This window comes from Streptomyces sp. ISL-43, from assembly GCF_018614195.1.
Taxonomy (GTDB): domain Bacteria; phylum Actinomycetota; class Actinomycetes; order Streptomycetales; family Streptomycetaceae; genus Streptomyces.
Window position 1 is genome coordinate 1 of the sequence record NZ_JAGGOT010000065.1, and the last position, 52,820, is coordinate 52,820.

Here is a 52,820-nt window from a genome sequence, read left to right on the forward strand (position 1 = left end):
GGCTCAAGCCCCGTTGATAACACCCGCAGGGGTGATGTTCCGCTTCGGAGGGAACCGGCGCAGCCGCCCGAGGCGTGTTGTGGGCTGACGCCGGGTGTGTGGGCGTAGCTTTCCGACCGCATCGTCTCCCCGCGGAGGACTACACATGACGATCGAATTCGGCACCAGCGGCTCCAGGGGTACGGAAGAAGAGACCGTTCAGGAGGCGCCTGCACCTTCCGTAGCCTCCGCAGACACCGGGGACGGGCACGATGCCGTCACCATCTCGTCGTCGGAGTACGAGCGGATCCAGGCCGCTGCCGAGCTCTACGTCTTCGCTGAGAAGCGTGGGCTGCGGCTTGTTCGTGCCGACGGCCCTAACGGACACCTGCTGACACATGCGCTGGTCCTCGACAACCTGCTTGTGTTCCCACCTGGCCGCCACCCGAGGGATGTACTGCGCGACGTCGGCTGAGGGGTTGCTCAGGTCAAGCCAGGTCGCCCCGTCGTACCGCTTCGACGAGGGAAGACCATGCGGCGGACGGGAAAATGATCACCGTGTCATCGGTGCGTTTCGAGTCTCGGACAGGGGCTTGGCCCGGTGGGGGGGGGGTGAGTAGTTCCAGGCAGGCGTTCTCGTTGCCGCTGTAGCTGCTCTTCCGCCAGGTTCTGGTGATGGCGTCACTCACTGTGCCTGCTCCTCGTTCTCGTCCGTTGGTGTGGGTCCCGGCGCGGCGGTGGCTTCCCGGTGGGCACGCCGGCATTCCTGCGCGATCGGGTGGTCAGGGCCCAGCACCCGCGCAGCGGCGTCGAGTGCTGTCGCCGAGATTTCCCGGGCAGTAGTTGTTAGGCCGGCCCCGGTGAGGATGCGTGCCAGGCGAGCCTGGATGGCCAGGGTGTGGGGATGCTCCGGGCCGAGGGTGCGCTCGCGCGCTGCGAGGACCGTACGCGCCGCTTCCTCGGCGTCGTTCCAGCGGCCTTGCCGCAGCAGGATGCCGGCCAGGAGGTCACGGGCAGCCAGGGTGCGGGGATGGTCCGTACCCAGATTCCCTTCATTGCCGTCGATGACGGACCGGGCAAGGAGCTCGGCTTCGGACCACGGCCCCCGCCGCGAGAGCACCCAGGCGAGCGTGATCCGACTGATGAGCGTGTGCGGGTGTTCGGTACCCAGGGACTGTTCGGCCACGGCAAGGTTCGGCCGGGCCAGAGCCTCCGCCTCGGCCCAGCGTTCCTGTTCGCCGATCGCCTCGGCGAGGCAGGCAACGCTTTCGATCGTGTCTGGGTGCCCGGAGCCAAGGACCTCGGTGCGGCCTTCTGCGGCTCGACCCATGTGGAGTTCGTCCTCGGCGTAGGCGCCGAGGCCGTACAGGGCGAGGCCGAGTGCGTGAGCGCTGTCCAGCACGTGAGGGTGGGTCGGGCCCAGTTCCTCTTCGCGGTGTGCGAGCGTCGACCGGTGGAGCTCTGCGGCTTCTGCGAATCGTCCGAGACCTGCCAGGGCCCGGGCCAGTTCGAAGCGGTCGGTCAGAGAGTCCGCGCCGATGTCCGCAGCGGTGTCGCATACGGCGGTGGCGAGCAAGTGGGCCGTCGTGTAGTCGCCACGGTCGAGGGTCTGGGTACGCAAGTCCCGGACGACGGCGAGGGCTGCCGCAAGGGAGGTGCTCCTCCCCGCGGCGCACCGGCGAACCAGCGCGATCGCGTGCGAGACGAACAGCCTCACGGTTTGGGAGTCCGGGTACACGCCGGCCCGAACGGCGAGGATCTGCTTCAGGAGAGTTGCGGCGGCGGACAGTACGTGGTCGCGCTGGTCGAGCGGGATGCGTGACGACACCGAGTCGAGCAGCAGGCCGTGTGCCTGGATGCACCGTACGGGTTCGCGTCCGGGGTCTCCGGGAACGTCGAGAAGGGCGACGACGCTCTGCTCCAGCAATCCGTGCAGGGCGTGGTTCGCGCGGGAACCTGCCAGAGGCGGATCCGCTTGCGCCAGCGCGGTGACGTCAAGGCGATCGGAGGTGAGCAGTCCCACGGGTAGGGGATCCGCTGCGAAGCAGGAGAGCAACCGGATCAGTGTCGTTGCTTCCGGGTTCCCCTGGTCGGCGAGCATGTCGAGGGACAACTGCCAGGTACTGCTGATGAGCCTTCGGACGTCGCGTTCCCCGGGAGAGGCTCCGAGGTCGAGAATCGTGTTCGGGTCGTCGTGTAAACGGCGGCGGTATTCGTCCACGGAGACCGGCTCCAGGAGTTGGTGGCCGAGGAACGATCCGGCCAGGACGAGGGCGAGGGGATGGCAGCCCAGCTCCCGCGCCAGGGCTTCGAGAGCAGCACGGTCGTGGCTTCCGGGGGCCAGGTCCTGGAGGACTTCCACGGCGTCCGGTATGTCCAGGACATCGAGTGGATGCGTGTCTGCCTCGCGCCACAGAGGCGCGCGACCGTGGCGGGTGGTGACCAGGGTGGTGCCTCTTGAGCTGGTCCGCAGCCATCCGCCTTCGAGGAGCGCGGGATCGTCCGCGTTGTCGAGGACCAGCAGCCAGCGCCCGGGTGACTTGTCCAGGTAGTGCCAGACGAGGTCGGCCGGTGGCCGGCGGCGTGCCCAGGCGGCATCGACTTCGTCCTGTCCGGCGCCGCGGTCGAGTGCGACGGAGAGCATCCCTGCTCGGAGGGAGGAGGCTCCGGCGGCGTTCACCCACAGTCCGATGACGCCGTGCTCACGCACAGCTTCGTCGAAGATGCTCTGTGCCACCGCGGTCTTCCCGCACCCGGGCATGCCGTGTACGACGTGGACGGAGTCCGTTGTACTGGTGCCCGCGGCGGCATCAAGCAGGTGCCGTCGCAGGCTTCTGCGGTCCCGCACGGGAGAGCGCAGGCGAGGGGCGAGCGGGACCCGGACCGATTCAGGACCGGGGTGAGCGGTGGCGAGGGCTGCGTGCGGGTCCTGGTGGTAGTGCGTGTGGTACTCGGTGATGTGCTGGTCCCGCTCCGCCTGGAAGACACGGCCGTGTCCCTGCGCTACGGCATGCCGGTACGCGGACGTACCCGGGCTGCTCTCCATCCCCGACGTCACCCTCCCCCACGGGTCATGATGTCTGACCGTCGGAACATTCTGTGGCGCCGACGGAACGAACGAAAGCCATCCAGCTCTCCGTGGTGCAGATCAGAGCCGGTCGTGACAGATCCTTCGAATCACGGATGCGTGTTTTTCCCCGCCGGGGGGGGGGGTGCGTATTTCCAGGCAGCCATTGGTCTCACCGCTGTACGTGCTCTTGTGCCAGCGGAACCCGAAGTCGTCGGTCACGAAGTCTCCTTGGCGGCACGCGCGGCTGCACATGCCTCTTGCGCCGTTCGCAGAACCGCCCGGCAGCGTTCGGTACGGGGGTGATCACGGCCGAGTGTACGTACGTATCCGTCGAGCGTCGCCGCGGCCACGGTCACCGCTTCCTCTGCTCGGTTGCTGCCTGCCAGGACCGTTGCCAGGTCAGTGCGGGCGGACAACGTGTGCGAGTGCTCGGGGCCGAGCATGGACTCGCGCGCCGCGATGACGTGGCGGAGCAACTCCTCCGCCTCCTGCCATCGGCGCAGCCGGAGCAGGACCGTCGCGTGCAGGTGGCGGGCCGCGAGGGTCCTGGGATGCTCTGGTCCGAACACCTCCCCGGCAGCCAGGGCTGTTTCCCGGGCGAGCGGCTCCGCCTCGTCCCACCGCTCCTCGCCGGCCACGGCCCAGGCATGGGCGAGGAGACTGAGCACGGTGTTTGGGTGGCTGACCCCCAGGCCGGCCTGGGACCGCTCCAGCGTGGTCCGGGCGAGGGAACGGGCCTCCTCCCACCTGCCCAGCTCGCCGACCGCCTCGGCGAGCCGGCCGAGCGTGTCGAGGGTGTCCGGATGGGAGCTGCCCAGGACGCGCTCACGGCCGTCGAGGGCGCGCCGTAGTAGCTGCTCGTCCTCGGCCCAACGGCCCAGCCCATACAGGGCGATGCCCAGGGCGTGGACGGTGTCCAGGGTGAGGGGATCGTCGGCGCCGAGCAGGACTTCCCGCGAGGTGAGCACACCGCGCAGCGTCTGCTCGGCCTCCGCGAAGAGCCCCAGGCCGCTTTGCGCACGCCCCGTCTCATGGGCATCCGACAGAGCTTCACCGTGCTCCGCACCGAACAGCCCCGAACTGAACCGCTGCGCTGCCACGGCCAGGTCGAGGGCGGCCGTGAACTGCCCGCGCTCGTAATACAGCGACCGCAACCGCCTGATCAACGGCAGGGGTTCCGGACCGCGAGACCGGCGCAGGAGCGCGATGGCGTGCGGGGCCAGCAGTCGCAGGTCCTGATCCTCCGGCGGGTCGGGGATGGCCGCTTCGAGCAGCTCTGCCGCGGAACGGACGAGATCGTCTCGGACCTCCGCCGGCATCCGGCCGGCGACCGTGTCCAGGAGCAGCCCGTGGGCCTGCAGACCGCGCACGGGCGGGCGACCCCGGTCACCGGGCACGTCGAGCAGGGAGACGAGCGAGGTGGCGACGAGCCCCCGCAGCGCGGCATCGGCACGGGCGCCGGTTAGCGGCGGGTCGAGGCGCCCAAGCGCGGTGGTGTCGAGCCGGGCCGGAGCGAGCAGGCCGAGCGGGACCGTCGCCGGCTGGGCCGCGAAGCAGGACAGCAGCCGGAGCAGGGTGACGGCCTCCGGCAGGTTCTGCCGGTCCAGAGCATCGAGGGAGAGCTGCCAGGTACTGCTGAAACGCGCCCGGGCATGCTCCTCCGAGGGGTCCGAGGCCTGGTCGAGGAGCTCGCTCGGGTCCTCCGGAAGCCGCTCCAGGTAGTCGCTCACGGTCCACCTCTCCAGCAGTTGGCGGCGTAGGTGGTTGCCCGCGAGGGAAAGCGCCAGTGGGTGACGGTCGAGCCGTAGCGCCAGCCGCTCGAAGTCCTCCGGGTCCCCTGTGCCGGGGGCCAGATCGAAGAGCACCTGGGCAGCCGCGGTGAGCGGTAGCACGCCCACGGGGTGGGTGTCGCAGCCGCGCCAGACCGCGGCCGCGGTGTCGCGGGTCGTCACGAGTACGGTGCCGCGTGGGCTCCGCCGCAGCCACCCGCCCTCCTGGAGCAGACGAGGCTCGTCCGCGTTGTCGAGGACGAGCAGCCACGGCTCGACGGACCGGGCGAGGCAGTCCCAGGCGAGATCGGCGGCCGGGCGCCGCCCGGCGTGGGCTGCCTCCAGCTCGACGGGGGAGGCGCCGCGATCCGCCGCGATACCGATCATGAACGACCGCAGCGAGGTCGCGGACGAGGAGTCGACCCAGAACCCGATGACACCTTTACGCTCAACGGCTTGAGTGAAGACGTGCCGGGCCAGGGCGGTCTTCCCGCAACCCGCCATGCCGTGCAGGACCTGCGCCGGCCCGCCGCGGCCGTGGGTGACCGAACGCATCAGCTGATCGCGCAACTCGACACGGTCCCGTAGGGCGGTCGCGGGCTCTGCGGTCAGTGGTACCCGGACGGAGTGCGGCACGGGCCCCATCCAGTCGCCCGGCGCGGGCGCGTGGTGGTGGTGCTCGGTGACGTACTGATCACGCTGCGCCTGGTAGACACGGCCGGACCCAGACGCGGAGGCGGACGCGGAAGAGTGCGGCCGGTCGCTCACCGCTCGGTGATCTGCTGGTCGCGCCCGGCCTGGTAGACGCGGCCGCGGCCGCTGGCACGTGCTTCCAACCGCATCGTGCCGATCACCGTCTGCTCGGAGGCGGGCAACTGCGCGCGGGCATCGCGCAGTACACGATCCAGATCCTGCGCGGCGTCGGGGTGCGCCGTGAGGAATTGCAGCAGCCGCCCCTGCCACTGGAGGGCGAGGGCCTCTTCGGCGGCCGTGTCGCCTTGCTCTCTGGCCAGTACGACATCGGCGCGCGCCTCAGCGAGTGAGGTCTCCACGCCATCTGCGCGAGCCGGACTCATCCGTCGCCAGAGGGCGACCACTCCGTCCCTGGTCGACTGCCAGGCATCCGTGGCCATCACTGCCACGAGTGTCGTCCCGGCCGTCTCCAACAGTTGCGGATCCATCGGCCCCCCGATCGGCTGAGTTGCCTTACGGCACATTGGAGAGATCGTATGGCCCGTCGGCTCATCTCGTCCGAGTTGCCAAGGTATTGGGCGGTCTCGAAGGGTGCCGTTGGTGTGGCGTGGCTCCCCGGACTGCCCGGTTGCGCTACCCGAGCAGCGCGGCAACCGCGGCAGTGAGACCTTGCAGCAGAGTGACGGCTGCTGCGGCTGACCCGATGGCGAGCCCGAGGTCTTCAAGGTTGTCCCGGATGCGGCGCTGGTCGGGTTGGGTGCTGTTCAGCTCCTCGCCGATGCGTCCGGCGGTACGGCGTGCCAGATCAGCGTTGCTCAGCCCTTCTGGGTGCTCCTGTATGGCGGCGTAGAGCTCGGAGAGCTTGGCCAGCGCGGCCTGGAGGCGGGCATCGTCTTGACCTGAGCCGACGTACGACTGCTGCTGATTCCCTCCGATCCGGCCGGTGTTGACCTGATTTCCGTTGCCCGTGATCTGCATGCCACCACTCGTCTCGCGACCCCGCCACACACTCATGATCATCCTTTCGGCTGCGTGTTGTCGGTCTCGGCACCCTGTGCCTGACCGCCCTGCATGGTTCCGGTGTTCACCTGGTTGTGGTCGCCGTTAATGAAGATCTTGGTGACGACATCCGCTGCCTGTCGTCTGAAGTCGCCGGTATAGACGCCGTGGTCATCGAGGAAGGCGCTGACCGTACTGAACATCCGTGACTGCAGGATCGAAATGTGCCGGGCGGCATCCTCGATCTGGTGCATGTCCTCCGGTTCGTCGAGGGCACAGTGCTCACGGAGGCCGACTGGCTTGCCGGTGTCTCTCTGCTCTGCTTTGTCCAAGACCGTGGCCACCTGTTGCTGTGCGGAACGACCGAGCAGGCCGCTGGCGATCGCGTCCAAGGCCTGGACAAGGCCGGTGTGGGACCTGAGTGCCAGCGCGGCTGTGTCACCGAGGGCGTCAACCGGAGTGAGCAGGATCTTCTTGGCGAGCTCCCATCCCTTCGCCGGCTCGGAGCGAGCCTCATCCTTCAGAGGCGCCAAGACGTGCGGCCGGGTTACGAAGTGGAGCGTTTTACCCTCCAGTGCGGCGTGGGCGAACACCGTGACGACGATGTCTCCGTCCCAGTCGACTACCTGCGCTGCCAGATATCGGCGCGAATGGTGGCCTGAGGGAGCCCTCCCCCCTTCCTCGGTCATTTCTCGCGCTTCTGGCCAGGTTTCATCGAGCCCCTTGCGATGTAGTACGCCGGCTTTGCGGGCGGGCTTGCGCGGGAGCTTCTTCCACCTGGATTCCGGGACGGCGAGAGCTTCGAAGACGTCGCAGTTCGGTAGTGCATGGGTCTCCACGAGGACGCCGCTGAGGCGCCCGACCTCGTCGCGGACTTTGTCCAACAACTCGTCGGCCTCGAACTTGCGGATACCTTGCGTCTCTTCCCCCCACAGGTTTTCTTCCTCGTTGGGTATCCGTGACCTGCGAGTGGGCTCTTCCCTGTCGTGCTTGTTGTCCTCCGCGTCGTCGGCGCGACGGGCGGCCGTGAGCTGGATGCGTGGCCCGGTGGCGCGCCAGGCATCAAGACCGGCACCGACGAAGCGGTTGATCCGGTCTTCCTTCCGGTACGGGACGCTCTGCCATCCCTCGCTCACCTCGCATTCGGCAATCCGGGCCGCCGCGCGCGGAGCAAGGCGCGGCCGGGCGGTCGGGTTGTTGCGCCACGGGCCCAACGAGGCCAGGTAGGCCAGGGCCGTCCATCGGTCCACCGTGTAGACGGAGGCGAGCAGGAGGGCCGTCCGCACCGCGGCGGCGACGGAATCCCGTAGGGCAAAGGCGAGGGTGGGAGTGTGCGGCTGCAGCCGGGTCCAGGCCAGGTAGCCACCCGCGACCACAAGGAGCAGGGGAACGACGGAGCTGAAGCCCCAGCGAAGCGTCGCGCGAAGCAGACCTACTCTGAGGAGGTAGTGGTGGAGCACCGCCATCACGACCAGCGCGACCGCGCCCCATGGATGGCGCACTGCCACCAGGCCCACCACTCCCGCCAGGACAGCACCGCGCAATCGGCGCTGCCGCTGGGCGGCCACGCCATGAGTGAGCACGAGGGCAAGGCTGAAGCCGAAGGAGGGAGCAGGGCGCTTCCGTGCGTTGAGCACGTTGTCCAAAGTCCATCGGACGAGTTCCTCGCCGGCGAACGGGCCCAGGTGCCGGATATCCCGCTTCTTACGGCCCCGGACGCGGTCCTGCCACTGGCCCATCAGGTCGCGTGCCTGACCGATCCGGTTCACGCGCTCGTGCATGACTCCTGCGAGTAGACGGGTCACCTTGTTCGTGGAAGGCGGCTCGTCGCGTTTCGCGTAGGTCGTACGCACGGACCCACGGTCATCCGTGGCGGTGCTCTTGCTGGAGACCCTCTGGAGCGGAATCCCCGGGACAGCTTCGGCATGACCTGGCCCGGCGTTGATTGCGTGGGGCGAGCCGCCGGGCACGGAGGCTCGCCAAAACAGCAAGGACATAGGCCATCTCCCCCGAGACCAGCTGCTCTTCGGCGGCCCATCCTGCCCATGAACGATTGGATCAGTCAGGGTAAACGGGAGACGCGCCAACAGGACGGTTGAAGCAGTGGCGGGAATTACCACCCGGTGGATCTACATAATCCCAGGTGGGAAGTACTCACCACCGCCGGTTGGACCCACGCCCCGTAACGCCATCTTGGCCGGTTCCTGTCCTCGGCTGGTACGCCGGCGCCAGCCCTCTGCAGGCAGAGTGGCCACGGGCCTGAGGCGCTGTCAGAGGTGTCAGCGAGACTTCCCGTTGTGAAGACGTTTCTGGTGCTGGTAGTTGAACTGGCCATGCTGCTGGCGGTGGCCATCTTGTTCTCCTATCTGCCTTTCCGTGCATGGTGGCGACGGCGCGTACTTGAGCCGTTCGACCGGCGAGTGGTCCAGGAGATCAAAGATCGAAGGCGCGTCCTGGCGGACCGGCATGCGGAGGTGCTCCTGGCTGAAGCCAGGGATGTGCTTCCACGGGTTGTAGAGGGGGGTGTCCCGCTGGGCCACGGTCTGCCTCCCGTGTGGGTGGTGAGATGGTGGTACTCCGCGCAAGTTGCGATTCCTGTATACCTTGCAGGATTGACCTATTTCGCGCTCATCGTATGGAATGCTGGCGACATTTTCTTTCGGAATTCTCGCGGGAGCCATCCGGTCAGCAGTGGATCCGGCCCGTTGGGTGACTTGGTGGGGTGGTTCCTCGCGATCCCAGAAAGTATCCGTAACTGGGAAGGGCCTGCCGAAGCCTTTGAGGCGCTGCGTGGAATACTCGTGGTTCTGGTCCTCATGCTCGCCGTACCCCTTATCACCCGGGTGAGCGCCGCGCTCTCTCATAGTCCGGAACGTCGTCGGCAACGAGAGCGGGCAGAGAGGAAAACCAGGGTCGTTGGCGACTATCTGCGATGCTGGCCGGTGGTCGTTTTGGTTGTCGCCGCTGTGCAATGCGCACAGGCGCGGAGGCGTTGGCAAGAGGGGCAACCGGGGGATGACGTGCCCCGAGTCTCACTCAAAGCGGTGGAGAGCGTGATATGGCGAGCCCCCCGATCGCGTCGTGGGGATGTGCGAAGTCATTACGAGCGCGTGGTCGGCGCCCATACGGCTCGTGTGGTAGGCGCGCTGCGCAAGGCCGAGGCCCGGCAAGACACCGACCCTGAGCAGGCGCTACAAGCCCTCACGGTACTGCTGCTGACAATTGCAGAGCGCTATGCCGAAGGTAGAGTCGGCCAACTGCTCGACGAAGAACAGATAGGTGACGCTGAACCTGTCGTGCCTCGTGAAAGGCTGCGGCTTGCGATAGTGGGATTGATGGTTGTTCTCGCTGTGGCTGGTGCCTCATTGGCGGGCCTTCCCGAGGCTGCTCTCGTTGCCTTACTCCCTGTGGCCGTGATTGGGGCGGCAATCACGGTCAACCGGGGGAAGATCCCTACGCCAGGGCAGTTGACTGACTTGATCATCCCGCGCTGATCTCGGGGCTGCCCGTTGCGCACGCCGAACGAGCAGCGTCCTGCGGCTGCACCCCCTCGGGCAGGTGCTCCAAATGCTTTACGCCTCTCCGATAGAGATCGCTTTCATCTTGACCGGAGGCGGACCGTTCGGACCAGCACCGTCCGAACAATTCTGAAGGGAGATGCACGAGACCGGATCGCCCCGGTTGCGGGTGATCACGGCGAGATGGCCCGAACCGGTCAGGTCAGCGAGGGACTTCCGCCTGGAGTGCTTGCTCCGTGATGGCGGCGATGCGTCCGACCTGATCTCGCAGCCGAGCAAGCTCTGCGGTCTGCTGCCGTCCTGCCACGATCTCGGACAGGGCGGCGATGACGGTTTCCTGGTGGTCGCCCGTGCCTAGTACCTGGGCGGCACGGCGGAGCAGAACGGCATCCACCTTGACCGAGTGGCTCGACTGCAGCGCGGATGGGGTGGTGGGCTCAGAGGTCGGCCTGGCCTTCCGGCGGGGTGCAGGTGGCGCCGGAGTAGGCGCGGGTTCGGCAGTCGGCGGGGGTTCGGGCGCAACGGTGTCGGGGCTGCCAAGCACCGTGACCACCGGCTTTCGGTAGCAGACGTCTCTGCCCGCCTTGGTCGTGTAGACGACGAGCTCGATGGTGAGGTCGCAGACGGCCGGGCCGGCGACACGTTCGAGCGCGTCCGTCAGGTCGGAGAGCTGAGCGGCCATCTTCCACGAGCCCGTCATGAAGTGGAACAAGCCGAGCTCGGGTGCCGCTGCGATCTGGAAGGTGATGTCGACGGATGGTGTCGGGCCGCGCCCGTCTCGGGCCGCCAGTTTCCTGTCCTCGAACAGTGGAGGGCAGCCGCAGGGCTGGCCCTTCTTCTCTTTCGGTGACAGGAACTCCACGCCGTCGCACTCGTGGAGGATGCCCCTACTGCCCCAGAGGACCATATGAGCCGTCACCGCGTCGGGCCCGTCCAGGAGAACGCGTACGCTCTCGCGGCTCGTCAGCACTTCGTAGGCAAGGCCAGCTCCTCCTGTCGCTTCGTTCGGTTGAGGTTCGCCGCCCAGTAAGCCGGCGACACGGGCGGCCACATCGGCATCGTCTGTGGTGACACGCCAGGCCTCGAGGGCCTGGGGCAGTCCCCCGGATAAACGCCCCGTGTGGAAGCGTCCGGCTCGGGCGGTTGTGCTCTGCGTCATTCGCTACCTTCGATGGATGATCGGGGACGACAGATGTTCTTCACCGTGTACCAATGGCGCGGTGCACTTGGCGTGTCACAAGACCGGCTACAGCGGCGCTCCCCATTGTGGCCAGACCGAGCGGCCTCGTTCAGCTGGTTCCAACCAGGCACAGGCCGGGGAACGGGAGCGACAGCTCGGCGAGCGCGGGCCTTCTCGAACGCTCTGTGTGTCGGGCGCGCGGTAGCGTTTCTTGCGAGACCAATCGCGGAGGGGACGGTCACTGGATGCCGCACAGCACTGACACCACCTATGGACAGGAACAGCTCGGCCTGATCCTCGACTTCGCCGGCGTGCTCACCGCCAGCCCTCTCGCTGTCCACCGTGCGTGGTGCGTATCCGAAGGGCTGGCCCCGGAGGCGTGGCGCAGCACCCTCAACGACCACCCGGAGGGTCGGCGTCTGTACGCGGCCCTGGAGGTCGGGGAGATAGGGCAGGCGGAGTGGAACGAGGGCACTGCCGCGTTGCTGGGTGCGCACGTGGACCCGGTGAACCTGATGGGCCGGGCGTGGGCCGGGGTGCCCGCGGCTCGTCGGATGGCTGCCCTTGCCTGTGCGGCACGGGCGGCCGGGCATCGAGTCGCCCTGCTGTCCAACAGCTTCGGCCTGGACCCGTTCAACCCGTACGAGCACGTCGGAATCTGGGACCTGTTCGATGTCCACGTCGTCTCCGAGCTGGTCGGCATGGCCAAACCTGATCCGGAGATCTATCGACTGACCCTGGACCGCATAGGCCTGCCCGCCGAGCGGTGCGTGTTCGTGGACGATCACGCGGTGAACCTCCCGCCAGCCGCCGAGCTGGGCATCACCACCGTCCACGCCACCGATGAGGACGAGGCCGTTGCGGAGCTTGAGGCCCTACTGGGAGTCAGTGCGGTCCTCGCCGCGTGACTCCAACTTCCGGCTGATCAAGGGCTGTCGGCCCCACCACTCCTGCCAGTACCGTCCGTATGAGGCCAATCACACGGAGGTGCTGGAACATGCAGTGGTCGGAGTACACCACCTCTGAGCGGTTGAAGACGCTGCGCGGCGGGATGACGCAGGAGCAGTTAGCGGAAGCCGCCGCAGTGTCCGTCGGCGTGGTCCGCAAACTGGAACGCGGCGGCACCGCGTCGCTGCCGTCGCTGCTGTCCATCGCCGACGCCCTCGGCACGGACATCGCCGTACTCCTTGGCCAGCAGGCACCCCGCCGGTCCATGGACCGCGACGAGCGCGCCGCGCTTCGGATGGTGTCTGCGGCCACCCATGACGCCGCCATCGGCATCCCCGCCGATGTCGAGCCGGGCACCGTTGAGGAGCTGCGCGCCGCCGTCCGCCGGGCGGATGACGCCTACTGGGCAGGCCGGTACACCGAACTCGGTACGCTCCTGGGCCAGCTCCTCCCCGAGGCAAAGGCCCGGTTCGATGCCGCCGGCCCGGCCGAGCGGGAGGCCGCCAGCGGTGTCCTGATCGACACCTTCCAGACGGCAGGTATGGCCGCCAATGTGCTGGGCTCTCGCGATCTGGCCTACGCGGCGCTGACGTACGGCCGCCAGATCGCCGTGCAGGCCGGGGACGACCTCCGCGACGCCCACCTGGCCGCCACGACGGCGTGGGTCAACCTGCGTGACGGCCGCACCACGCAGGGGTTCGCCCTTGCCGCGGCGCAGGCCGACCGGATCGAGCCCAAGATGAGCGAGCACGACCCCGACCGGCTGAGTGTGTACGGGCAGCTCGTCACCAACGCCGCCGTGGCCGCGTCCCGAGGCGGCGCGAGCGCGGACAGCGCCCGCGAGTACCTCTCCCAGGCCCACGCCGTGGCCGCCCGCATCGGGGAGGAGCACGCCCGCGGCGCCCACGCCCAGCCGTACGGGCCCATGTACGCCGCGACCCAGGCGATGAGCATCGCCGTGGCCCTCGGCGACACCTCCGGAGCACTGCGCCTCATGGACACGGTCCGCCTGGACGACACCGTGCCGCTGGCCACCCGCGCCCGCTACGGCTTGGACGTCGCCCTCACCCACGTGGAATGCCGCCGCTGGGAGGCTGCCGCCGACACCCTCGAAGCCGTCTGCACGATGGCCCCCGGCTGGGTGCGCCACCAGATGCTGCCCGGCGTCATCATCGGCCGGCTCGCCGGGGTTTCCGTCGGTCGCCTGCGCGGTCTCGCCAACGTCGCCGGGGTCCCCCTCGGGGTGCGCTGACCCGCGGCCCGACTACCACGCCCCGTAGCAGTCGGTCGGCCACCACCTGCCCGACTGCTACGGGGCGTTGCACATGCTCGACCGCCGGGTCCTACGCTGCCACGCCCCGTGGCACTGAAACCCGGTACGGACTGCCACCGCTGCCACGGGCCGTGTCTGGGCCCACGTGTCGGTGCGCAGCAGCCTTGTGGGCATGCCGACCAACCCGCCCAGCGGCCTCGGGCACGTATCCGTCGCCGTCTACGCCTGCTCTGCCACCGCCACTGCCGTCCGAGACGGCGAAAGGCGCGGTCGCCACTACGCCGACGCCCGACACTGGCACGTTGCCGGAGCGTGGTCCGATACCGACCCGACGGTGTCGCTCGCAGAGCGCCCCGGCTGGCAGGCCATAGCGTCCGCCCTGTCCACCGGGATGATCCGGGGAATCATCGTCGGTTCCATCTCCCATGTCGCTTCCGACACCGCCCAGTTCGCCGGACTCGGAGTCATCATCCGCGACAGGGGCGGGTTCCTCGTGCACGCCGCCGACACCCTGCCCCGCCGCACCCCCGGTCAGTTGCAGCGGCGTCGCGTCATCGCTGACGCCTCCTCGGAGTGGTCCCCGTGGGAAGACACGCCACGGGCAGACACCCCATGAACGCCCGGCGCTTCTCGCCCGGTGCGGCCGACAACGTCGAGCCTGCCCGATGAAGCAGCACATCGCGGTCTTGGCCTACGTCATCGCTGTCACCGCCGTGGTGCTTGCCCTGGCCATCGCTGGAACCCCGGACTACTGAGACATCGGAGGAGCGACATGACCCGCACTGCGAACCGTGGCTTCAACCACCGGCAGGCGATGAGCGAGGAGTGGTTCCGTACTCGGGTTCTTCCCCGTGTATCCGGCCTACGGTTCCTCCCCTACCAGGTGCGGCAGATGAGCCGCGAGCACCTGCCCACGATGCTGCGCGACGGTGGCAGGAAGAGCGTGGCCCGTATCGCCGGGGATCTGGTGATGGTCTCCGCGCGGTGGCGCTGCCTGCCGTTCCACTATTTCCGCTACGGCGGCTACCGGCGCGAGGTGTCTGTCGAGCGGGCCTGTTCGTACCTGCCGGAGACCACCTTGTTTCACCGCCTCCTTCCCCGCGTGAATCGGGACACCGTCGACCTGGACGACAAGGTGGTCTGCAAGAAGATCCTCGCCTCCGCCGGCATCCCGCAGCCCCCACTGATCGCGAGCGGTGACGGCCGTGCGGGCGTCACCTCCGAGGGTGAGGAGGTTTCGCTGGAGGCCGTCCTCGACATCGCGTCCGGCTTCGGGCGCGTGGTGGTCAAGCCCTCCCGCTACTCCAGCGGCGGCTCCGGAGTCGTGATCGTGCGGCCCGACAAGGACGGGTTCGACCTTGCGGCCTACGCGCAGCGGTGGGGCACCTGGCTGGTGGAGCAGCACGTACCGCAGCACCACGACCTGGACGCGCTGAACCCGTACGCCCTCAACACCTTCCGCGTCATCACCCTGCTGACGGAGGGCACCGCCGAGGTGCTCTACATGATGCTGAAGCTCGGCGGCGTCGACAGCACGACGGACAACTCGGCCGATGGTGGCTTGCAGATCCGGGTGCATCCCGATGGGGAACTGGACCGCCACGGCTACGACCGGTACCTCAACGCCCAGACGTGCCACCAGGTCAGCACGGTGCCGTTCGCCGGCCACCGGGTCGCCCACATCGGCGAGGTTCGTGAGCTGGCTGCCCGCTGCGCCCGTCTCTTCCCGCAGGTGCCCTTCATCGGCTGGGACATCGCTGTCACTCCCGGGGGGCCGGTGGTCATCGAGGGGAACAGCAGCCCTTCGCTCGCACATATCCAGCGCACCCATGGCGGTGTCGCTCCGGATCTCGTCCCGGCGCTCCGCGCCGTGATGGATCGCCCGCTCATCTGACAAAGGGGTTCTCGTGGAAGATCTGAAAATGCAGGCCCGTGCCGCAGCCGCCGGCCTTCTCGACACTCTCCAGTCGATGCCCGAGGTCCAGGCGCTCTACGTCCTTTCCTCCTCGGCAGTCGCGCCCAACAACGTCACAAGGTTCAGCACCGACTCCGATTTCGACCTCGCGGTCGTCCTCGACGTCCCGCTCAAGGAGGACGAGTGGAGGCCGTCGCCGGCGGACACGTACGCCCTGGTCCGCGAACGGCTCCCCGCCTGGGTCCCGGAGTTCAGCTTCTACCTGCCGGTTCCCTGGGGGCGCATGGAGGTCAACGTCCACCAGCTCCTGTTCCAGTACGAGGCCGACCCGCGCACGACGTGGAACAGCGACAAGTGCGACGCCTACGCGAACAAGGGCGAACCGCTGCTCGACCGCGAGAATGCCTTCGAGGCGGTGATTCTCCGCAAGACGAAAGAGCAGCTCTGGCAGCTGGAGGGCGAGACCCGTCGGCTCCACAACCGGATCACCTGGGACGTGCGCGAGATCCCCCTGCGCATGGCGCGTCGCGTCGGGACGCCCACCGGCCACTTCGTCCTGTCGGGCGCCCTGGACGAGATCGTGGACTGGCTGTACGCCCGCTCGGGCCGGCTGTTGCCGAACATGAAGTGGAAGCTGCACTCCCTCGGCGCGCTGGGCCTGATCAGCACCGAGCAGGAAAACCTTCTGATCGAGGTCCAGCAGTGCGACCCCCTGTCGATGGTTGACCTGGAGCGGCGGTGCGAGGCCCTGGAGGCGTTCTGCCGCTCGGCCGGAATGGACCTGAGCACCCGGGCCATCGAGACCGTGCGCAAGGCGTACCAGCGGGCCAACCACCACATTCTCGGGGAACACGCATCGGTCTTCGCTGACCGCCCCTTCCCCCGATTCGTCTCCTGAGGTGAGTACGACGATGCCAATTAGACGCTGTTGTCAGCACGTCAGTACGCTGCGTGATCCGCTCACCCAGGAGGAACGATGGCGATCAAGGTCCACAACACACTGACCGGACGGACGGAGGATTTCCGCCCCGAGCGGGAGACCGAGGTGCGGATGTTCGTGTGTGGACCTACCGTCTACGGCCCAAGCCACGTAGGGCACGCGAAGACGTACACGCAGTTCGACTTCATCGCCGCGTACCTGGAAGCCAGCGGCTACAAGGTCACCTACCTCCAGAACATCACTGACGTGGACGACAAGATCATCAGGCGTGCGAAGGAGGAGAACGTACCTCCGGAGGACATCGCGGCCCTCTTCGAGAAGCAGTACCTGGAGGACATGGTCGCGCTGGGGAACACCCGCGTCGACGTCCACGCACGGGCCCACGACCACATCGACGCGATCGTGGACCAGGTCAAGAGGCTCATCGACCGCGGCCACGCCTACCAGCTCGACGACGGCTGGTACTTCGACCTGGCCTCGTTCCCCGCGTACGGCAAACTCTCGGGCCGCACCGACCTGCGCCCCGAGGACTCGGTCTCGCGGATCGACGACCACTCCAAGAAGCGCAGTCCTGGCGACTTCGCCCTGTGGAAGGGGCGCAAGGACGGCGAACCGTTCTGGGAGACCGAGCTGGGGCCGGGCCGTCCGGGCTGGCACATCGAGGACACCGCGATCACGGAGACCTTCTTCGGGCCCTCCTACGACCTGCACGGCGGCGCCGTCGACCTCATCTTCCCCCACCACGAAGCCGAGGTGGCCCAGATGGAGGCCGCCTCCGGCATCGAGCCCCTGGCCCGCTACTGGATGCACACCGGTCTCCTGCGCGTCGACGGCGACAAGATGTCGAAGAGCACCGGGAACTTCCTCACCATCCGCGACGCGCTCGCCCGGACGGACTCCCGCACCCTGCGGTACGCCTTCCTCTCCCAGCACTACCGATCCTCCATGGAGCTGAACGACTCCACGCTGGAGCAGGCCCGAGCGGCACGCCGCCGGATCGAGAACTTCGCCCGGACCATCGACCCCGCGCACACCGACAGCCCGGCGAACACGTCACGTGCCGACGCCACCTGGAAGGAGATGCGGGAGCACCTGGACGACGACTTCGACACCCCAGGCGCCCTCGCCGTCCTCTTCCAGTTCATCCGCGAACAGAACCGCACGCAGGAACCCTCCGGGCCGGCCTCCCTGCGGCTGATCCAGGACGTCAACAACCTCTTCGGAACCTTCGACATCGCCGGCGCCGACCAAGGCGACACCGCTGTCGACGACCTCGTCAAGGAACGCGACCGACTCCGCGCAGCGAGGAAGTTCACCGAGGCCGACGCGATCCGCGAACAGCTCACCAAGCAGGGCATCACCCTCGAAGACTCGCCCGAAGGCACCCGCTGGTGGAAGGAGAACACCCAATGACCTGGAAGACCCGGTTACCCCTTCTCGCAGAAGGCGCCATCCCCCTCAGCCTCTGCGGCGCTCTGATGGACCACGTGAAGAACGAGACCGCGAGGCCGCGTACCTTCCAGGGCGTCGTCGACGAGACGCTGCGCAAGAGCGAGTACGTGGAGATCCCGACGCAGCTGGAGGAAGCGGTCATCTCCCACTGCGCTCCCTACATCCGCAGCCACTTCCAGACCCTTCCGAAGCGGATACCCACCCAGCCGGCGGTCGTCTACCGCTACGGTCCCGGCGTCGGGTTCGTGGCGCACCACGACGAGGTCACCGACGTCGAGCGCGAGCGGGCCCGGACCAACGGACAGCCGGTCGTCGGAGGAGACCTCACCCTGCTGGTCTGGCTCAACACGCCGGACTCCTACTCCGGGGGCGAGCTGTTCTTCGAGAACCCCGCCCAGGAGATCAAGCCTCCCTGCGGCACCTTGGTCGCCTTCCCGGCCACCCGCGACCACATCCACGGCGTACGGCCGATCACGAGGGGAGAGCGCATCACCCTCGTCATACGCACCGATGCCGAGAGCGTTAGGGCAGCCGTACTGCGGTAACCACCAGGATGATCGAGGGACGCCGCCGGGGCCAGCGCTGAACTGCGCTGGCCCCGGCGGCCTTTATAGGGTCAGATCTCGGTGGTCAGACGCGTGGCGACGGCGCGTGCTTCGGGTGTGAGGCCGTCGAGGACTTCCCGTGCGTAGGGAGTGTTCAGGCGGTCTGCCAGGCTTTCGACGTCAGGCCAATGGGCGGCTAGCTGTTCGAGGGTCTGCCGGGTTCGGTGGATGGCGTCCTGCCGCTGGGAGCGGTGTTCTTCCGCTAGCCGGTGTGCCTCGTGCCAGGTGAGCTCCCCCTGCTGGGCGCGCTGGGTGAGCTGGGGAGCGGTGTCCCCGTCGGCCTTCCGGATGGCGTCCATCTCTGCGACGAGCAGTTGCAGCCGCGCGTCTTCGAGCTGCTGGTCGAGGGCGGTGGTGGCCTGATCGAGGCTGAGGATGCCTTCGGAGACCTGGTCAGCGAGGTCGGGTGCGTGCTGGCGCAGGTGCTCGTGCCGGGCGATCAGCGCGGCGGCTTCGGCCTTGCGCCGACGAGCGGTCTCGTAGGCGGAGTCGAGTCGGAGGGCACCGATGCGCACCTCCTCGGCAAGGTCAGGGGAGTACTTGAGGACGGTGGTGGTGTTGGACAGCCGGGTCAGGCTGATGGCGTGGAGCTTGGCTTGGGTGCGCAGCGAGTGTTCCGAAACGGAACGGGCTATCGCGAGGATCACCGCCCTCTGGCCCTTGCTGAGGTTACGGCGCAGCGCGTTCGCGGAGAAGATCACGCGGACGTGATCGTCGCCGGCATAGGTGGTGAAGCGGGGTTCGATCCCGGCGATCGCGCATGCGGCGAGGCGGTTGCGGCCGTCGAGGAGGAGTCCGTCAGGGGTGAGGAGGAGGGGCTTGTGGAGGCCTTCGGCCTTGATGGACTCGGCGAGGTCGTGCAGCTCTTCCTCGTCCAGCATGGGGAAGACGGCGGCGAAGGGGTGGATCTTCAGGATGGGCTCCTTGTCGGGTCGGGTCGGGGTACGCGGATCAGCGCGTGGGGCGCTGGCGGGCGGGACGGGCTGCTCGTGCCGGAGGCGTCCTGGGGGCGGGTGCCGGTGAGCCCGGCGAGGGGTGCAGTGGCAGCTCGGCGAGGTGGCGCAGCCGCCATACCAGGACTTCGCTGATGGACGTTGCGGTGCTGAGCTCCCGTTGGCCTGCGGCCTCGGCGAGCAGGGCGCCCGGGTCGCGGCCGGAGGCTTCGGCATCGGCGAGGGTGGCGGCGAGCGCGGGCCAGCCGGGCTCGGCCAGGACCCGCTGGGAGTGTTCCGAGAGTGAACGCCGAAGGGTGGCGGTGTGCCGGTGGAGCACGGGCTGTGGGAGGAGACGGCCGCGTTGCGCGAGGGCGCCCAAGGGCTGTGCGGCGGCGGCTTCGTAGGCGGCGCGCAGGTGCCCGGCCGCCTGATGCGCGGCGACGGCCTGCTGGGCGTGGCCCTTCTTCGCGTGCCAGTTGGCTGCTGCCATGGCGAGGAAGAACGCCATGTCGATCAGCATCGCGGTGGTGGCGCCGTCTTCACCCCGGCCAAGGGCCGGACCGCTGTGGATCAAGTCGCGGGCGGCTTGGCGCAAGGCCCGGTCCTGTCCGCGCTCGGTCCGGACGTGCGAGCGGGTCGCCCGCTCGAACACCGTTGCTGCGTCCCGGAGCTGGCGCCGGGTCTGTTCCGCCGAGGTCTTTGCGAGGGCGTCGAGGACTTCGCTGGCGGCGGCGATCTGCGCGGCCACGGTCCCGTCGTCGCCGTGGTTGATGACGACGACGGCTTGCCAGGCCGTGCCCGTGGCGCGGCGCCGGGCTGATGCCGGACCGCTCACAGGCAGCGCGGGAGCCTCACCAGGCGTGCTGGTCCAGCGTTCTCGGAGGCGGGGCAGGGAGAGGTCGGGTGCCAGCTTCGACCCGGAGTAGTGGACGGGCGCCCCGTCCTTGTTGCGGTCCTCGGGCAGGGCGACGGTGTAGCCGAGAGTGTCACCGGAGGGTGCGGTCCGGCGCTTGATGAGGAGGCCGGCGGAGGCGAGGCGATCGAAGAACTCTGCCTCCGAAGCGGTGCCCGCCGCGGCGCGGCGGACGGTCTCTCGCAGTTCCTCGCGGACGGTACGGTCCCGGCCCTGGCGCTGGGCTTTGTGGCGTTCTGCGCTGGTGGGGCGCTTGGCGGCGGTCCCGTCGCCGGGCGCCACGCGATACAGGTCGTAGTCGGCCTCGATGCGGCGGCATTCCGCCTGGGCGCGCTTGCCGGAGCGGTGGTGGTCGGGCTTGCGGCCGTCTTCGCGTACGAGTGTGGCGATGAGGTGGATGTGGTCCTCGGCGTGGCGGACGGCAGCCCAGCGGCAGCCCGCGCCGTCGCCGGGGTCGATGCCTGTGGCGGCTATGACGCGGCGGGCGATGCCGGCCCACTCGTCGTCGGTGAGGGTCCGGTCGCCGGGGGCGGTACGGACAGAGGCGTGCCAGACGTGCTTGTCCGGGCGGGTGTCCGCGGGGCGGAGGTGGAGGGGTTCGTCGAGGAGCTGCTGGAGGTCCGCCTCGGTGGCTTCGGGGTCGCGGCCGGGGTCGGGGGCGAGGCCGTCAAAGGAGGCGACAAGGTGCGGGTCGGTGTGTTCCTCGCTGCGGCCGGGGCCGTAGAGGTAGGCCAGCAGGCCGGCGGTGTCGCCGCCCTGTTTGTGGATGGAGGGGATCAAGCGGCTTGGGTTCCTTCGGGGTTGGTCATGTGGGTGGTCACGCGGTGGATGTCCTCGGCGGCACGCAGGACGGCGGCGATGGTGTCGTCGAGCCCTTCTGGGGCGATGCCCCTGTTCAGGGCCTTGGCCGCCTGGTTGAGGTTGTTGCCGGCGATGCTCAGCTCGCGTCGCAGTCGGAACAGGCTGATGAGGACGTCCTGCTCGGTGGCTATGACGGCAGCGGTGCGGTTCAGGTCGCGGGCAGCGGCCAGGGTGCTGTGGGCGATGAAGCCGGCCAGTTGCATGCCGACGGCATCGGCGCCGGCGGAGGCGAGTGCGCGCTCTGCTTCGCTGAGGCGGACGCTGACCGCAGGGCGCTGCTTGCCGGCGCGGATACGGGGCTTGCCCCGGCGCCTGCCAGGCTGTGGTCCGCCCTCGGCCGCAGCCTGCCCGTCCCGTGCCCCCTGGCGCGGGACGGTGCCCGCCACCCCCGGGGCGAGCTCCGGTTCGGACGCACCCCCGACGGGGGAGTGTCCGAACCTCCAACTTGCTGCCTGGTGTTGGCCTGTGGTGGTAGGTGTCAGCTCAGGTCGTGCGGGAATTTCGTGTGGCTGATCGTGCAAGGGAATCTCCAGGGTCGGTTGGGGTCATGGGGGGCCGGCTACTCAGTCAGTGGTGTCGTCAAAGTCGGCATGGAGGATGTCCATCGCCATGACCAGCCGGTCCTTGCCTACGGGGTAGCCCTCCTTCCGGACGGCAGCTTCGAACCGCTTTCGGGGGATCAGCCCGTCGGGTCCTCGCGGGACAGTTCGTCCGATGGCCAGAAGCTGCTCCTCGCTCGCGGCAGGGCGGCGCCCCTTGGGCTTGACCACCGGTTCGGGGACATCCGCCAGGGTGGCCAGTGGACTTTCCGCCATGCCATCGCCACCGCTCAGTGACACAGGCGTTGGCGCCTCGGCCTGCTCCGTCAGGGCGAAGGTCGGCTCGTGCTGCGCCTGGTGGTGGCGGGTGACGAAGTAGAAGTGGACGGCGCCGGCGAGGGCGAGTGGCGCGATGGCGGAAAGGACGCCGACGGTCACGTCGTCGAGGCGGAGTCCGTCGTGGAGGATCTGCTGGTTGAGGCGGATGGCGTGCAGGGCGTTGGCCCAGATGCTGGTCAGGGTTGCGAGGCCGACCAGTGCCCACACGTACAGGCGGGCCCGCAAGGGCGCGGTGCGCATGAGTAGGAGGGCGCCGATGCCGATGGCGATGAACCCGTCGATGACGAGGGGGAAGGCGTAGGTGAGAGGGCCGGGGACGTGGGTGGCGACGGCCATCTGGCGCAAGGCCGCGTAGGAGAGGGCGAAGGCGGTGACGCCGAGGAGGGTGATACCCAGGCGGATCGCGGAGACCCCTATGCCGATGGGGGCGGAGATGGTGGTGGGTGCGGACAAGCGGGTGGGCTCCAAGGAGAGGGGGTGGGGGGCGGCCTCGGCTGCGGCTGGGCAGGGCGAGGCCGCCTGGGGAGGGTGGGGAGTCGTTGCGACTCGTCGCGTGCCTGGTCAGGGCAGGTACGGGTGGGGTGGCGATGTCGAGTCGACTCGTTGCGGGCCGGTGACTCGTAACCGCGTTGACCTGCGGTGCGACGGGTCGCGACGGGTGGTGTCGGGTCAGGCGCCGGTGTCTGGTTCCGGCTGGGGCTTCGGCTCGGGGCAGTAGCGGGCCCAGGAGTCGGTGAACTGTGCGCGGGTGAAGCCCTTGGCCTGGACGTCGCCGTGGAAGCGGCGGTTGGCGGAGCTGATGCCGTAGTCCTTCAGCAGGATCTGCAAGCCGCGCGCGGTGAGGCCCCGGTCGGTGTGCTCCGGCCAGGGCGTCTCGTCGTCCTTGTTCAGGATGTCGAGCAGGCGGCTGGTCCGGATCACCGAGGGGTCCCCCTCTGTGGCGAAGGCGCGGTGGATGTCGGCCAGGAGCCGGACGCCTTGGCCGCTGCTGTCCTGGTCCTTCTCGGCCTCGTGGCTCGTCATCGCCCGGCAGGCGGCGCGGGCGAGGTCGGGCCACTGGCCGCCTGCGAGATCGGCGACGGCGACCAGCGGCTCCCAGGTGTCGGCGGCCCGGTCCTCCACCGGCATCGGCGGCGTCAGCGCCATCGCCTGGGATCGCAGAGGCGCCAGCCATGTCGCGAGCCGGTCGCGCAGGGTGTTCAGGCCGGGGATGTCGCGGGCGCTGCGGAAGGCTGCCACGCTTTCGCCGGGCCGACGGCGGCGCATCCGGATCACGACCGAGCGGTCCATGATCGTGTCGGGCAGGTCACCGATGCCGGCGAGGGCCGCCATGGCGAAGGTGGGGAACTTCGAGACCTCGTGGTTGGGGCCGGAGACCCGCAGGGTGGGGCGGTTGCGCTGGGCGCCCGCGTTGATGAGGCCGCGCATCTCCTCGTTCTTCTCGGCGACCTTCGCGGAGCCGAAGAGGGTGTCGGCCTCGTCGACCAAGAGGGTGGGCGGCGTCTCGGTGATCGACCGGAAGATCGCGGCGGCGGAGGCGTTCACCGTGACCAGCGGATCGTGGACGGTCTCGGTGATCACGTCCAGCAGGCGTGACTTGCCGCACCGCTTCGCAGGACCGACCACGGCCAAGCGCGGGGCGTGCTGCCAGGCCGTCTGCAGATGCGTGGCAGCCACCCACAGGGCCACCGCTGTCAGGGCCTCGGCGCTCGGCAGGATCACGTAGCGCGCGATCTCGGTACGCAGGTCGTCGAGGACCTGTCCGCCCTCGGTGACGGGGCCGATAGGCCGGGCCGCTAGGGCAGGGGACTGGGGCTGCGGAGTGGAGGACGGGGTCTCCTCCGGTCCTTCAGGAACGCTTCGCAAGTGCGCGCCCGGCTGACCGGGGACGGCCGTCGCCGGCCAGGTCATCGCGGCGGGGGTGGAATCGGCGGGGGTGGGGGTCAGTTCCAAGGGGCAGCTCCTTTGTTGGGGGATGCGGGCATGCGGCAGCGCCCGGTCACCGGGTCGTCCGCAGGTAGCGGTTGGGAGAGTGGAAGAAGGGTTTTCGGCGTCGATGCGCCGGAGAATTCGCCACGGGCTACGGGTAGTTGCCGAGCCGAGCGAACACGAACAGTACGTACGGCCGTGGACGAAGTCCAGCGATCCGTGTCAGCTCCGCGCAGAATCCAATAGGGCGGCGGCGCGGGTCATGCGGCAAGGCTCAGCAGGTTCAACAGGTCGGCGGTCACCACCCGGTAGGCATTGCCCAGCCGTAGCACCTTGCACGGGTACTGGCCGCGCTTCGCCAGCTCGTACCCCTTGCTCCGACCGAGGCCCAAGGCCCGGTTGCCGGTGTCCAGGTCAACGGCCACGGGGAGGGCCAGTAGCTGCTCCCGGCTCATCCCCTTCGCCGGACCGTCCTTCTCGTCGTCGCGCACGCGGCGCTCCTTTCCTCACAGCCCACGGCGAACACGGCATCGCATTCGACTCCAGGCCTTGATTACTAAGTCTGAAGAAGCAAATGTGTCTCCATGACACAAGCTGATTTCGATGATGGAAACGAGGACGACGTCCCCGAATGGGCCGACCGACTCATGGCCGACGTGGCCCGCGAAGTCCGCAGACGGAGGAAGGAGATGAAGTGGAGCGCCCAGGACCTGGCCGACCGGTGCGAGCAGATCGGCTTCCCGATCCCGCGCAACGTCATCGCCAACATGGAGTCCGGCCGCCGCGCCGTCCTGCCGCTCGTCGAGGTCATGGTGCTGGCCGAGGCCCTGTACACCCACCCACTCCGCCTGATCTACCCCGTCGGGTACGTGGAGGAGGTCCAGCAGCTCCCGCTCACGTATCCGGTCGACACCGCGAAGGCCATGCGCTGGTTCGCCGGCCTGAACGAGGACTACCAGGCCGACCACCGCATGCTCCGCCACCATGTCGCCCACGCCACTGCTCTGGAGAGGGCAGCGATCGCCGTCCAGCTCGAAGCCCAGCAGGGGTGGGTGGTCGAGAGGGCGATCGATGACACCGCGCGGGCGAAAGCTCTGCGCACCCAAGCCGAGTTCGCCGAACGCGCCGCTCGGGCAAGGGACGAGCTCTACCAAGTGCGCAGCGAGATCTACGCGGACGGCGAGCCGCTCCCCGACCTGCCGGACGAGCTCGCCGACGTCGACCCCGCCGAAGGCTACGAAAGGGACACCGATTGAAGGGCTCCACCCACCGCCGCTGCTACTGCCGCGACCCCAAGACCAGTCGCCCCCTGGGCAAGAACTGCCCCAAGCTCTCCAGCCGCAAGCACGGCTCCTACTCCATTCGCCAGGAGCTCCCGCCCCGCGAAGACGGCGCCCGCCGCTCCTTCAGCCGCGCCGGCTACGAGACTCTCAAGTCCGCACAGGCAGACCTCGACCACATACGCGCCCTGCTCGGCCTGGCGGAGAGCGACGACGTGGAGAACCTGGCCCGACTCGCCGACATGCTGGAGCAGGTCGGCGACGAGAAGGCCCCCCTCCCTGACATCGAGGCGACCCGTCGCCGTCTGAGCCACGGCCTCGACCTGACCAGTCGGCTGACCGTCGGCGAGTGGCTGGACATGTGGCTCGCGGGCAAGAAGGGGCGGCAGAGCGCGATCAGCCGCGACGAGAGCAACATCCGCGTGCACCTCAAGCCGCGCATCGGGCACTTGCGGCTGGACCGGCTGCGGGTCATCCACCTGACGGAGATGTTCGACGCGATCGCCGAGGGGAACGTCGAGATCGCCGAGGGCAACGCCGCACGCCGCAAGGCGGTCGAAGACCTCGCCCTGATCCCCTGGAAGGGCCGTGACCACCGCGCTCGGCGCAAGGCCATGAAGGCCGCCATCGCGGAGATGGACCCCTACCGGCGCATCGTCGGAGCGGCCACGCGCCAGCGCGTCCGCTCCACCCTCCGGGCCGCGCTGAACGCCGCCATCGCGCAGCAGTTGATCACCTTCAACCCGGCCGCGCACGTCGATTTGGAGACTGGCAGGCGGCCGAAGGCGCTGGTGTGGACGGAGGAACGCGTCCTCCATTGGAAGAGGACCGGCGAGAAGTCCTCCCCCGTGATGGTCTGGACGCCGGAGCACACCGGTCTCTTCCTCGATCACATTGCCGAGGACAGGCTGTACGCGCTGTTCCACCTGATCGCCTTCCGCGGGCTCCGGCGCGGCGAGGCCTGCGGCCAGCGTTGGACCGACACTCATCTGGACGCCGGGCTGATCACGGTCGCCAAGCAACTCGTCGTCAACGGCTGGGAGGTGTACGAAGACGACCCGAAGACCGACGCCGGCGCCCGCACCATCGCCCTCGACTCCGACACCGTCCACGCGCTGCGAAGCCACCGAGCCCAGCAGGACGAGGACCGCGTCGAGTGGGAGAGCGCGTGGGTGGAGACCGGCCGCGTCTTCACCCACGAGAACGGCGAGCTCCTCCACCCGGCGAACGTCACGCGCCGGTTCATCGAGCTGTACGAGGAGATCGGGCTCCCGCCGATCCGGCTCCACGACCTGCGCCACGGCGCCGCGACCCTGGCCCACGCGGCGGGGGCCGACCTGAAGGACATCCAGGAGATGCTCGGGCACTCCTCGATCACCATCACGGCGGACACCTACACGAGCTTGCTCCCGGAAGCGGATCTGGCGATAGCCGAGGCCGCCGCCCGGCTCGTCCCGCGTGCCCGATCTGCTGCCCAAGCGGCCCCCGCAGAGGACGCGGCGATCACGGACGGGGACGTGGCGAGCGTGCCGGATCGTGCCGATCCGTCGGCGGCAATCCCCGAGGCCGATGGCACGTCCGCTCACGCACCGCTCACGCAAACGGCCCCGGACCAGGGGTCCGGGGCCGAATAGAGCGCCTCGCTGGGAGGAAATCCCAGGTCAGCGACTTGTGTGCTGTGCCCTCGGCAGGATTCGAACCTGCGACACCCGCTTTAGGAGAGCGGTGCTCTATCCCCTGAGCTACGAAGGCGGGCCTTGCGTGAAACGTGGCGGAATACTCTGCGTGAGAATCCGGCTCGCCTCGGCAAGGTCCTGGGCTGCCACACGGGCAGCCCAGGGACAGGGTAGCGGATCAGGGCGGGGCCCCGCGGCTCAGTTCTTGGGGGACCGGGTGAGGCCTTCGGCGGTCTCGGCGTCCGCGTCGGCGTAGGTGGGGTCCTCTCGGTAGCGGGCAGCGCTGGTGGCGTTCTGGGCGAGGAGGAAGCCGAGGATTACCAGGCTCTGGGCGTCGGCGCCAAAGGCGATCATGCGGCGGTTCCAGAGGGAGCGGTCGAGCTGGGAGAAGCCGGACTCGGTGTCTTCGCGGCCGCCGTAGAGGTGCTGGTGGGTGGCGGTGTTGCCGGGGATCTGGAGGAGGTGCTCGGCGCGGTGGAAGCCGGTCTCGGTGTCGCTCTGTCCGTCGTCGCGTTCGCCGGGGGTGGTGGTGATGGAGACGGGTTCGCGGTGCTCGTGGGCGCCGCGGGGGCAGGGGACGGCGATCAGGTGGTACCAGCGGTGGGTGTTCGGGCTGGCGCGGCGCTGGAGTTTGAGGATGGGCAGGGGCAGGAGCGTGGTGGTCCCGGTGTCGAGGAAGACGCGTTCGTGCGCGCGTCCCTGCTGGGACCACAATTCGTGTCGGCATAGGCCGTAGTCGAGGGTCCGCAGGTAGCGGGGGCGGGCGCCCTTGTGCTGCTTGTTGATGAGGAGCCGGCCGCGGCGGGCGATGACGTCGCGGTGCATGCCGCGGAAGGCTCCGTCGTACAGGACGCCGAGGCAACCGTCCGCGGTGTCGAGGATGGCGCAGGCGAGTTCGAGGGCGACTGCAGCTTCGCCTCCCTCGATGTTGCGGGGGACGTGGGCGAAGCGGAGGAAGACGCGGCGGAGGTAGCCGCGGTGGCGGGTGGAGAACACGACGAACTTGCTCCCCAGCACCATGGTGGAGTCCGAGTCCCGGCTGTCCTTCGGCTCCCGGACCTCCTGGTTGTCCCCGTCCCCGTCCCCGTCCCCGTCCCCGTGGTCGGTGTCCGGGGTGGGGTTCTCGTCGTCGCGGTTGCCGCCGCCCTCCTTTTGCCAGGAGGAGGCGGGGTCGACGCGGTGACGCCGGCGGACACCGTTGGCATCGACGCTGTAGGGGACGGTGGACAGGGTGGGGGATTTGGCGACGGTGCCGTCGCCGGCGATGAGCTGGTGGCGCTGGGGGCTGGACCAGGATCGGCGGGCTTCGGGCGGCAGGAGTCCTTGGCGCAGGGCCTGGGCGAGCGCGAGGTCGGCGAAGGTTTCGCAGAGTTCTCCGAGCCGGGGGATGAGCAGGGTCTTCTGGGCGTACTGCCACTGGTGGCGGGTGGGGCCCGCCTCGGGGAGCCGTGAGGCTTCCCCCTCGCCGAGGTGGTGGGCGACACCCTTGCGGATTTCTTCCCACAGCACAGGGTCGCCGAGTTCGGCGGCGCAGTAGCGGGCGGAGCCGTGGATCCCGCGCAGGGCGAGGAAGAGGACGTAGACGTAGGGCGGGAAGACGCCGGGGTGGCCGGGGCGCGGGCCGGTGGGGGTGTCCAGGACGGAGGCGAGGCGGTAGATGTCCTCGAAGAACGCGACGTCCCGCATCCGGCGGGAGATGGTGCGGATGTCGGTTTCCAGGGCCCGACGTGCGGCCTTCTTGCGGATGGTGCGCGGGACGGGGTCACCGAAGAGGTCATCGGGCATCGTGTCCGGCCTCCCTTTCCGTGGTGGTGGGCTGCCAGTAGTGCCCGATGAGGGCGGCGGTGCTGTCCAGGGAGGCCAGGCCGAGATGACGCGCGGCTGCCTCGATGCGGCCGGTGCGGGTGAAGGTCTCCCAACCGGCGTACGCGGTCACGGAGGCGGGACGTACGCTGCTGTCCGCGCCGAGCCCGATCCGTTTGAGGAGGTCCCGCAGCGCGACACACACCCTCGCCTGGACCTGTTCGTCGGAGCCGGCCTGGGCAGAGACTGCCAGCGGGCTCAGGCCACCTACCGCGATGTTCTCCAAGTGCCGGGTACGGGCGATGAGTACGCGCATGCCCCAGGTGTCCAGCGAACACCATCGAGGCAGGGTCTTCGTCGAGCCGTGCATCCATACCCGGTGCCCGGTCAGGTCGAGGTCGGCGGAGCGGATGTGCCCGATCTCTCCGCTGAATCCGCCGGCCAGGGCCAGAGCTGCCGCGGCGGCGTGCCGGGTGGGGCGCTCGACGTACTCGGCAGCGCGGCGCAGGGCGATGGCCTCGTCGTCGCTCAACGGGCGGGTGCCACTCTTCACCCGAGGCGGCAGTTCGATGCCCCAGGTCGGGTCGGCGTCGGTGAGGCGGAGTTCGCGGGCGGTGGTGAAGCACATCCGCAGGACGCTGCGCCGCAGATAGCGGGTGGCGAGTGCGGCCGGTGCGACGTGTCCGTGCCGGGTGCGGCCGTGGGCGTCGATGAATCCGGCCGCGACGGCCGGAGCGACGCCGTCGAACTTCGACACTCCGCGGGCGCCGGCGAAGTGCTCGAAGCGATGCAGTAGCTGGCCGAAGCGGCCGAAGGACTGCTTCGACATCTCGCCCCTGGCGACCAACTCTTCCCAGGAGTCCAGGACGCGAGCGATGCCGTCGCGGAGGGGTACCTCACCCGCCATGAGGTACCGCCTGAGCGGCCCGAGAGACAGAAGTTGGAGTTCCGGGCACAGTGCGACCTCCACATTGATGGTGCGAACATGCACCACGGTGTGGAAGGTCCGGCTTACCCGCAACAGGAAGACGTCGCAGGAGTGAGTGCTACGACCGTACGGCTGACGGACTGATGTGTGATCAGAGAGCTGGGCGTACTGGCGTGATGTGCATGCGTACTGGCTCCTCTCGGTGGCGGGGTGTCATGCTGGTCGGCAAGGGGTGGATGGCGAGGGGATCGAACCCTCCGCGTGCGGGTCCAGAGTCCAGACGCGGACACCAGCCGCCACCCTGGAGGCGCCGGACCAGCCGAGTGCCGGTCCGGCGCTTCGCTCAGGCAGCGGGCGCGAGGGCTCCACGAAGGGTCTGTAGGACACCCTCCAGGAAGGCGACGTAGCGGGCGTCGGGCAGCTCCTGGATCTCGCGCAGGGTCAGGCCGAGAAGGAAGGCGGGGTCGGGATCTTCGGCTTCCGTCTTGGGCCCCGGCCCGGGTTCTTCTGCCCGTGGCGCGGTGCGCGGACCTGGGCGAGGCGGGGCTTGGCCGGGAAGATGGATGTGCAGGCGGTCGTCGCGTTCGACCACGAGGCCGATGACCAGCCATTCGACGAGGTACACGCCGCGCATGGGCATGCCGCGCAAGCCGGTGCGGAGAACGCGGGCCAGATCCTCCTGGGGCAGCGGTCCACCGGCCAGGTGTTGGGACACGACAGTGGCGGACCAGTGCGCCTGCATGAGGGGGTGGAGCAGGAGGCGGGCCTGGGCGGAGTCACGCGGCCAGGCTTCGGCGAAGGCGCGTCCTTGATCGGTCAGCGCGTACCGGCCGCGTCCCGGTTCTGCCAGCCCGACCTCGACCAGGAACCCCATACAGTCGCTCACCGTGTCCATGCTCTTGCCGGTACGTGCTGCCGCGGCCGCGCGCCCGACCTCCTCGCCGCCGGCACCCAGCTCGGAGAGAGCGAGGACGAGCTGGATCTGCTGGGTGGGACTCGTACGGCCGCTGGGTAGCGTCCGGCGGGGCGGTTGAGGGCCGCCGCCGTTGCCCTTTCCGCCTGAATGTGTCGGTCCGCCGTGAGCAGACCAGGTCGAACTGGAATCGGGGTGGGAAAAGAAAGGCATGGTGAGCCCAATCCCGGCCACTCGGGCCGATTTCTCGCAGGGCTCTCGCGCCATCGGGTATCAACACCTAGAATGACGGTGATGCGTGAGCCCAGAAGAAACGCGCGTCCATGTGCCGCCGACTGGTTGTGACGCCTCGGCGGCACTTGCGCGTGTGAAGTCGTATCCGAATTCATGCCATCCTCTACGCACCATCTCCTCGGGTGCTGGAGGGAATCGCGTAGGTGCCGTGGCTGACGCGGAGCAGCACTCCTGCCCTCGTCAGTCGGGTGAGTTCGGGACCGACGCCGGTGATCTTGATGTCAGGGCGTGCGGAGCTGAGGTGCTCGACGATCTCGGTACGTGTGATGCGCCGCCTGGCGCGAGCAAAGGCGAGCAACTCCTCGCCGAGCGTCCTGGCTCCACCCTCTTGGGCGCGCTTGCCTGATGTGGGTGTGCCCGTCTGATCCTGGTCGGTGTGGGGCAACAGCTCCTCGGCCTCCAGGGCCACCCGCTGTGAGATCTCGGCGCGGGTGTCCGCCGACTCGAAGAGCGAGCGGGCGAACGCAACCTCCTGTTCTGCCCGCACGAGGCGGTCCTTCGCTTCCGCGCGCTTGGATGCGTCACCGGCGGCCAGGCGCCTCAGCTGGTCAAGGACACCCCGTGCCCGACGTGAACGCATGAAGTGCCTCCCCTCAATTCCCTGAACTGGAATTCCTCTTGAGCGTATCGACAGTCTCATTGCCCCGGTAGGGCATCTTCGTAATTCCCTCATGTGAGGCCGCAGTGGAAAATGTGGAAAGGGGTCGAACGAGACTGGAATGCCGTGGCCCAGGCTTTGCGGGAACATGATGTTTCACAAAAGCGTCCCCGGTCTGGCCTGCGAATCTTGCTCGACTCCTCAGCTACCCAGAGTCAGTGAGGCAAGCACGTGCCGAGTGGGGGCGCACGGGAGTGAAGTGGGGGAGGCAACCCACCTGTGGGCGGGTGAGCTGCCGGGCCGGGTTGGCCCCGAGCGGCGGAGCGTGCGGCCGGCTCTCGCCCGGTGTGTTCCGCCGACCTCAGGGGTGTCGGGCGTGGGAAGCTTGGCGCGCGCTGCATGTATGCACCGTTCTGGCCTCAGTCTCGCGCATGGAGAGGGGAACGCCAATGGGTGCATGGGATGATCCAGGCATGCCCCGGAGCAGTAACGACAAGGTGCCCAGCGCGTATGTGGCTGACGGCGCCTGGCCTCACGCCGCTCTCGCCCCCGACGCACCCGTCAGCGCCCACTTCGCGCAGGCGCTGGCGCGAAACCTCGAGCGCGGGCTCGCCTCCAGCGGTCAGAGTCTGCGAACTCTGGCGGAAGCCACGGGGATCAACCACACGACGATCGGTCGCGTCCTGGGCGGCAAAGTGTTGCCCGACATCGGAACCCTGGCGCGCCTGGAGGTCGCACTCGGCTTCCAGATCTGGCCTGGCCTCGCAGCCCTGCCGACCAGCCCTCCGGCCGAGTAGGCCCGACCGGGCGGTCACCTGCCTGGCCCGTCGTGGATGCGGGGCGCCGCGCTGCCTCCTACGCTCACGCCTATGTGCATGTATGCACCGAAGGTGCGGCGTGACGTGTTCCTCGTGTGCTTCGATACGCGCCACCGGGTGGCGCTGCTCCGAGCCGGGCCGCCAGGCGCTGGTGGCCGCTGGGCTCTTCCTGCAGGGCGGCGATCCGACGGGGAGTCTCATGTCAGGGCAGCCCGGCGTCTTGCTTCCGTGGTGGCGCCGCTGGGTGGGGTGCATTTCGGGGGCCTGACGGGCAGGTTCAAGGCCGACACGGGCGGCGTGGGTGCCGGTCCTCACCGAAGTGAGGCCTGGATCTTCACTGTGCATCTCGGTCTCGCGTCCGCGCTTCCTCACGTACAGGGCAAGGCGGAGTTGCGCTGGGTCCCGTACCGACAGATTCCTCTAGAAGTACGGCACCTGGGCATCCCGGATCTGGAGCTCTTCCTCGAGGGATACGTGGAGGGGTGGATCCCGGACGGCTGGATCACTCTGTGCTGAACGGACGAGCCGATGGTGCCGATCCGGAGGCTGCCTGCGCAGTCGTGTCATGAGAGGTGCGAAATCTTCCTCCGGTGCGGTCCTCCCCCGAAGGCGCCAAGCGCGAGGTAGGCGGTCACGACTGAGAGTGAGGTCAGGGCTGCGAGGAGGTGGGGATAGCCGTCGATTGGGCCCGCGGCTCTTGGCGGGGTGTGTCGCTGTGACCAGCGCGGACGTCGTGTGTGACCTGCGTGGAATGTGCCCTTAGGTGCCGGGTGGTCTTGGAAATCTGCCCGTCTGCCGGGCGTACTGACCTATCGTCCGTGCATGGAGTCACCCATCTCGTCCGAGTATCTGACCTCCGGCGCCCGGGACTTCGCGCGTCTGGCCATAGACGCGCATGCCCGCGGGGGAGGCCGAGGTCTTCCTCCTGGAGGCGGGAGTCAGCATCGAGCGTTTGGCCAAGGCTGCGCTTGCCCGGGTGAACCCGGTCCTGCTCGTGGAACTGTCCAGCCGGCAGGACGATGCTCTGCTGCACCTGGCCGGCGCTACATCCTTGCCCAAGAAGCTCCGCACGGTCGGCGCCCAGGGAGCCATCGACCGACTGCGGAAGATGGAGGTGCTGCCGGTGAAGGACGAGGAGCTGGATACCCTCATCCAGCTCCGCAACGGTGTCGCACACCTGGGCACCAGCGTGCCGGAGGACTTCCTGGAGCCGTTCGTCGAGGCAGTCTGTCTGCTGCTCAACCACATGGATCTGGACCATGCAGAGTTCTGGGGTCACTGGTCTGACCTGGTGCGCGTGGTGCTCGATGACCGTGCCGATCGGCTCCAGAAGAGCGTTCGGCTTCGTCTGCAGCAGGCGTCCTCGCGGGCCCGGGCCAGATTCACGGACATGCCGGAGGGGACTTCGGACCGCTTGGCGTCGCTCGTCGCGCAGCGCGGGCTCGTGGTTGTGGAGGTCGATCAGGCGGGCGGCCCTCTCTTCCAGGCGCTGACGAGATGCCCGGCCTGCCAGACCGAAGCGGCTGCCCTGTTTCTGCGGGCCACGACCACCGCCCTGCTGTTCGACCTGGAACTGGCGGCTGAGGGGTTGTGGTGCGATCTGTGCCAGCTGCACCTGGCAACCACGGAAGAAGTGGGTCTGGCTGGGCTTCCCACCTCAGCCCGGTACACGGCTGAGGACCTGATCCAGATTGGCCTCCAGGGCAGCGTAGCGGCGATGGATGTCGTCTCGTACGCCATGCGGCGTCTGCCCGAAGACAGTTTCTGACATCGAGCCTGTCCCCATGGGGAGGTCTGGCCGCACGGTCGTGCTGGAGGAGGAAACCACAAGGCGGTCGGCCGGGAGACCCAGGCCGAGCGCCTTGTGGTGGTTGGTGGTGGGGCTACGGGGAGTACGGCAGGTTCGCCGCGGTCAACGTGGGAATGCTCCAGCGCTGGGCCGGGGTGCCGTTGCAAGCGACCAGCATGAAGGTGGTTCCCCAGGTTCGGCTTGCCCAGGGGACGTCCAGGCACATGTTCGCCTGCGGGTTGTAGAGGCTGCCGTCAGCGCGTAGGAGCCACTGCTGGCCGCCCTGACCCTTGCAGCTCGAGAAGACGACCGGGGTACCGGACGCCGTCTGGTTGCCGTCGGCTGAGACGCACTGTCCGTTCAGGGTGATGGTGCCGGCGGCATTGATGTCGAACTGCTGGGCCGGTGTGCCGTTGCAGCCGTGCAGTGCGGGGCGCTGGCCGTCGGCGGTGTTGTTGTTCGGGGCGTCTATACAGACATCCGGCGATGCGGCGAACCGGATCGGGACGTTGGACGCCGTCATGGAGGGAACGTAGTCCTGGTAGACGGACAGGTTCGCAATGCCGCCGCTGAGCCAGTTCGCCGGCTTGCTCTGGTACTTTTCGCGGCCGAGGATCAGTCGGCCGCTGGGTGCCGGGCTGGTGGTCGCGGAGTGGTGGCCGCTGGAGGCCAGAGCGCCGTTGACGTAGAGGCTCATCGCTCCGGTCGTGGCGTTGTACGTGGCGGTGAGCTGGGTCCACTTGCCCTTGTCGACGGCGTTCGCTGCAGTGACCGCGGCGTTGTGGTCATAAGGCCAGGCGTCGTCGTCACCACGGGCGATGGCGAAGCGCCAGTCGGTGCCGTCGGACCAGATCTTGAAGCTGCTCGCGTGCACCATGTCCTGGCTGACGATGGTGTCCTCGGCCTCGTTGGCCTTCGCCCAGGTGCTGATGGTGAAGGACTTCCGGGTGTCGACGACCTTGGCCGGACCGGTGACCACCGACGAGACCGTCTTGTCGAAGGATCCGACCGGACGGTCCCGGCCGTCCAAGCGATCCGTCGGGTACGTGACACCCGAAGCGGTGGTCGTGTTGGAGACCCCCTCGGAGTTCACCGCGGGAATCGCCTTGGAGTTGCCGTCGAGCCGCCATTCGATCGTCGGGGCCCGCCCGGTGGCACGGGCCTCGCGCTCGACGAAGCCCGTCACCGTACGGATGCCCGAGACGGGAGCGCTCGCCGTCCCGGACCAGGCGTACAGCACTCCGGCCTTGTCCTGTGCCCAGAGGTCCGGGATGCCGTCGTCGGTCAGATCTCCGTCCGAGCCCACCCGCGGGTAGTCGACGCCCTTGATGCCTGAGTGGATCCGGGTGGACGGCTGCTTGCTCAGGCCGGTCACCACGATGAGTGCGGGACCGGTGGGGTCATTGGGATCGATGGGGCGCGAGGCCGTCTTCATGTCGTACTGGAAGACGTCTCCGGTGGTTCGGTTGCGCACCCAGAGGGCCGGCGCGGTGTCGGTCGTGGCGCCGATGCGCAAGGCGTTGCCCGGGACGATCAGGTCCTTGTCGTCCCAGGGGCTGCTGTCGTCGACCAGGGTGGGTTCGCCGAGCTTCTGATTGGAGCGCACCGGGTAGAACCAGAGCTTGCCTGCTTCCACCGCGAGGGCTCCGGTGGCGTCCGTGACGGTTCGGCTGGGCGTACGGGTGGTCCTGGCCGGGCCCGTCATGGTGATCTGGCTCGAGTACTCCCAGGAGATGACGTTGTGGTAGCCCGCGCAGGAAGGGGTGTAGGTGCTCTCCTTGCAGGCCGGCTTTGCGATCGATTCCTTCGTGCTCAGGTCGAACGTGCCGGGGTTGGTGAGGTTGTTGTCGTAGGAGAAGAGGTCCGTGCCTCCGAGACCCCCGATGGTGGTCGGCTCCTGGTGGACGAAGAGGTCGTCCACGTTGCGGCCCGGGTCGCGGGAGCCGCGGTGGGACGTCCGATAGTCCTTCCACGTCGTACCGGCACCCGTCTCCGGCCCCTGGAGGGCGGTGGCGGTGGTGCCGCTGGGGATCATGCTGGCCGCGGTTCCGTCGCTGGCGCGTCCGTAGGCGATCAGGTTCCCCGCACTGTCCGGGAGCAGGATGTCGGGGCGGGCGTCGCCGCTGGTGTCGCCGAAAGCGACCGGGCCCGGCTTCCACGGCACGTAGAAGGCGTACGAGTGGGTCTGTGAGGCGTTGCCGGCCTCGTCGAGGACCCGTGCGTAGACGATGTTGGTGCCCCAGTGGGTGGGCTTGACGCTGATGCCCGTGAGGGAGAGCGGGCTGCCGCACTTCTGGGTTGCATCGGCGAGTTGCGGATCGAAGCCGAACTCGACGCAGGCCAGACCGGAACGGCGTAGACCTGTGCCGGGGCTGGCGTCGGAGGCGACGACGGGGATGGTGCCGGTGTCGCCGAGACCGAGCTTGGTGGTCTGCCCGTTGCCTGACGGCGGGAATTGTTTGGTCAGGTCGGTGACCTTCCCGAACTGCATGACTGGCGGGGTGAGGTCCACCGCGAAGTGGCAGGTGGTGCTGGAGGGGCCGCGGAGCAGTCCGTCGTCTCCCCGGGTGGCCCAGGCGTAGTTGTGTCCGTCCTTCAGAGTGCCGTAGGGCGTTGTGTACCGTGCCTCGCTGCCCGTTCCCACGAAGCCCGACCAGCCCTGCTGTGCTGTCGCGGAGTCGGTCGTGTCGAAGAGGTCCACCCATTGGGTCAGCTGTCCCTGGTTGGGGCTCTTGACGGTGGAAGCGAGGGTGACGTTGCTCGTGGTGATCCACCCGTACTGGGCCTCGGCCACATTGCCGCAGGCCTGCGTGTCACCGGCGACCACGCGGCGCGGCCCTGGGATGGTGTGCGGGTTCTCCGGGGCCAGGGGCGGGAAGTCGTACTGTGTGCTCAGCGTCGCGTTGTACGAGAACCGCTTGAAAGCGATCTTGCTTCCGGAGCCTTCCGGCCCTCGCAGAGCGAAGGCGAGCGGCTTGCTGGTGTCGCGGATCGCGTCACGCATCGTGTTGGTGACGTTGAAGTCCACGGGGACGTCATCGGCGCAGCCGGAGCTGCCGTTGCCGGGGACGTCCTGGGCGGCGATCCACTCCCGGATCTCGTGGTTGTTCCAGGACACGGAACTGTCGAACTCCCGGGCCCGGTAGACGTCCACGGAGTACTTGTTCGTGCACGACCAGTCGGAGGAGATGTACTGGCTCACGCGCAGGTTGGCGTAGTTGATGGTCGCGCCGGAGTACCCGTTGACGGCGAACTCGTACAACGCGCGCTCGATGCCCTTCTGGGTCTCCCAGCCCTGGTAGCCGACACCCGGACGGTCGCGTTCGGACGAACCGGTCCGGTCGAAGTTGCCGGTCCCGGGCCAGGCACTGCCGACCCAGGCATGGTGCTGCTTGCCGCGGGCGTCGGCGGACCAGGCGGGGTCCACGTAGATCGGGTAGCTGGTGTTCGCACCGTCGAGTAGATCCGGGCTCGGCGCGAGCGCGATGGCACCGGTGGCCTGCGTGTCCGACCCGGTGACCTCGGCCCGGGTGACGGGGATGCTCGCCACGGTGGCACCCGCACCGGGCCCCTCAGCACTGCTCAGGCCATTCCGGGAGCTTTCCTCCTCGGAGGTCGTTTCCGCTGGCGCCTCGAGATCCGCGTACTTGGCCCCTCGTGTGGCCGGCTGAAGGGCTTCCTTCGCGGACCACATGAGCGGCGCTGGCGCCCGGAAGGCGACGTCCTCGCCGCTCGCCGCCTTGAGGCTGCCGTCCTCGCCCTTCGACAGGGTCAAACCTTTGGTCGTGGCGGGGAAGACCAGGTTGTGCACGGCAGGGTTTGCGGCCGCGGTCGGGGTGCGAAGGATCAGGACCGTGGTGTAGCCGCCCCACTTGGTGGCGGTCACCTGGAGATCGGTGTCGACGGCGACGTTCTCGAAGAGCGCGCCGTTACCGGTGAGCTTCGGTGTGGGCAGCGCACCCGGGAACGGTGAGGACACCGACAGCTGCTTGCCGTCTTCGGTGGTCATGGTGGCGAGCGGTCCCGTGCCGCCGCCGGAGATGGCCAATCCGGAACTCGACACCTTCGGTACGACCGTGCCGTCCGCCCCCACGGTCAGCGTGTCGTCCAGCGCGACCCATTCGCCGCCGTCCTGCTTGTTCTTCGTCCGCTCCGGCAGCAGGCTCTGCTCGGTGCGCAGCTTGCCTTCCGGCGTCACCAGGGTCGTGGAGTACTCCGTGGTGAGCTCGGGCACAGGCACCTCCTCACCGGTTCTCACCGCTTCCTCACGTGCCTTCTCGGCGGGCGTGAGGACAGCGGGATCGGGTGCGGCGGTGCTGCTGCCCGTAAGGGGCGGCTGGGTGGCTGCCTGCGCGGCGTACGGCGCGGACATGAGCATAGCCGTCGAAAGGACCAAAGCCGCCATGGCCGAATTTGGACGGTACATGGCAATCCGCTGCTTCAGTAGGATCCGCATGGTGGGTCTTGGTGCATTTCTCACGATTGCGAACTCCCCCCATTTCCTGTGCGCCTCCGCACAATTTCGCGCAGAGATCCGGAGCACTCTGACAGGAACGCGACTGTCCAGCAACCTGTAAAGGGAATCTTCCACCCCTCATGCATGAAATGCCGCAGAGTGCTGCAAAGCAGCATCGAAAAGCAATCGGCATGTTCGGGCCGCCTTGGCTGAAATTGCCACTACGGATCCCCTGTGCCTGCCGGTGTGGGGCGCTGGCCTGGTCGAGGTTGCCCTGAGGTGCCTAGGGTCAGTATGCCGTCAACGCCCGACGGGGCATTCGATCGGGAGGTTGTGGATTTCGGCCGTTCGCGCCTTCCGGGGGAGGGTGCGAGAGTCAAAATTCCACCATCTGGTGTGACGTAAAACACGTCACGATCCAAATATCTGTTGGGCTTGAGGTTGGGGATGCAGGTAAATTCCCTTCGATTAAGCCGTTGATCGTCAAAGATCGCGGCCGTCTCAGCTTCAGGGGGAATCGCGATGCCATCCTTTGGTATGCGCAGACGTCGTCGCAAATATCGGATACGGGTGTCTGTTCCGATCGTTCTAGCCCTTACAGGGTCATTGCTCTCCGTGCCTATCGGGCAGGCGCTGCCGGACGAACCGGACTTCAGCAAGGTATGGGAGCCTCCGCAGACGCCACTTCCGGAAACCGCCTCGCTGGGGGTGACGGCTGCCAGTGCGGAGGGAAAGGTCGAACCGCCTTACCCGGTTCCTGAGCGTCTGGAGCCAGGGCAGGTGCCCGCCGAGCGACCGGCGCAGATTGGAGAGGCGGATCTGGCATCGGCACGGCCCGGAGTTCCCGCCCAGGCAGGCGATCTACCGGTGTGGATTGCACCTACCGGCGCGGAGGGTCAGGCCGGGACCACTGTGACGGTCCTTCGAGGAGCTACGCACTCCACTGAGGGAGCGGGAGTCCACGGTGAGCTGCTGACACTCTCGGCGTCGCAGCAGGGCACCGGTAGCGCGGCCAGCAGCGTTTCCACCCGCGTCTCTCTCGATATGGGTGCCCTGCAGGGTTCCACGGACGGGGAGTTCGTCTCGCGCGGCCGTCTGGTGGCACTACCCTCGTGCGCCGCACTTACTCCGGAACGCGCCGAGTGTCGCGAACGCACGCCCGTGGCGATGGACTACGACAAGGTCACCGGCCGCGTCAGCGCAGTCGTTGCCGTCCCACTAGTGGGCCAATCGGTTCTGACACCGATGGCCAAGCAGTCCGGGAAACTGGCGGGATCGGCATCACCTCTTCCGCCCGCCGCACCCGTGCAGGGCATCGTGCTCGCCGCCGAATCCAGCCCCTCGGGCGGCGGCGGCTCATATACGGCCACTTCGTTGGCCTCCTCCTCCGGCTGGGCAACCGGGGCTGCCGCCGGCTCGATGATGTACAGCTACCCCATTGAGATGCCACCAGCCCTCGGAGGCGTGGCACCCGGTGTAAGTCTGGGCTACAACTCATCCTCGGTGGACGGTCGTACGTCCGCGACGAACTCCCAGGCTTCGTGGGTCGGTGACGGCTGGGACTACAACCCCGGTTACATCGAGCGGACTTTCAAGCTGTGCGACAAGAACGGCATCGACAACTCGGGCGACTTGTGCTGGAGCGGTTTCAACGCCACCGTCTCGGCGGGCTCCCACAGTGGGCAGCTCGTCCGGGACGACAGCCAGGGCACGTCCGGAGCCACCACTGATGCTGCCACGGGCACGTGGCGCCTCAAGGGGGACGACGGCAGCAAGATCGAGTTCGGCTCCGGTGCCGCCAACGGCGTCCAGGGTGGCGGCTACGCCAAGATGACGGATAGCTCCGGAACAATCTTCTACTTCGGCGTCAACCACCTGCCCGGCGGCGACAAGTCCGACCCGGCAACCAACTCCGTCTCCAGCGTCCCGGTCTACTCGCCGAAGAGCGGAGACCCTTGCTACGACAGTTCCAAGGGCAAGGCCTCGTACTGCAAGATGTGGCAGCGCCTCTCCCTCGACTACGTCGTGGACCCGAACGGCAACCTCACCACATACACCTGGGCTCCCGAGACCAACTGGTACGAGCGTGGTGGCGCTCAGAACGCGGGAACTGGTAGCCGCACGGAGTACACGCGCGCGACGACCGTCCACAAGATCGCCTATGGGCAGCGGCTCAGCGAGCAGATCGCGGCCAAGGGCGCGCTCGAGCCGGCCTCCCGAGTGACCTTCGGCACGGACGAGCGCTGCGACCAAGAGGTCTGTGATGCGGCCAAGCGTACGGCGGCCAACCAGGTCAACTGGCCAGACGTACCCATCGACCAGGAGTGCAAGGAGACCGGGACCTGCACCACCTACAGCCCGACCTACTTCACCACCAAGCGTCTGTCGGACATCACCACTGAGGTTCGAATCAACAAGGCCTGGAAGGCCATCGACCACTACGAACTCAAGCACTCTTTCCCTTCCCCGTCGGACGCCACCAGCCAGAAGGTCCTGTGGCTGGACTCCGTGCTGCGCACAGGCAAGGCCGAGTCGCCGGCCGTACCCCTGAAGCCGGTCACCTTCACGCCCGTCATGCTTCCGAACCGGGTTGATGGCACGGATCTGGTGCCGGCCCCACCACTCATGAACCGCGCGCGCATCCAGCAGATCAAGACGGAGACCGGCGCCGTCCTCAATGTGGACTACAACCTCCCGGGCTGCTCCCGCATCAACAAGGTGATGCCGGCCGCGGAAGACAACAACACCATGGCCTGCTACCCGGTCCGGTGGTCCCCGAAGGGCTCGTTTGTCGACGCGGATCCGGTCCTGGACTGGTTCAACCACTACACGGTCAAATCCGTGACGGAGAATGACACCACCACGGACGCGCCGCGGAAGACCACCAACTACACCTACGGTCCCGCCGCATGGCACCGGGACGACAGTGAGTTCACTGAGGCCAACGCCCGCACCTGGGGAGACTTCCGCGGCTTCACCACCGTGACCTCCACCGTGGGCAGTGGCACGGACGGCCCACGCTCACAGTCCCGCACCACGTACCGGCCCGGCATGGACGGCGACAAACGGAAGAACGGAGGCACTCGCAGCGTTCACCTGACCGATGCGCTAGGCCAGGACGTCACCGACGTGGATTGGCTGAGCGGTGCGGTCCTCCAGACCGAGACTTTCGATCAGGCGGACGGCACCGTCACCGCCCGGACGGTGAACAGCTCCTTGCGCGAGATCGAGACGGCGAGACACACCGTCGGAAATAGCTTGCCCGACCTTGTGGCCAGATACGCCGCCACTTCGACCACGGCCACCAGCCAGGAGCGCAAGGCTGACGGGACCTGGAGGACTCGTACCCTCACCACGAAGTCCGATGAGACCCACAACAACCGTGTGAAGAGTGCCCTCGATCAGGCAGACGGCCTGCCGGACCTGTGCACGCGCACCGAGTACGCGACAGGACCGGACGCCCAGCGCAACGACCTCATCTCCGAAACGGTCACGGTCTCCGGTACAGGCGCCTGCACCGTCCCGGCAGTCGCCGCGAACACGGTTGCAGGCAAGCGGACCCTGTACGACGGCAAGCCATACGGTCAGGCTGGAGCTATCGGTGCACCGTCCGGCACCCAAGCGCTGGATCACTACGGCACGGATGGCGCGGCGGCCTACGTCACCACCGCTACTTACACAGGAGACGTCTACGGGCGCACGGTGAGTGTGACCGACCCGCGGGTCACCGACACCGAGCACCCCACGGGCACCACCACCAAGACGAGCTACACCGCGCCCTCGACTGGTGAACTCCCGCAGAAGATCACCGTTTCCGTCCCGGCTCCCGGAGAGTCCGACGCCACCTGGGACACGGTCTACACGATGGGAACGCGCCGCGACGCCCGTCTGACCAGTACGGACCCCAACGGCAAGGTCACAACCCAGACCTACGACGCCCTCGGCCGGGGGACAGCCGTCTGGCTGCCGGGCCGGACCCCGCAGCTCAACCCCGAGGCGAACATCACCTTCGCCTATACGGTGTCCGACACGCCGGGCGTACCGTCCTCGCGGACAACCAACACGCTCACCAGGGACGGAGGCACACCGGTCCGGACGAAGGCTGTGGACCTCCTCGACGGCTTCGGTCGCAGCCGCCAGGTCCAGTCGACTCCGCCGAATCCGGCGTACACGGGCCGGCTCGTCAGCGACAGTCGCTATGACTCCCAAGGCCGCGAGGCCAGTGTCAGTACCGCCTGGTACGACAAGACTGCTGGCCCGGGCGGCACGCGTGTGGTGGCGGCAGACTCCACCATTCCCCATCAGGTCCGGACCTCCTACGACGGCCGCGGCCGGCCGAGGGTGTCGGCCTCCTGGTCCGCTGGCGTGGAGCAGGCGCGCACGACGAGCAGCTATCCGGACGCGGGACGCACGGACGTCGTTCCGCCACAGAGCGCGTATCCGACGAGCACGTTCAGCGACATCCGAGGCCGCACCAGCGAAGTTTGGCAGTACAACACGGCAACGGTCACTGGCAACCGCAGCGACGCCACCGTCACGGGTTACACCTACACCGCTGCCGGTGCGGCCGAGACCCGCAAGGATGCGGCGGGCAACACCTGGGAGTACAGCTACGACCTTCAGGGACGGCTGACGCAGCAGGTGGATCCGGACTCCGGGACGTCGCTCACGCAGTACGACAGCGCCTCGCGCGTTGCCACCACGACCGATGGCCGCGGAAAGAAGCTCGCCTATACCTACGACCTTGCCGGCCGCAAGACCGGCATGTACGAGGATTCCGTCACAGCGGCGAAGCAACTCACCAAGTGGACCTTCGACACCGTGGCCAAGGGGCAGGCGACCGCATCGACCAGGTATGTAGGTGGAAGCGCCGGCAAGGCTTACACCACCACGGTGAAGGGGTATGACGACGCCTACCGCGTCATCTCCTCAACCATGAGTATCCCGGGAACAGAGGTCGGCCAGGCTGCGGGCACTACGTTCAACTACAACACCACTGCGACGTACGACAACGTCACGGGTCAGCTCACGGATTCGTTGCTTCCTGCCATGGGTGGCCTGCCGCTCGACGAGTTGTCCTACTCGTACAACGACTACGGCCAGATGTACAAGTACGCCGGCGCGACGACGTACGACGTGCAGACCAAGTACGACGCCCTCGGTAGGGTCATTCGCTCGACGGTGAACCCCGACGCGACACAGGTTGTGGTCACCACCGACTATGACCAGGCCACGGGCCGGATGCGCAACCAGTACCTGGACAAGCAGACCTCGCTCAACGGCGCTGTCCAGCAGATCGGATACACGTACGACGACGCGGGTCGGATCACTTCCGTCACCACAGTCCCTGACAACACGCCCTCCGCCACCGACCGGCAGTGCTTCTCCTACGACAGCCTCGGGCGGATGACCACGGCTTGGACTGACACGGCCGGCATCACCGTTCCCGCCGCAAGCCAGAAGCAGACCAAGGACCAAGGTCGGTGCACCAGCGCGGCCCCGACGGCGGCAACGGTCGGAGGAAGTAACCCGTACTGGCACGACTACACGTACGACGTGACGGGCAACCGGAAGACGTTCACCGTCCATGACGTCACCGGCGACACCACGAAGGACACGGTCAACACCCAGACCTTCACAGCTGCGGGAACCGTAAACAACGGAGCAGGCCTCGGAGGCCCGCATGCACTGACCGGCACCACCATCAAAGTCGGTGGGACCGCCATCGGATACGCCAACAACCGCTTCGACGCCGCCGGCAACACGACGAGCATGTACACCTCTAAGTCTGGCACCGCTGGGCTGGTGTGGAACTCCGAAGGCAAGCTGGCCAGCTACACCCCGCCCATTTCGATCACCGGCATCGGTGGCAAGTGTTTGAGTCTTCAGGCCAGCTCTGTCAACGGCACGCCTGCTCAGATCGACACATGCAACGGAACCGGCGCACAGAAGTTCAACCTGACAGGTTCCCTGCTCAAGACCTTCAACAAGTGCCTCACCGCCTCCGGCACCACGGCTGGCTCCACCATCCTGCTTCAGCCCTGCGACGGTACCCCCGCCCAGACCTGGACCAAGCGCTCCGACGGCACCCTGTACAACCCGGCGGCTACCCGCTGCCTGGCCGTACCCGGTGATGTCAGCACGAACGGTACCGACCTGGTACTCGGTGACTGCGGGACGACGGTGCCGGCCGGCCAGAAGTGGATGGCAACAGACCAGACCACCTCATACGTCTACGACGCCAGTGGTGACCAACTGATCCAGCGCAACCCGGGTAAGACCACGATCCGCCTCGGCGGGGACGAGCTCACCTACGACACCAACAGCAAGGCGCTGACTGGTACTCGCTACTACCCGATCCCGGGCGGCCTGACCATGGTCAGGGTGGCCACGGAGGCTATGACGATTCAGCTCTCCGATCACCATGGCACTGGCCTGCTGACCGTCGACTCTGGCAGCCTCGCCATCTCTCGACGGGCAATGGACCCCTTCGGGAACCCCCGCGGTTCCCAACCTTCGCCCGGAACGTGGGAGGGGGACAAGGGCTTCGTTGGCGGCACCTTGGACAGCGCGACCGGTCTCACCAACCTGGGTGCCCGCCAGTACCAGCCGTCCACGGGACGTTTCATCAGCACGGACCCCGTCCTCCTGCCGGGCAACCCACAGCAGTGGAACGGCTATGCGTACAGCGGCAACGACCCGGTCAACCTGGCCGACCCGTCGGGCCTCTTCTGCGACGGTTGCAGCGTCAACAACCCGGACTCCATTTGGAACGAAGACCCGGACACCAACGGTAGTGACAAGAAGTGCCCGCCCTTCTGCAGCAGCGACGGCAAGCCGCACGGACCGAGCACTGCTAGCGGCAGCAGCAACCTTCATGTCAACGGAAAGAAGGGCGGCGGCACTACCGGGGTCATCTATGATCTCGGAGACGGCGTGGCTCCACTGCCCCCGAGGAATCTCGTCAAGCACTATCCGACAGTGCGGCAGATGCAGTGGAATGGAACGTACAGCCCGTACCTCAGCTACGAACTAAATGTCGAACTCTGGTTCCGGGACTTCGCCTGCGACGACATTACGGTTCAGGGCTGCCTCGAGATCCGGAATTCCTACGGGCGCTGGGATCAAATCAAGAGTGTTACGCCGGAAAACCGCTGCCCTGTCTGTGAAAACATCGGATTCCAGATGATTCTGGCCAAGGGTCTAGGTGGGCGTGTGGGGGGGAACTGTGGAAAGTGCTTCCTCGCCGGCACTCAAGTGCAAATGGCTAACGGATCCCGCAAGTCGATTGAGGAAATTCAAGTCGGCGACCAGGTCCTGGCGACAGACCCAAACACAGGCGAGACCGGTCCCCGGGCTGTGACGCACCTCATCATCACGGATGCCGACAAGCGCTTCGTCAACCTCACAGTCGCTACGCCTGAAGGCGATCGCGACCTCACGGTGACGACGGAACACCCATTCTGGTCCGTCTCGGCCCAGGACTGGATCCCTGCAGGGGAACTCCGTCCCGGCATGACGCTCCGCTCGGACGATGGTGTCATCGTCCCAGTGAAGGGTGCGAACTTCTTCGACCTCTCCATCCGGACGTACAACCTCACGGTCGACGACCTACACACGTACTATGTACTTGCTGGTGAGACGCCAGTTCTGGTCCATAATTCTGGTGGCGGCTGGACGCCCGACGCTGCCACGAAGGTAATGCGCGGTGGGCCGTTCGGAGCGACGTATTATCAGATGCCTGCCGACCGGCTTGGGAACGTCTATTGGTGGAGCAAAGACATGGCGGGGCATGGCGGTTCGCAATGGAAAATCTTCACTGAGTCGAAGACGGGCTTGGCGTGGTACAGGGATGCTGATATTAACGGCACCTACATCGACGGAAAATATAAGGGCGACACTGGCAAGTCGATTTCGTTTAAGAACCTCAAGGCGGTCAACGTCAAGCCTGGTAGTGTCTGCTGATGATCGAGACTGCTGCCGATTTCGTCCGGCTCGTGGAGAGCGAAGATCCTGTGGAGCGCAGGCGTTCAACCTGTGAGGATGCGCCGCTGTCAGTCTGGAAAGCTCTAGTGGCAAGCCATCCGGATATGCGATTCTGGGTCGCCAATAATCGAACCGTGCCTGACGGCATACTCCGGATACTCGCGCGCGATAATGATTGGCGTGTGCGCCACCGAGTCGCAAGCAAGATGTCTTGCCCAATTGACATTCTCGAGCTGCTTTCGGCCGACGAGCACGATAGTGTCGCCTCGTTGATTGCTGGCCATCCGAAGACTCCGACCACTGCATTGCGGCGACTATTGAAATATCCCTGGGACCAGGTTGTTGAGAAAGCGACTCGACAGCTTATGGTGCGAGGCGAGGAACTTAAAGGGTAGCCATTTCAACCGTAAACAGTCACGCTGAATGACTTCACAGCCCCACCAGAATTTGTTTCTGGTGGGGCTGCTGTGGTGTTTGACGGCAACGTCAGTGGACGACGACTGCAGCGGGTGGGTCGTTGGGGTCGTCGTCGGTCAGGCCGAGCGCACCGCCCAGGGTGTCGATGGCCTGGCGCTGCAGGCGGAGGCGTACGTGGGCGTAGACGCCGGCGGTGACGCCGATGTGGGCGTGGCCGAGGAGTTCCTTGATGACGACGAGATCGATGCCCTGTTCCAGGAGGAGGGTGGCGGTCGAGTGTCGGAGGTCGTGGAAGCGGATCGTCCGGAGTCCTGCGTCGTGGAGGAGGCGGCGGAAGCGGCGGGTGAGGTTGGTGGGGTCGAGCGGCCTGCCTTTCGGGGTGGTGAAGACGAGGCCGTTGTTCGTCCAGCTCGTTCCGCCGCCTGGCGCTCCTCCTGCTGACGTTCCTGATGGATCTTGAGGGAGCTGAGGCATTCGGTGGGTAGGGCGATGCGCCGCTCGGAGGCCAGGGTCTTGGTGTTCAAGACGGTCAGACCCTGGCTGCGGGTCCGCTGGAGCGAGCGGTGGATGCTCGCGGTGCCGCCGTCGGGGTCGAGGTCTTCCCAGTGGAGGCCGAGGAGTTCGCCCTTGCGGAGGCCGGTACGCAGCGGGAGTTCATACAGGGGCGTGGAGCCGATCACCGTGGGCCGCGTGGAGGAGTCGTCGGGCTTCGGTGAGGGGCTGGAAGCGCCTGGGGCGTGGCGTGGTGGTCTTGACCTTCCGGGCAACGTTGCGGGGAAGTTCGTCCTCGAGGACTGCGTGGATGCGTGGTCAGGGTCGCGGGAGGACTCCCTCATCGTCCGGTGACCGGGCGATGAGGGAGTCCTGCCACTGAGACCACGATCCTGCCGGTGCCCCGGCCCGCCTGCTCGGCACTAAGTCGGTGGTGGGTCACCCTCATGGGCCCCCGTTAAGAATGGTCAGTAGGGGGCTATGGGCCGTGGGGGTGAATCCGGTTGGTAGCTGATCAATTCAAGCCAAGCGAACATCATGCCCTTGATGCGCTGGACACTCTCCAAGAGCATCCCGGAGTCGCGAGTGGGTCGATCCATCGAGGGCGCGCGGCGACTGGCTGACCTGCGAAGGAGCCTCATTCGTTCCCGAAATGGGGGAGAGGCGTTCCTGAGGCTTTGGGAAGTGGGGCTCTGAGCTGCGGTTTCGGAGTTTTCCGCAAGGCCCACGAAGGCGGGGGCTTGCGTGAAACGCGGCTGAATACTCTGCGCGAGCTTCCAGCCGCATTCGGCAAGGTACTGAGCTGCCACTTGGGCAGCCCAGGGACAGGGTAGCGGATCAGGGCGGGGGGCTGCGGCCCAGTTTTGGTGGGCCCGCTTGCCGGTTTCATCAATGGGTATGGCGGTGGCTGGATCCCAGACGGGTGGATCGTGCTCAGAAGCCTCTGGCCCGTCTCCCTTGGGGTGACCGGGGAAGACGGGCCAGCGGTCTTAGACATTGGGTCAGGGTTAGCCGGTGGTTCCTAGGGGTGAGGCGAGGCCGGACGCGTGCCAGCGTTGTGCGTTGGAGGCGTTGCAGTCGGACAGTTCCAGTTGGGTGCCGTTGTCGGTGCGGGCGTACGGCAGGTCGAGGCAGCGTAGGGACTGCGGGTTGTAGAAGCCGCTGGTGGCGGTGGGTAGCCACTGCTGGCCGCCGGCACCGTTGCAGGTGTTGAGTTGGACGAGGGTGCGGTTTCCGGTACCTCCCGCTGCGGTGGTCAGGCATTTGCCGGCCACGCGCAGTTCGCCGTTCTCTCGAATCTCGAACGTCTGAGAGGGGCCGGGGTCGGTGTTGCAGTCCCAGATGTGGATGCGGGTGCCTTCAGCATTGCTGCCGTGGTCGTCGTCCGCACACTTGGTGCTACTCACCGCTGAGACGACGGTGGTGCGGGTCGCTGAGGGGACGGTGGAGTGGTCGTAGACGGACACGTTGCTTATCTGTCCCCTCCAGAAGGACCAGGGCTTGCTCTGGTTCTTGAACCGGCCGAGGACGAGAGGGCCGGTGGCCTTCCAGGCGTTGGCCTTGGGGTGGTGGCCGGTGCCGGCGAGGGTTCCGTTGACGTAGAGGGCGATCAGGCCGGTGGTGTCGTCGTAGGTGGCGGTCAGCTGGGTCCACTCGTTGATCCGGACCTTGGCGGCGTCGTTCATGACGGTGGTCTGGTCGTAGTCCCAGCCGTCGTCGTCCTTCTTGGACATTCCGAAGTGCCACTTGTCGTCCTGGTCGTGCCAGAGCATGAAGCCGCTGGCATGCTGCCCGTCCTGGCTGAGGACCACGGCGTTCGCCTGGGTCTTGGCCCAGGTGGAGACGGTGAAGCTGCGGGTGGTGTCGACGGCGGGGCCGGCGGCGGTGACAGTACCGGTGATGCCGTCAAGGTTGACGACCTCGGTGGCGGTGCCCGCGACGGTGTCCGCGGCCCAGGTGGCGCCGGTGGCGCCGAGTGTGGCGTTGTTGCGGGCGCGCAGGTCTGCGGCGGCCGTGCCGGTGCCTTCGTTCAGCTTCCAGTGGGAGGTCGAGATGCGGGCGTCGCCCATGGTCTGGGCCTTGCGGAAGCCTGTGACCTTGCCGCTGGTGGCGATGCCGTTCCAGGTGCGCAGGCGGTGCTGGCTGTCGAGGGCCCACAGGTCGGGGACGCCGGGCACGTCGGCGCTGGTGTCGCCGGAGGAGCCGATCACCGGGAAGGCGGCTGCGGAGACTCCGGAACCGATCTTGGTGCGTTTGGTGTGGTCGCCGAGGGCGGCCGGGTTCCCGGCGACGTTTGCGTACTGGTAGAGGTCACCGGTCGTGTTGTCGCGGGCCCACAGGTCGGCCAGGCCGTCTCCGGTGGCGTCTCCGGGGGCGATGAGGGTCAGGTTGTCCCAGCCGGAGGGGCTGAGGACGAGCACGACCGGCTTTTCCAGCGCGCCTGTGGCCCCCTTGCCCTGAAAGAGCAGCAGGCGGCTGCCGTTGCTGTCACTCTCCACGGTGACCAGGTCGTTGAGCGGGGCGACTCCGGCTTCCGGCTTGGCGTCACCCACGGCGAGGATCTGCTTGACGCCCGACCAATTCGACGCGTAGTTGACGCTCCCGCAGGGGGCGCCAGTGGCTGCCACCGTGCAAGTGGAGGCATCCGGGCGAACGACAACCCCCCTGTCGCCTGCGGTGAAATAGAACCCGCCGTGGGCTTCGAGGCCGCCATGGGTGAAGGCGTTTCGGTAGAGGTAGAGCTGTCCGTCGCGGTAGGCCCACAGGTCGTCGGTACGGATGCCGTTGCCGCCGCGGTGGGTGGTCAGGGTGCCTCCGCCCCAGCCCTTGCCGCCCGGGCTGTTGGCCACGTTGGAGGCGGTCACGCCGCCGGTTGCCGGGTCGGTGGCGGTCGGGTAGACGATCAGGTCGCCGTTGTCGGCGGGCGCGATGAAGTCGACCCGTTCGTCGCCGGTGATGTCGCCGAGAGTCGTCTTGGCGTTGGGGTTGTCGGGGACGTAGAAGGTGTACGTCTGCTGCTGCGAGCGGTTGCCCGCCCGGTCCACGGACTGGACCCGCAGGACGTTGGTGCCCCAGGTCGTGGGCGTCAGCGGAATGGTGGCGCCGCCGCCGACGGCTGCGGCGTCGACGCGGTTGGCGCCACCCACCGGGATCGCCGAGTTGAAGGCCCACTCGTAGTACAGGACACCGGAGAGGGAGTCGGTCGCCGCTACCGTGAAGTTTCCGCTCTGGCCGATGTACTTCGTGGAGCCGGGCAGGGTGCCGGACGGGGGGTACTCGGCGGATGTGACGACCGGGACGGACGGTGGCTGCGTGTCCATGGTGAAGCGGCAGCCTTCGACCCAGGCCGAGCCCAGTTCGCCGTCGAAGTTCTGGACCTGCCACGAGTAGGAGGTGCCGTCGGCGAGGTTGGTCGGGTGTGCGGAAACCTGGTGGTCGCCGCTGCCCTGTCCGATGTAGCCGCTGTCGTAGGCCGGAGCACCGCCCTTGGTGTCGTAGACCATGAAACGGGATTCGGTGGCCATGTCGTCCGGGTCGCCGGTCCAGGCGCTGACCCTCATGCCGGCGTAGGAGGTGGCACCGACCCAGCCACAGCTGTTGGCGCTCGGGCTCTGCGGCGCGGGGGACATTGCGAGACCCCACGGGGTTTTCGGGGCTCGGTTGTACTCGATGTAGAGGAAGGGCAGGTTGTTCTTGTCCCGGGTGAAGCGTTTGAAGCCGTTGTTGGAGCTGCTCTTGGTCTCGTTCGAGGCGAAGAGGGCGTAGGTGATGTTGCCGCGCCACATGTTGGCGGTGAGGTGGTCGGCTACGTCCCACTCGCCGCGCGTGGTGGAGTCGGGGCAGCCGGAGCCGCCGGCGCTGTTGAGGGAGGTCGTGCGCAGGACCTCCCAGTCGCGGGGCTGGCTGCCCCAGGTGATGTTCGGCAGGAGCGGCTCCGTGGAGTGGAGGTCCACGTTGTAGGTGTTGCCGCAGGTGGCGTCGGCGGCGTACGACTGGGTCGCGAAGAAGGACGCCTTCTTGATGCTCTTGTCGTTCAGGTCGCTGGTGTCGAGTTGGACGTAGTAGCGCTCCAGGCCCGTCTTGGTCCGCCAGCGCTGGTAGCCGACACCCGGGTCGTAGGTGTCGGCGTAGTCGTCGTAGCTGGTGGTGGTGGGGTAGGCCTCCTGGACCCAGGCCCAGTGCTGGGTGCCGCGGTTGGTGGGGGTCCACGCCGGGTCGATGTACACCGGATAGGCGGTGGCCGGGTCGGCCAGGAAAACCTGGTCCGGGGTCAGGGCGATGCTGTCCTTGCCGAGGTCGGCCTGCAGCCGCGTGCTCTTGGCGAAGTCGCCCGGGCCGTCGCTGTCCGAGGCGGTCTTGGCCACGCCCTCGTCCGCCGCACCGGACGGTGCGCTCTCCGCGCTCATGACCGTCCGAGAGAAGGCGGCGGTGCCGGAGGGCTTGGCGAGCGGGGCCTGGACGGGGGCGGTGGAGTCCCACATGGTCGGGGTCGGCGCCTGGAAGACCGTGCGGCCCGACGCGTCGGCGGCCTTCAGGTTGCCCTGGCCGTCTGCGGAAACGGTGACACCCTCACCCTTGAGCCCCATAGTCAGCTTCGCGAGCTTCGGATTCCTGGCGGCCTCGGCGGACTTGACGACGAGGATCTGCGAGATCCCGCCGCTCTGGTCCGCGGTGACCATGAGGTCGGTGCCCGGGACCACCTCGCGGTAGACGGCGCTGGCCCCCTCCAGCACCGGGGCGGGAAGCGGCTCCGGCCAGCTCAGCACCAGCTGCTTTCCGTCCTGGTCCAAGGTGGCCAGCGGGGCGGTGCCGCCACCGGACAGGGTCAGACCGCTCACCGAGGCCTTCGGACGGAACGTTCCGTCAGCCGCCTTGACCAAGGTGGCGTCGAGGTCCACCCAACCGCCGTCGCGCTTGGTGCGCACGGGGGCGACGCTGCGGGTCAGCCCCAGGGCGCCGTCCGGATTGGCCACCACGGTGTCCGTCTCGGTCGTCGCCGCCGACACGGTGACGGGCCTACCCGTGCGCTTCGCCTCCGCCAGGGCGGCGTCCTCCGCCCGCTCCCGCTCGGTCGTCGGCCGCTCCGGCGGAGTCTGCGCGCTCGACGTGTCCACTGCTGGTGCTGCCGAGGCGCCTGGTGCGGCGCTGATGCCTGTCACGGACAGGGCCAGCGCGACCAGCCCTGCCACTGCGACTGGCCGGCCGGCCCGTCGCTGTCTTCTCTGTATGCCCCCCACGGCAAAACTCCCCAATGCGGTTGTGATTGCAACTGGGCGTGAACGCTAACAGCACCGTCGGACAACCCATCGGCAGTTGAGGATTCGGAAGCGCAAATTCCATGGGGGTTATTTTGGGTAACTGGGATCAATCGACCGCCTACATTAAGTCATCGCGTAGGCAAATTGCTGATTTTCGGTCATTGTTTGGAACGCGGCACTTCAAGGCGGAGTCTATTGTCCGGATTGAGTCATGTTTTGCGAACGACTAACAAGCTAGTGTCTAGTGATCCCAAT

36 protein-coding genes, 1 tRNA gene and 1 pseudogene are annotated in these 52,820 nt (G+C 67.6%); 16 read left to right on the forward strand and 22 right to left on the reverse strand.

Features of this window, described 5'->3' with window-relative positions:
- The first annotated feature begins 145 nt into the window (after positions 1 to 145).
- Positions 146 to 454 carry a hypothetical protein gene (locus J7F03_RS32970; protein ID WP_214956060.1) on the forward strand — a complete coding sequence of 103 codons (309 nt, stop codon included), beginning with the start codon at positions 146 to 148 and terminating at the stop codon, positions 452 to 454.
- A 13-nt stretch (positions 455 to 467) separates the two neighbouring features.
- Here the strand turns inward: J7F03_RS32970 and J7F03_RS32975 are convergent, their stop codons facing one another.
- The 7 genes from J7F03_RS32975 to J7F03_RS33005 form a co-directional block, all read right to left on the reverse strand.
- Positions 468 to 743, reverse strand: coding sequence for a DUF397 domain-containing protein (locus J7F03_RS32975; protein WP_214956062.1), 276 nt, complete (start codon positions 741 to 743; stop codon positions 468 to 470).
- Positions 665 to 3,025 carry a tetratricopeptide repeat protein gene (locus J7F03_RS32980; protein ID WP_214956064.1) on the reverse strand — a complete coding sequence of 787 codons (2,361 nt, stop codon included), beginning with the start codon at positions 3,023 to 3,025 and terminating at the stop codon, positions 665 to 667. Before J7F03_RS32980 ends, J7F03_RS32975 begins: the two co-directional genes overlap by 79 nt.
- A gap of 25 nt (positions 3,026 to 3,050) precedes the next feature.
- Entirely contained in the window at positions 3,051 to 3,209 is a 159-nt protein-coding gene (locus tag J7F03_RS42450; protein ID WP_308380058.1) for a DUF397 domain-containing protein, read from the reverse strand.
- A 55-nt stretch (positions 3,210 to 3,264) separates the two neighbouring features.
- Complete coding sequence (locus J7F03_RS32990) at positions 3,265 to 5,586, reverse strand: tetratricopeptide repeat protein (RefSeq protein ID WP_214956065.1); 2,322 nt, start codon at positions 5,584 to 5,586, stop codon at positions 3,265 to 3,267.
- A complete protein-coding gene (locus J7F03_RS32995) occupies positions 5,583 to 6,035 on the reverse strand; it encodes a hypothetical protein (RefSeq protein WP_251072866.1) in 453 nt (150 codons plus the stop codon). Before J7F03_RS32995 ends, J7F03_RS32990 begins: the two co-directional genes overlap by 4 nt.
- 109 nt (positions 6,036 to 6,144) lie before the next feature.
- Positions 6,145 to 6,489, reverse strand: a complete 345-nt coding sequence (locus J7F03_RS33000; RefSeq protein WP_214956066.1) for a hypothetical protein — start codon at positions 6,487 to 6,489, stop codon at positions 6,145 to 6,147.
- A gap of 38 nt (positions 6,490 to 6,527) precedes the next feature.
- Entirely contained in the window at positions 6,528 to 8,363 is a 1,836-nt protein-coding gene (locus tag J7F03_RS33005) for a hypothetical protein (RefSeq protein ID WP_308380054.1), read from the reverse strand.
- 444 nt (positions 8,364 to 8,807) lie between these two features.
- Here J7F03_RS33005 and J7F03_RS41550 point away from each other — a divergent pair, with 444 nt between their 5' ends.
- Positions 8,808 to 10,004 carry a hypothetical protein gene (locus tag J7F03_RS41550; protein WP_251072867.1) on the forward strand — a complete coding sequence of 399 codons (1,197 nt, stop codon included), beginning with the start codon at positions 8,808 to 8,810 and terminating at the stop codon, positions 10,002 to 10,004.
- Between the two features lie 226 nt (positions 10,005 to 10,230).
- Here J7F03_RS41550 and J7F03_RS33015 read toward each other — a convergent pair whose 3' ends face one another.
- Positions 10,231 to 11,187 carry a hypothetical protein gene (locus J7F03_RS33015; protein ID WP_214956068.1) on the reverse strand — a complete coding sequence of 319 codons (957 nt, stop codon included), beginning with the start codon at positions 11,185 to 11,187 and terminating at the stop codon, positions 10,231 to 10,233.
- 266 nt (positions 11,188 to 11,453) lie between these two features.
- Here J7F03_RS33015 and J7F03_RS33020 point away from each other — a divergent pair, with 266 nt between their 5' ends.
- From J7F03_RS33020 to J7F03_RS33050, 7 genes are all read left to right on the forward strand, one after another.
- Positions 11,454 to 12,116 carry an HAD-IA family hydrolase gene (locus tag J7F03_RS33020; protein WP_214956069.1) on the forward strand — a complete coding sequence of 221 codons (663 nt, stop codon included), beginning with the start codon at positions 11,454 to 11,456 and terminating at the stop codon, positions 12,114 to 12,116.
- Positions 12,117 to 12,205: 89 nt separating this feature from the next.
- The gene (locus tag J7F03_RS33025) at positions 12,206 to 13,408 is read left to right on the forward strand and encodes a helix-turn-helix domain-containing protein (RefSeq protein WP_214956071.1); all 1,203 of its coding nucleotides are present in this window, start codon (positions 12,206 to 12,208) and stop codon (positions 13,406 to 13,408) included.
- A 193-nt stretch (positions 13,409 to 13,601) separates the two neighbouring features.
- On the forward strand, positions 13,602 to 14,045 hold the full coding sequence (locus tag J7F03_RS33030; RefSeq protein WP_214956073.1) for a hypothetical protein: 444 nt from the start codon (positions 13,602 to 13,604) through the stop codon (positions 14,043 to 14,045).
- Positions 14,046 to 14,201: 156 nt separating this feature from the next.
- A complete protein-coding gene (locus tag J7F03_RS33035) occupies positions 14,202 to 15,323 on the forward strand; it encodes a sugar-transfer associated ATP-grasp domain-containing protein (protein ID WP_214956075.1) in 1,122 nt (373 codons plus the stop codon).
- 13 nt (positions 15,324 to 15,336) lie between these two features.
- Positions 15,337 to 16,242: a hypothetical protein gene (locus J7F03_RS33040; RefSeq protein ID WP_214956077.1), complete on the forward strand. Its 906-nt coding sequence runs from the start codon at positions 15,337 to 15,339 to the stop codon at positions 16,240 to 16,242.
- A 78-nt stretch (positions 16,243 to 16,320) separates the two neighbouring features.
- A complete protein-coding gene (cysS, locus tag J7F03_RS33045) occupies positions 16,321 to 17,697 on the forward strand; it encodes a cysteine--tRNA ligase (protein ID WP_214956079.1) in 1,377 nt (458 codons plus the stop codon).
- Entirely contained in the window at positions 17,694 to 18,281 is a 588-nt protein-coding gene (locus J7F03_RS33050) for a 2OG-Fe(II) oxygenase (protein ID WP_214956080.1), read from the forward strand. The genes cysS and J7F03_RS33050 overlap by 4 nt, the downstream gene beginning before the upstream one ends.
- A gap of 71 nt (positions 18,282 to 18,352) precedes the next feature.
- Here the strand turns inward: J7F03_RS33050 and J7F03_RS33055 are convergent, their stop codons facing one another.
- From J7F03_RS33055 to J7F03_RS33080, 6 genes are all read right to left on the reverse strand, one after another.
- Positions 18,353 to 19,222: a ParB N-terminal domain-containing protein gene (locus tag J7F03_RS33055; RefSeq protein WP_214956081.1), complete on the reverse strand. Its 870-nt coding sequence runs from the start codon at positions 19,220 to 19,222 to the stop codon at positions 18,353 to 18,355.
- A 70-nt stretch (positions 19,223 to 19,292) separates the two neighbouring features.
- Positions 19,293 to 20,969, reverse strand: coding sequence for a relaxase/mobilization nuclease domain-containing protein (locus J7F03_RS33060; RefSeq protein ID WP_214956082.1), 1,677 nt, complete (start codon positions 20,967 to 20,969; stop codon positions 19,293 to 19,295).
- Positions 20,966 to 21,436 (reverse strand): plasmid mobilization relaxosome protein MobC, encoded by a 471-nt coding sequence (locus J7F03_RS33065; protein ID WP_214956083.1) that lies wholly within the window; start codon positions 21,434 to 21,436, stop codon positions 20,966 to 20,968. The genes J7F03_RS33060 and J7F03_RS33065 overlap by 4 nt, the downstream gene beginning before the upstream one ends.
- A gap of 177 nt (positions 21,437 to 21,613) precedes the next feature.
- Positions 21,614 to 22,381, reverse strand: a complete 768-nt coding sequence (locus J7F03_RS33070; RefSeq protein ID WP_251072868.1) for a DUF2637 domain-containing protein — start codon at positions 22,379 to 22,381, stop codon at positions 21,614 to 21,616.
- Between the two features lie 216 nt (positions 22,382 to 22,597).
- Positions 22,598 to 23,839, reverse strand: coding sequence for a DUF3631 domain-containing protein (locus J7F03_RS33075; RefSeq protein WP_214956104.1), 1,242 nt, complete (start codon positions 23,837 to 23,839; stop codon positions 22,598 to 22,600).
- A 278-nt stretch (positions 23,840 to 24,117) separates the two neighbouring features.
- A complete protein-coding gene (locus J7F03_RS33080; RefSeq protein WP_251072872.1) occupies positions 24,118 to 24,312 on the reverse strand; it encodes a hypothetical protein in 195 nt (64 codons plus the stop codon).
- 129 nt (positions 24,313 to 24,441) lie between these two features.
- Between J7F03_RS33080 and J7F03_RS33085 the strand changes: the two genes are divergently transcribed.
- Together J7F03_RS33085 and xerC are read left to right on the forward strand one after the other, a co-directional pair.
- The gene (locus J7F03_RS33085; protein WP_214956087.1) at positions 24,442 to 25,113 is read left to right on the forward strand and encodes a helix-turn-helix domain-containing protein; all 672 of its coding nucleotides are present in this window, start codon (positions 24,442 to 24,444) and stop codon (positions 25,111 to 25,113) included.
- On the forward strand, positions 25,110 to 26,771 hold the full coding sequence (gene xerC / locus J7F03_RS33090; protein ID WP_214956090.1) for a tyrosine recombinase XerC: 1,662 nt from the start codon (positions 25,110 to 25,112) through the stop codon (positions 26,769 to 26,771). Before J7F03_RS33085 ends, xerC begins: the two co-directional genes overlap by 4 nt.
- 45 nt (positions 26,772 to 26,816) lie before the next feature.
- Here the strand turns inward: xerC and J7F03_RS33095 are convergent.
- The 5 genes from J7F03_RS33095 to J7F03_RS33115 all read right to left on the reverse strand — a co-directional run bounded on the left by J7F03_RS33095 (position 26,817) and on the right by J7F03_RS33115 (position 31,238).
- A tRNA-Arg gene (locus tag J7F03_RS33095) sits at positions 26,817 to 26,889 on the reverse strand.
- 122 nt (positions 26,890 to 27,011) lie between these two features.
- Positions 27,012 to 28,598 carry a hypothetical protein gene (locus J7F03_RS33100; RefSeq protein WP_214956091.1) on the reverse strand — a complete coding sequence of 529 codons (1,587 nt, stop codon included), beginning with the start codon at positions 28,596 to 28,598 and terminating at the stop codon, positions 27,012 to 27,014.
- Complete coding sequence (locus J7F03_RS33105) at positions 28,588 to 29,523, reverse strand: hypothetical protein (RefSeq protein WP_214956092.1); 936 nt, start codon at positions 29,521 to 29,523, stop codon at positions 28,588 to 28,590. Before J7F03_RS33105 ends, J7F03_RS33100 begins: the two co-directional genes overlap by 11 nt.
- Positions 29,524 to 29,887: 364 nt before the next feature.
- A complete protein-coding gene (locus J7F03_RS33110) occupies positions 29,888 to 30,430 on the reverse strand; it encodes a hypothetical protein (RefSeq protein WP_214956093.1) in 543 nt (180 codons plus the stop codon).
- A gap of 424 nt (positions 30,431 to 30,854) precedes the next feature.
- Positions 30,855 to 31,238, reverse strand: a complete 384-nt coding sequence (locus J7F03_RS33115; RefSeq protein ID WP_214956094.1) for a type IV toxin-antitoxin system AbiEi family antitoxin domain-containing protein — start codon at positions 31,236 to 31,238, stop codon at positions 30,855 to 30,857.
- A gap of 584 nt (positions 31,239 to 31,822) precedes the next feature.
- Here J7F03_RS33115 and J7F03_RS33120 point away from each other — a divergent pair.
- The 3 genes from J7F03_RS33120 (at position 31,823) to J7F03_RS33130 (ending at position 33,935) form a co-directional block, all read left to right on the forward strand.
- Positions 31,823 to 32,146: a helix-turn-helix domain-containing protein gene (locus tag J7F03_RS33120; protein ID WP_214956095.1), complete on the forward strand. Its 324-nt coding sequence runs from the start codon at positions 31,823 to 31,825 to the stop codon at positions 32,144 to 32,146.
- Positions 32,147 to 32,224: 78 nt separating this feature from the next.
- Entirely contained in the window at positions 32,225 to 32,683 is a 459-nt protein-coding gene (locus J7F03_RS42810; protein WP_374104424.1) for an NUDIX hydrolase, read from the forward strand.
- Positions 32,684 to 33,062: 379 nt separating this feature from the next.
- A complete protein-coding gene (locus J7F03_RS33130; protein ID WP_214956097.1) occupies positions 33,063 to 33,935 on the forward strand; it encodes a hypothetical protein in 873 nt (290 codons plus the stop codon).
- 115 nt (positions 33,936 to 34,050) lie between these two features.
- On the opposite strand, the gene J7F03_RS33135 is transcribed toward J7F03_RS33130, so the two are convergent.
- The gene (locus J7F03_RS33135; protein ID WP_214956098.1) at positions 34,051 to 38,190 is read right to left on the reverse strand and encodes a ricin-type beta-trefoil lectin domain protein; all 4,140 of its coding nucleotides are present in this window, start codon (positions 38,188 to 38,190) and stop codon (positions 34,051 to 34,053) included.
- Between the two features lie 1,389 nt (positions 38,191 to 39,579).
- Here J7F03_RS33135 and J7F03_RS33140 point away from each other — a divergent pair.
- Positions 39,580 to 46,377 (forward strand): polymorphic toxin-type HINT domain-containing protein, encoded by a 6,798-nt coding sequence (locus J7F03_RS33140; protein WP_214956099.1) that lies wholly within the window; start codon positions 39,580 to 39,582, stop codon positions 46,375 to 46,377.
- Entirely contained in the window at positions 46,377 to 46,793 is a 417-nt protein-coding gene (locus J7F03_RS33145) for a hypothetical protein (protein WP_214956100.1), read from the forward strand. The genes J7F03_RS33140 and J7F03_RS33145 overlap by 1 nt, the downstream gene beginning before the upstream one ends.
- 91 nt (positions 46,794 to 46,884) lie before the next feature.
- Here the strand turns inward: J7F03_RS33145 and J7F03_RS33150 are convergent.
- Together J7F03_RS33150 and J7F03_RS42150 are read right to left on the reverse strand one after the other, a co-directional pair.
- A pseudogene (locus J7F03_RS33150) lies at positions 46,885 to 47,616 on the reverse strand (tyrosine-type recombinase/integrase); the annotation flags it as partial.
- Between the two features lie 698 nt (positions 47,617 to 48,314).
- Positions 48,315 to 52,496, reverse strand: coding sequence for a LamG-like jellyroll fold domain-containing protein (locus J7F03_RS42150; protein WP_214956101.1), 4,182 nt, complete (start codon positions 52,494 to 52,496; stop codon positions 48,315 to 48,317).
- Positions 52,497 to 52,820: the final 324 nt, after the last annotated feature.

What these genes read in the sequence shown, in the direction of transcription:
- J7F03_RS33025 (WP_214956071.1), top strand. Translation starts at nt 12,206, where the DNA reads ATGCAGTGGTCGGAGTACACCACCTCTGAGCGGTTGAAGACGCTGCGC.
- J7F03_RS33145 (WP_214956100.1), top strand. Translation starts at nt 46,377, where the DNA reads ATGATCGAGACTGCTGCCGATTTCGTCCGGCTCGTGGAGAGCGAAGAT.
- J7F03_RS42810 (WP_374104424.1), top strand. Translation starts at nt 32,225, where the DNA reads ATGTATGCACCGAAGGTGCGGCGTGACGTGTTCCTCGTGTGCTTCGAT.
- J7F03_RS33080 (WP_251072872.1), bottom strand. Translation starts at nt 24,312, where the DNA reads ATGAGCCGGGAGCAGCTACTGGCCCTCCCCGTGGCCGTTGACCTGGAC.
- J7F03_RS33055 (WP_214956081.1), bottom strand. Translation starts at nt 19,222, where the DNA reads ATGCTGGACGAGGAAGAGCTGCACGACCTCGCCGAGTCCATCAAGGCC.
- cysS (WP_214956079.1), top strand. Translation starts at nt 16,321, where the DNA reads ATGGCGATCAAGGTCCACAACACACTGACCGGACGGACGGAGGATTTC.
- J7F03_RS33085 (WP_214956087.1), top strand. Translation starts at nt 24,442, where the DNA reads ATGACACAAGCTGATTTCGATGATGGAAACGAGGACGACGTCCCCGAA.
- J7F03_RS33020 (WP_214956069.1), top strand. Translation starts at nt 11,454, where the DNA reads ATGCCGCACAGCACTGACACCACCTATGGACAGGAACAGCTCGGCCTG.
- J7F03_RS32970 (WP_214956060.1), top strand. Translation starts at nt 146, where the DNA reads ATGACGATCGAATTCGGCACCAGCGGCTCCAGGGGTACGGAAGAAGAG.
- J7F03_RS33140 (WP_214956099.1), top strand. Translation starts at nt 39,580, where the DNA reads ATGGACTACGACAAGGTCACCGGCCGCGTCAGCGCAGTCGTTGCCGTC.
- J7F03_RS33050 (WP_214956080.1), top strand. Translation starts at nt 17,694, where the DNA reads ATGACCTGGAAGACCCGGTTACCCCTTCTCGCAGAAGGCGCCATCCCC.
- J7F03_RS32980 (WP_214956064.1), bottom strand. Translation starts at nt 3,025, where the DNA reads ATGGAGAGCAGCCCGGGTACGTCCGCGTACCGGCATGCCGTAGCGCAG.
- J7F03_RS33105 (WP_214956092.1), bottom strand. Translation starts at nt 29,523, where the DNA reads ATGGCGGGTGAGGTACCCCTCCGCGACGGCATCGCTCGCGTCCTGGAC.
- J7F03_RS33000 (WP_214956066.1), bottom strand. Translation starts at nt 6,489, where the DNA reads ATGCAGATCACGGGCAACGGAAATCAGGTCAACACCGGCCGGATCGGA.
- J7F03_RS33030 (WP_214956073.1), top strand. Translation starts at nt 13,602, where the DNA reads ATGCCGACCAACCCGCCCAGCGGCCTCGGGCACGTATCCGTCGCCGTC.
- J7F03_RS33100 (WP_214956091.1), bottom strand. Translation starts at nt 28,598, where the DNA reads ATGCCCGATGACCTCTTCGGTGACCCCGTCCCGCGCACCATCCGCAAG.
- J7F03_RS33120 (WP_214956095.1), top strand. Translation starts at nt 31,823, where the DNA reads ATGCCCCGGAGCAGTAACGACAAGGTGCCCAGCGCGTATGTGGCTGAC.
- J7F03_RS33075 (WP_214956104.1), bottom strand. Translation starts at nt 23,839, where the DNA reads ATGACCTGGCCGGCGACGGCCGTCCCCGGTCAGCCGGGCGCGCACTTG.
- J7F03_RS32995 (WP_251072866.1), bottom strand. Translation starts at nt 6,035, where the DNA reads ATGTGCCGTAAGGCAACTCAGCCGATCGGGGGGCCGATGGATCCGCAA.
- J7F03_RS32975 (WP_214956062.1), bottom strand. Translation starts at nt 743, where the DNA reads ATGCCGGCGTGCCCACCGGGAAGCCACCGCCGCGCCGGGACCCACACC.
- J7F03_RS33035 (WP_214956075.1), top strand. Translation starts at nt 14,202, where the DNA reads ATGACCCGCACTGCGAACCGTGGCTTCAACCACCGGCAGGCGATGAGC.
- J7F03_RS33130 (WP_214956097.1), top strand. Translation starts at nt 33,063, where the DNA reads ATGCCCGCGGGGGAGGCCGAGGTCTTCCTCCTGGAGGCGGGAGTCAGC.
- J7F03_RS33015 (WP_214956068.1), bottom strand. Translation starts at nt 11,187, where the DNA reads ATGACGCAGAGCACAACCGCCCGAGCCGGACGCTTCCACACGGGGCGT.